Origin of the sequence: Rhizobium ruizarguesonis (genome assembly GCF_017357285.1) — a bacterium.
GTDB classification, from domain to species: Bacteria; Pseudomonadota; Alphaproteobacteria; order Rhizobiales; family Rhizobiaceae; genus Rhizobium; species Rhizobium ruizarguesonis.
Genome location: NZ_CP071678.1, coordinates 4,446,044 through 4,503,714, shown reverse-complemented (window position 1 = coordinate 4,503,714; position 57,671 = coordinate 4,446,044). Strand labels below are relative to the sequence as shown.

Annotated in this window: 50 protein-coding genes and 2 riboswitches (2 of these 52 running past the window's edge); of the genes, 35 read left to right on the top strand and 15 right to left on the bottom strand. The window is 61.4% G+C overall.

The window, feature by feature from the left end:
• The 7 genes from J3P73_RS22050 to J3P73_RS22020 all read left to right on the top strand — a co-directional run.
• Window positions 1-1,971, top strand: partial view of a heavy metal translocating P-type ATPase gene (locus tag J3P73_RS22050; RefSeq protein ID WP_130692809.1) — the 3' portion only. 330 nt of this gene lie to the left of the window's left edge; the window shows 1,971 of its 2,301 coding nt (coding positions 331-2,301); its start codon lies beyond the left edge, outside the window; its stop codon occupies window positions 1,969-1,971.
• Between the two features lie 39 nt (window positions 1,972-2,010).
• Window positions 2,011-2,216, top strand: a riboswitch (cobalamin riboswitch).
• Between the two features lie 104 nt (window positions 2,217-2,320).
• Window positions 2,321-4,645, top strand: coding sequence for a 5-methyltetrahydropteroyltriglutamate--homocysteine S-methyltransferase (metE, locus tag J3P73_RS22045; protein WP_130692807.1), 2,325 nt, complete (start codon window positions 2,321-2,323; stop codon window positions 4,643-4,645).
• A 183-nt stretch (window positions 4,646-4,828) separates the two neighbouring features.
• Window positions 4,829-5,054, top strand: a riboswitch (cobalamin riboswitch).
• Window positions 5,055-5,334: 280 nt separating this feature from the next.
• Entirely contained in the window at window positions 5,335-5,556 is a 222-nt protein-coding gene (gene nrdH / locus J3P73_RS22040) for a glutaredoxin-like protein NrdH (RefSeq protein ID WP_003582512.1), read from the top strand.
• 9 nt (window positions 5,557-5,565) lie between these two features.
• Complete coding sequence (gene nrdI, locus J3P73_RS22035; protein WP_018495572.1) at window positions 5,566-5,970, top strand: class Ib ribonucleoside-diphosphate reductase assembly flavoprotein NrdI; 405 nt, start codon at window positions 5,566-5,568, stop codon at window positions 5,968-5,970.
• Window positions 5,949-8,153, top strand: coding sequence for a class 1b ribonucleoside-diphosphate reductase subunit alpha (gene nrdE, locus J3P73_RS22030; RefSeq protein WP_130692803.1), 2,205 nt, complete (start codon window positions 5,949-5,951; stop codon window positions 8,151-8,153). The genes nrdI and nrdE overlap by 22 nt, the downstream gene beginning before the upstream one ends.
• Window positions 8,154-8,350: 197 nt before the next feature.
• Window positions 8,351-9,325 (top strand): class 1b ribonucleoside-diphosphate reductase subunit beta, encoded by a 975-nt coding sequence (gene nrdF / locus J3P73_RS22025; RefSeq protein ID WP_130692801.1) that lies wholly within the window; start codon window positions 8,351-8,353, stop codon window positions 9,323-9,325.
• A gap of 104 nt (window positions 9,326-9,429) precedes the next feature.
• Window positions 9,430-10,662 carry an adenylate/guanylate cyclase domain-containing protein gene (locus J3P73_RS22020; RefSeq protein WP_130675811.1) on the top strand — a complete coding sequence of 411 codons (1,233 nt, stop codon included), beginning with the start codon at window positions 9,430-9,432 and terminating at the stop codon, window positions 10,660-10,662.
• 18 nt (window positions 10,663-10,680) lie between these two features.
• On the opposite strand, the gene queE is transcribed toward J3P73_RS22020, so the two are convergent.
• From queE to J3P73_RS22000, 4 genes are all read right to left on the bottom strand, one after another.
• On the bottom strand, window positions 10,681-11,409 hold the full coding sequence (gene queE / locus J3P73_RS22015) for a 7-carboxy-7-deazaguanine synthase QueE (protein WP_130675810.1): 729 nt from the start codon (window positions 11,407-11,409) through the stop codon (window positions 10,681-10,683).
• A complete protein-coding gene (gene queD, locus J3P73_RS22010; protein WP_130692799.1) occupies window positions 11,406-11,762 on the bottom strand; it encodes a 6-carboxytetrahydropterin synthase QueD in 357 nt (118 codons plus the stop codon). Before queD ends, queE begins: the two co-directional genes overlap by 4 nt.
• Window positions 11,762-12,472: a 7-cyano-7-deazaguanine synthase QueC gene (gene queC, locus J3P73_RS22005; protein WP_130675808.1), complete on the bottom strand. Its 711-nt coding sequence runs from the start codon at window positions 12,470-12,472 to the stop codon at window positions 11,762-11,764. Before queC ends, queD begins: the two co-directional genes overlap by 1 nt.
• 179 nt (window positions 12,473-12,651) lie before the next feature.
• Window positions 12,652-13,704, bottom strand: coding sequence for a LacI family DNA-binding transcriptional regulator (locus J3P73_RS22000; protein ID WP_130675807.1), 1,053 nt, complete (start codon window positions 13,702-13,704; stop codon window positions 12,652-12,654).
• 307 nt (window positions 13,705-14,011) lie between these two features.
• Here J3P73_RS22000 and J3P73_RS21995 point away from each other — a divergent pair, with 307 nt between their 5' ends.
• The 4 genes from J3P73_RS21995 (at window position 14,012) to J3P73_RS21980 (ending at window position 18,375) form a co-directional block, all read left to right on the top strand.
• Window positions 14,012-15,271: an ABC transporter substrate-binding protein gene (locus tag J3P73_RS21995; protein WP_011653647.1), complete on the top strand. Its 1,260-nt coding sequence runs from the start codon at window positions 14,012-14,014 to the stop codon at window positions 15,269-15,271.
• A gap of 87 nt (window positions 15,272-15,358) precedes the next feature.
• Window positions 15,359-16,312 carry a carbohydrate ABC transporter permease gene (locus J3P73_RS21990; protein ID WP_130655225.1) on the top strand — a complete coding sequence of 318 codons (954 nt, stop codon included), beginning with the start codon at window positions 15,359-15,361 and terminating at the stop codon, window positions 16,310-16,312.
• Window positions 16,309-17,256 (top strand): carbohydrate ABC transporter permease, encoded by a 948-nt coding sequence (locus tag J3P73_RS21985; RefSeq protein ID WP_207579703.1) that lies wholly within the window; start codon window positions 16,309-16,311, stop codon window positions 17,254-17,256. The genes J3P73_RS21990 and J3P73_RS21985 overlap by 4 nt, the downstream gene beginning before the upstream one ends.
• Window positions 17,257-17,259: 3 nt before the next feature.
• Window positions 17,260-18,375: an ABC transporter ATP-binding protein gene (locus J3P73_RS21980; RefSeq protein WP_130706594.1), complete on the top strand. Its 1,116-nt coding sequence runs from the start codon at window positions 17,260-17,262 to the stop codon at window positions 18,373-18,375.
• 109 nt (window positions 18,376-18,484) lie between these two features.
• On the opposite strand, the gene J3P73_RS21975 is transcribed toward J3P73_RS21980, so the two are convergent.
• From J3P73_RS21975 to J3P73_RS21965, 3 genes are all read right to left on the bottom strand, one after another.
• Entirely contained in the window at window positions 18,485-20,728 is a 2,244-nt protein-coding gene (locus J3P73_RS21975) for a glycoside hydrolase family 2 protein (protein WP_207579702.1), read from the bottom strand.
• Between the two features lie 203 nt (window positions 20,729-20,931).
• On the bottom strand, window positions 20,932-21,930 hold the full coding sequence (locus tag J3P73_RS21970) for a LacI family DNA-binding transcriptional regulator (protein WP_024323976.1): 999 nt from the start codon (window positions 21,928-21,930) through the stop codon (window positions 20,932-20,934).
• Window positions 21,931-21,942: 12 nt separating this feature from the next.
• A complete protein-coding gene (locus J3P73_RS21965) occupies window positions 21,943-22,947 on the bottom strand; it encodes a Gfo/Idh/MocA family protein (protein WP_130692793.1) in 1,005 nt (334 codons plus the stop codon).
• Between the two features lie 203 nt (window positions 22,948-23,150).
• Here J3P73_RS21965 and J3P73_RS21960 point away from each other — a divergent pair, with 203 nt between their 5' ends.
• The 5 genes from J3P73_RS21960 to J3P73_RS21940 all read left to right on the top strand — a co-directional run bounded on the left by J3P73_RS21960 (window position 23,151) and on the right by J3P73_RS21940 (window position 28,220).
• Window positions 23,151-24,443: an ABC transporter substrate-binding protein gene (locus tag J3P73_RS21960; RefSeq protein WP_207579701.1), complete on the top strand. Its 1,293-nt coding sequence runs from the start codon at window positions 23,151-23,153 to the stop codon at window positions 24,441-24,443.
• 106 nt (window positions 24,444-24,549) lie between these two features.
• A complete protein-coding gene (locus J3P73_RS21955; RefSeq protein WP_018072655.1) occupies window positions 24,550-25,437 on the top strand; it encodes a carbohydrate ABC transporter permease in 888 nt (295 codons plus the stop codon).
• Window position 25,438: 1 nt separating this feature from the next.
• Window positions 25,439-26,350 (top strand): carbohydrate ABC transporter permease, encoded by a 912-nt coding sequence (locus J3P73_RS21950; protein ID WP_064650850.1) that lies wholly within the window; start codon window positions 25,439-25,441, stop codon window positions 26,348-26,350.
• Between the two features lie 19 nt (window positions 26,351-26,369).
• Window positions 26,370-27,452, top strand: coding sequence for an ABC transporter ATP-binding protein (locus J3P73_RS21945; RefSeq protein ID WP_130675100.1), 1,083 nt, complete (start codon window positions 26,370-26,372; stop codon window positions 27,450-27,452).
• An 18-nt stretch (window positions 27,453-27,470) separates the two neighbouring features.
• Window positions 27,471-28,220, top strand: coding sequence for a ThuA domain-containing protein (locus J3P73_RS21940; RefSeq protein ID WP_130675101.1), 750 nt, complete (start codon window positions 27,471-27,473; stop codon window positions 28,218-28,220).
• Between the two features lies 1 nt (window position 28,221).
• Here the strand turns inward: J3P73_RS21940 and J3P73_RS21935 are convergent, their stop codons facing one another.
• The 3 genes from J3P73_RS21935 to J3P73_RS21925 all read right to left on the bottom strand — a co-directional run bounded on the left by J3P73_RS21935 (window position 28,222) and on the right by J3P73_RS21925 (window position 31,601).
• Window positions 28,222-29,133, bottom strand: a complete 912-nt coding sequence (locus J3P73_RS21935) for an SMP-30/gluconolactonase/LRE family protein (RefSeq protein ID WP_130675102.1) — start codon at window positions 29,131-29,133, stop codon at window positions 28,222-28,224.
• A 366-nt stretch (window positions 29,134-29,499) separates the two neighbouring features.
• Window positions 29,500-30,321 carry an SDR family oxidoreductase gene (locus J3P73_RS21930; RefSeq protein WP_024323984.1) on the bottom strand — a complete coding sequence of 274 codons (822 nt, stop codon included), beginning with the start codon at window positions 30,319-30,321 and terminating at the stop codon, window positions 29,500-29,502.
• Window positions 30,322-30,413: 92 nt separating this feature from the next.
• Complete coding sequence (locus J3P73_RS21925; protein WP_130692789.1) at window positions 30,414-31,601, bottom strand: phytanoyl-CoA dioxygenase family protein; 1,188 nt, start codon at window positions 31,599-31,601, stop codon at window positions 30,414-30,416.
• A gap of 95 nt (window positions 31,602-31,696) precedes the next feature.
• Here J3P73_RS21925 and J3P73_RS21920 point away from each other — a divergent pair, with 95 nt between their 5' ends.
• A complete protein-coding gene (locus J3P73_RS21920) occupies window positions 31,697-32,722 on the top strand; it encodes a LacI family DNA-binding transcriptional regulator (RefSeq protein ID WP_130692787.1) in 1,026 nt (341 codons plus the stop codon).
• A 66-nt stretch (window positions 32,723-32,788) separates the two neighbouring features.
• Window positions 32,789-34,006, top strand: a complete 1,218-nt coding sequence (locus J3P73_RS21915; protein WP_130692785.1) for an adenylate/guanylate cyclase domain-containing protein — start codon at window positions 32,789-32,791, stop codon at window positions 34,004-34,006.
• A gap of 17 nt (window positions 34,007-34,023) precedes the next feature.
• Here J3P73_RS21915 and J3P73_RS21910 read toward each other — a convergent pair whose 3' ends face one another.
• The 4 genes from J3P73_RS21910 to J3P73_RS21895 form a co-directional block, all read right to left on the bottom strand.
• On the bottom strand, window positions 34,024-34,803 hold the full coding sequence (locus J3P73_RS21910; RefSeq protein WP_130692783.1) for an SDR family oxidoreductase: 780 nt from the start codon (window positions 34,801-34,803) through the stop codon (window positions 34,024-34,026).
• Window positions 34,804-34,884: 81 nt separating this feature from the next.
• Complete coding sequence (locus J3P73_RS21905; RefSeq protein ID WP_130692781.1) at window positions 34,885-35,280, bottom strand: DoxX family protein; 396 nt, start codon at window positions 35,278-35,280, stop codon at window positions 34,885-34,887.
• A gap of 153 nt (window positions 35,281-35,433) precedes the next feature.
• Window positions 35,434-36,582 (bottom strand): galactonate dehydratase, encoded by a 1,149-nt coding sequence (gene dgoD / locus J3P73_RS21900; RefSeq protein ID WP_130675800.1) that lies wholly within the window; start codon window positions 36,580-36,582, stop codon window positions 35,434-35,436.
• A gap of 66 nt (window positions 36,583-36,648) precedes the next feature.
• A complete protein-coding gene (locus J3P73_RS21895) occupies window positions 36,649-37,404 on the bottom strand; it encodes a FadR/GntR family transcriptional regulator (RefSeq protein WP_130673137.1) in 756 nt (251 codons plus the stop codon).
• 212 nt (window positions 37,405-37,616) lie between these two features.
• Here J3P73_RS21895 and J3P73_RS21890 point away from each other — a divergent pair, with 212 nt between their 5' ends.
• From J3P73_RS21890 to J3P73_RS21840, 11 genes are all read left to right on the top strand, one after another.
• Window positions 37,617-38,600, top strand: coding sequence for an arabinose ABC transporter substrate-binding protein (locus J3P73_RS21890; protein ID WP_130675799.1), 984 nt, complete (start codon window positions 37,617-37,619; stop codon window positions 38,598-38,600).
• Window positions 38,601-38,670: 70 nt separating this feature from the next.
• Complete coding sequence (gene araG / locus J3P73_RS21885; RefSeq protein WP_130692780.1) at window positions 38,671-40,176, top strand: L-arabinose ABC transporter ATP-binding protein AraG; 1,506 nt, start codon at window positions 38,671-38,673, stop codon at window positions 40,174-40,176.
• A gap of 19 nt (window positions 40,177-40,195) precedes the next feature.
• Window positions 40,196-41,146: an L-arabinose ABC transporter permease AraH gene (gene araH / locus J3P73_RS21880; protein WP_130692778.1), complete on the top strand. Its 951-nt coding sequence runs from the start codon at window positions 40,196-40,198 to the stop codon at window positions 41,144-41,146.
• Window positions 41,143-42,033, top strand: a complete 891-nt coding sequence (locus tag J3P73_RS21875; protein WP_130692776.1) for an aldose 1-epimerase — start codon at window positions 41,143-41,145, stop codon at window positions 42,031-42,033. The genes araH and J3P73_RS21875 overlap by 4 nt, the downstream gene beginning before the upstream one ends.
• Window positions 42,034-42,813 carry an SDR family oxidoreductase gene (locus tag J3P73_RS21870; protein WP_130692774.1) on the top strand — a complete coding sequence of 260 codons (780 nt, stop codon included), beginning with the start codon at window positions 42,034-42,036 and terminating at the stop codon, window positions 42,811-42,813.
• A gap of 208 nt (window positions 42,814-43,021) precedes the next feature.
• Window positions 43,022-43,453 (top strand): OsmC family protein, encoded by a 432-nt coding sequence (locus tag J3P73_RS21865; protein ID WP_130692772.1) that lies wholly within the window; start codon window positions 43,022-43,024, stop codon window positions 43,451-43,453.
• Between the two features lie 184 nt (window positions 43,454-43,637).
• Window positions 43,638-44,126: a hypothetical protein gene (locus J3P73_RS21860; RefSeq protein WP_018072673.1), complete on the top strand. Its 489-nt coding sequence runs from the start codon at window positions 43,638-43,640 to the stop codon at window positions 44,124-44,126.
• Window positions 44,127-44,225: 99 nt separating this feature from the next.
• Window positions 44,226-44,831, top strand: coding sequence for a TetR/AcrR family transcriptional regulator (locus J3P73_RS21855; RefSeq protein ID WP_018072674.1), 606 nt, complete (start codon window positions 44,226-44,228; stop codon window positions 44,829-44,831).
• Between the two features lie 53 nt (window positions 44,832-44,884).
• Window positions 44,885-46,024, top strand: a complete 1,140-nt coding sequence (locus J3P73_RS21850; RefSeq protein ID WP_018072675.1) for an efflux RND transporter periplasmic adaptor subunit — start codon at window positions 44,885-44,887, stop codon at window positions 46,022-46,024.
• 27 nt (window positions 46,025-46,051) lie between these two features.
• Window positions 46,052-49,198 (top strand): efflux RND transporter permease subunit, encoded by a 3,147-nt coding sequence (locus J3P73_RS21845; RefSeq protein WP_018072676.1) that lies wholly within the window; start codon window positions 46,052-46,054, stop codon window positions 49,196-49,198.
• Between the two features lie 213 nt (window positions 49,199-49,411).
• Window positions 49,412-51,322 carry a beta-N-acetylhexosaminidase gene (locus tag J3P73_RS21840; RefSeq protein ID WP_018072677.1) on the top strand — a complete coding sequence of 637 codons (1,911 nt, stop codon included), beginning with the start codon at window positions 49,412-49,414 and terminating at the stop codon, window positions 51,320-51,322.
• Here J3P73_RS21840 and J3P73_RS21835 read toward each other — a convergent pair.
• Window positions 51,319-52,233, bottom strand: coding sequence for an ROK family protein (locus J3P73_RS21835; RefSeq protein ID WP_130692770.1), 915 nt, complete (start codon window positions 52,231-52,233; stop codon window positions 51,319-51,321). The two genes, J3P73_RS21840 and J3P73_RS21835, sit on opposite strands and share 4 nt — an antisense overlap.
• Before the next feature lie 414 nt (window positions 52,234-52,647).
• On the opposite strand from J3P73_RS21835, the gene J3P73_RS21830 reads away from it, so the two are divergent.
• The 6 genes from J3P73_RS21830 to J3P73_RS21805 all read left to right on the top strand — a co-directional run.
• Window positions 52,648-53,217: an exopolysaccharide biosynthesis protein gene (locus tag J3P73_RS21830; RefSeq protein ID WP_231286783.1), complete on the top strand. Its 570-nt coding sequence runs from the start codon at window positions 52,648-52,650 to the stop codon at window positions 53,215-53,217.
• Window positions 53,218-53,366: 149 nt separating this feature from the next.
• Window positions 53,367-54,320: a sugar-binding transcriptional regulator gene (locus J3P73_RS21825; protein WP_018072680.1), complete on the top strand. Its 954-nt coding sequence runs from the start codon at window positions 53,367-53,369 to the stop codon at window positions 54,318-54,320.
• Window positions 54,321-54,466: 146 nt separating this feature from the next.
• A complete protein-coding gene (locus J3P73_RS21820) occupies window positions 54,467-55,777 on the top strand; it encodes an ABC transporter substrate-binding protein (protein ID WP_207579700.1) in 1,311 nt (436 codons plus the stop codon).
• Window positions 55,778-55,915: 138 nt separating this feature from the next.
• Entirely contained in the window at window positions 55,916-56,788 is an 873-nt protein-coding gene (locus J3P73_RS21815; RefSeq protein ID WP_018072682.1) for a carbohydrate ABC transporter permease, read from the top strand.
• A 1-nt stretch (window position 56,789) separates the two neighbouring features.
• Entirely contained in the window at window positions 56,790-57,620 is an 831-nt protein-coding gene (locus J3P73_RS21810) for a carbohydrate ABC transporter permease (protein ID WP_018072683.1), read from the top strand.
• 18 nt (window positions 57,621-57,638) lie between these two features.
• Window positions 57,639-57,671: the beginning of an ABC transporter ATP-binding protein gene (locus J3P73_RS21805; protein WP_018072684.1), read on the top strand. It continues 966 nt past the right edge of the window; the window shows 33 of its 999 coding nt (coding positions 1-33); it begins with the start codon at window positions 57,639-57,641; the stop codon falls past the right edge of the window.

Here is a 57,671-nt window from a genome sequence, read left to right as displayed (position 1 = left end):
CACGATCATGCAAACCACGATCATGCAAACCACGATCATGCGAGCCATGACCATGATCACGGCGAAAAGGAAATCGAAGGCCTGCATGGGCACGACCATGCGCCGATGGCCGGTCCGTGGTGGCAGCGCAAGAAAGGCCGGCTGACCATTCTTTCGGGCGTGGCGCTCGTTGTCGCCTACGCCGTCGGCCATCTGGTGCCTGCGATCGCGCCCTACGCCTTCATCGTCGCCATGTTGGTCGGGCTGGTGCCGATCGCGCGCCGCGCCGTCATGGCAGCTCTCTCAGGTACGCCCTTTTCGATCGAGATGCTGATGACGATTGCCGCCGTCGGCGCCGTCATCATCAATGCCGGGGAGGAAGCGGCAACCGTCGTGTTCCTGTTCCTCGTCGGCGAATTGCTGGAAGGGGTGGCTGCGGGCAAGGCGCGCGAAAGCATCCAGTCGCTGACGGGTCTGGTGCCGAAGAGTGCGCTGCTTGAAGACAATGGGCAGACACGGGAGGTGCCGGCCGAAAGCCTTGCGGTCGGCGCCATCATCATGGTGCGTCCCGGCGACCGGATCTCCGCGGACGGCATCATCATCTCAGGCGAGAGTGCGATCGACGAGGCGCCGGTGACGGGCGAGAGCACGCCGGTGCGCAAGGGCGTCGATGCCGTCGTTTTCGCCGGCACGGTGAATGGCGATGCGGTGCTCAGGGTTCGCGTCACGGCGGCCGCGGCCGACAATACCATCGCCCGCGTCGTCAAACTGGTGGAGGAAGCGCAGGAATCGAAGGCGCCGACCGAACGCTTCATCGATCGGTTTTCGCGCTATTACACGCCCGGCGTGGTCGTGGTCGCAGCGCTCGTCGCGGTCGTTCCGCCGCTGCTGTTCGCTGGGCCGTGGGGCGAATGGGTCTATAAGGGCCTTGCCATCCTCTTGATCGGCTGCCCTTGCGCGCTCGTCATCTCGACGCCGGCGGCGATCGCCGCTTCGCTTTCATCAGGTGCGCGGCGCGGACTCTTGATGAAGGGCGGCGCGGTGCTGGAAACGCTCGGCAAGGTGACGATGGTCGCCTTCGACAAGACAGGCACGCTGACGGAAGGCAAGCCTCAGGTGACTGACATCATTTCCTTTGGCCTGAGCGAGGCGCAGGTGCTGTCGCGCGCGGCGGTGCTGGAGCGGGGTTCCAGCCATCCGCTGGCGCTGGCGATCCTCAACCGCGCCAAGGCGGACGGCGTTCCCGTGCCGCCGGCCTTCGAGCTGGAAGCGCTGCCGGGCAAGGGTGTCAGCGGCAAAGTCGGCGGTGAGACGCTGGATCTGCTGTCGCCGCCTGCCGCCCGCGAGCGCGGGACGCTCAGCGCGGAACAGGATGCACGCATCACGGCGCTGAACGACGAGGGCAAGAGCGTGTCGGTGCTGCTCGTCAACGGTATTGCGGCCGGCCTGATCGCCATGCGCGACGAGCCGCGTGAGGATGCCGAGGCCGGGCTCGCTGCCCTCAAATCAGCAGGCGTCAAGGCGATGATGTTGACGGGCGACAACAAGCGGACGGCAGCAGCCGTTGCCGGCATGCTCGGCATCGACTGGCGCGGCGAGATGATGCCGGAGGACAAGCAGCGGGTCGTCGGCGAATTGAAGCGCCAGGGCTTCATCGTCGCCAAGGTCGGCGACGGCATCAACGATGCTCCGGCGCTGGCCGCTGCCGATATCGGCATCGCCATGGGCGGCGGCACCGATGTGGCGCTGGAGACGGCGGATGCCGCCGTGCTGCACGGACGCGTTGGCGACGTGGCGCGGATGATCGAACTTTCCAAACGCACGATGCGCAACATCCTGCAGAATATCACCATCGCACTCGGGCTGAAGGCGGTGTTTCTGGTGACGACGATCGCTGGCATCACCGGGCTCTGGCCAGCGATCCTTGCCGATACCGGCGCTACCGTACTGGTGACGATCAACGCGCTGCGGTTGCTTCGGATAAAGATATAAACATTCCTTTATGTCTATTGACGATATCCACTTGCGGGCGCATTCTAGCGGCATCGTGGTTCTCCGGATTCGGTCCGGAGCTAAGAGGGAATTCGGTGCGGTGCCCAGCGCCCAATCCGAAGCTGCCCCCGCAACTGTAGGCGGAGAGCCGCCGTCCAATTGACGTCACTGGGGAGACGCCCGGGAAGACTGGACGGTGGCAGCGACCCGCAAGCCAGGAGACCTGCCGCGATTGATAACGTCCACGGGCGAGGTGTCCCGGTGTGCCGCTTTCTGCGAAACGGTACCCTTGCGTCCGTTCGTCGATGCGTCTCGCCAATGCCTTGCCCATAACCCTCGGGGTAAGGAAATGAGCATCAAGACTGCAAATCTCGGGTTTCCAAGAATTGGAAGCCATCGCGAACTGAAATTTGCGCTGGAAAGCTATTGGGCCGGCAAGAGCAACGCGGCCGCACTTCTGGAAACGGCGAAAAAGCTGCGCGCCGAGAACTGGAAGCTTCAGCAGCAGAAGGGGATCGCCGTCATCCCCTCCAATGACTTCTCGCTTTACGATCACGTTCTCGATCTCGCGGCGATGGTAGGCGCGATCCCGGCCGTCTATGGATGGCAAGGCGGCCCGGTCGATCTCGACACATATTTCGCGATGGCGCGCGGCTCGACCGGCGAGAGCCATCACGGCGATTGCGGCCATCTCCACCACGGCCACGGGGTGCCGGCGCTGGAGATGACGAAATGGTTCGACACCAACTACCACTACATGGTTCCGGAACTCAGGCGTGACCAGCCCTTCACGCTGACGGCGAACAAGCCGCTGGAGGCGTTCCTGGAGGCGAAGGCGCTCGGCATTCACACGCGGCCGGTCATTCTCGGGCCGGTCACCTTCCTGAAGCTCGCCAAATCCACGGAGGAAGGGTTCGGCACGGTCGAACTGCTCGATCGGCTGCTGCCGGTCTATGCCAGGATATTTGCCGAGTTGAGAGCGGCGGGTGCCGACTGGGTACAGGTCGACGAGCCATGCCTCGTCCTCGATCTTTCTGACAGAGAGCGCGCCGCGCTCAGCCAGACCTATCGGGCACTCGGCGAAGTAGTGCCGGATCTCAAGATCATGCTTGTCGGCTTTTTCGGCGATATGGGCGACAATCTTCCGGCCGCACTTAAGTTGCCGGTCGCAGGCCTTCATGTCGATCTGGTGCGCGGGCCGCAGCAGATCGAGATCCTCCTGGAAAAGGCGCCGGACAGCCTCGTGCTGTCGCTCGGTGTCATCGACGGACGCAACATTTGGCGGGCCGATCTCAACGCCATCCTGAACAGGATCGTGCCGTTGGTTTCCAGGTTAGGTGAGCATCGACTTCAAATCGCGCCGTCCTGCTCCCTTCTTCACGTTCCGATCGACCTCGAGCTGGAAACAGGGCTCGATGGCGAGCTGAAAACATGGCTCGCCTTTGCGACGCAGAAGCTGGACGAGCTTGCCGTGCTCGGCAGCGGGGCCTTGGACCGGAGCGGCGTCATCGGTGCCCTTGAAGCGTCTTTGCGCGCCGTCGCTGCCCGCGCCTCTTCCTCGAGGGTTCATGATGCCGCAGTTACGGCGCGAGTGGCAGGCATCGACGGAAGGATGAAACGCCGGGGTCGCGCATTCCTCTCGCGCAAAGCGCTTCAGGGTGACCGATTGCGACTGCCGCTCTTCCCGACAACGACGATCGGCTCGTTCCCGCAAACATCGGAAGTGCGCAAGTCGCGCGCGGCCTATGCAAAGGGTGCAATCAGCGAAGCCGACTACGAAGTCTTCCTGAAAAAAGAGACGGAATCGGCGATCCGCTGGCAGGAGGAGATCGGCCTCGACGTGCTTGTTCACGGCGAGTTCGAGCGCAACGACATGGTGCAGTATTTCGGCGAACAGCTTTCAGGCTTCGCCTTCACCGCCCATGCCTGGGTGCAGAGCTACGGTTCGCGCTATGTCCGCCCGCCGATCATCTTCGGCGACGTCTCACGCCCGAAGCCGATGACGGTGGAATGGTGGCGCTACGCGCAGTCGCTGACGGAAAAGCCAGTGAAGGGCATGCTGACGGGACCGGTGACGATCCTCAACTGGTCCTTCGTCCGCGACGATCTTGCGCGTGCAGATGTCAGCCGGCAGATCGCGCTGGCGATCCGCGACGAGGTGATCGATCTCGAAAAGGCGGGCGCGGCGATGATCCAGATCGACGAGGCAGCCCTTCGCGAAGGCCTGCCGCTGCGAAAGGCCGATTGGAAGACCTATCTCGACTGGGCGGTGGAAAGCTTCCGCCTGTGCTCGACCGGCGTTGCCGACCAGACGCAGATCCATACGCATATGTGCTATTCGGAGTTCAACCAGATCATCGATGCCATTGCCGCGATGGATGCCGACGTCATCTCCATCGAGACTTCCCGTTCGAAGATGGAGCTGCTGGAAGCCTTCCGAAGCTACAAATATCCGAACGAAATCGGCCCCGGCGTCTACGATATCCATTCGCCGCGCGTTCCCGAGGTCGGCGAGATGACCGAGCTCATGCAGCTTGCCCGCGGTCGGCTTTCCGATGGGCAATTATGGGTCAATCCGGATTGCGGCCTGAAGACCCGCAAATGGGAAGAAGTGCGTCCGGCGCTCGTCAACATGGTCGCCGCCGCTCATGTGTTGCGGACCATGGGTCGGTGAGGGGCGCTTAAATCTCCGCAACATCTCGAGGAGCCGGCTTTTGCGGGCTCCTTTTATGAACGGGTTCTCCACAGCGCTTTTCCGTTAACGCTTCGTTATCCACATCATACACAGGCACGGCGATTCGTTGTCGCCATTGCTGTGCCGCCACAACAATCTGTTGACGCAATCAGCGATTCGCGTACCATATCTAGTGTTCGAGGTTCCGTCGATTCGTGAGGATCGGCGGCTAAGACGGGAATACGGTGCGCTTCGCCATCATGGCGCGGCAATGCCGGAGCTGCCCCCGCAACTGTAAGCGGCGAGCAACTGTCCGATTTCAGGTCACTGGAGCATGATGCTCCGGGAAGGCTGGGGCAGGGTGCTTTGACCCGTGAGCCAGGAGACCTGCCTCGAACGAAACGTCCACGGGCGGGGTGTCCGGAAGGTCGCGTTGCATGGCTGCGGGGAATGTCCGCATCGCGTTTCGCGGGCCCGAGCCTCCGCCCCCGAAACCTTCGCATTGAGCCACTTCGGGGTGAAGTCATGTCAGTATCTCAGTTCAGGCCGCCACCCGCTAGAGGTAGAGGGCGGAGTACGCCCAGCGGCTAAACAGCCGCATAGCTCAAATCACCAGAGATTTTTCGACGGATATCGACAGATTTCCGATCAATGTCCTGCGTCCCAATCGCGTCGTCACGAGGAATATCATGACCATTACCGTCTACAGCAAGCCTGCCTGCGTCCAGTGCACTGCCACCTACCGCGCCCTCGACCGGTTGGGCGTCGATTATGACATCGTCGATATCTCTGAGGATGCCGAAGCGCTCGATCGGGTCCGCAGCCTCGGCTACATGCAGGCGCCTGTCGTCATCGCCGGCGAGCGGCATTGGGCCGGCTTCCGTCCCGACATGATCAGCGCGCTTTCCTGAGGAAAGGCGATGGGCCTGATCGTCTATTATTCCAGCCGGTCCGAGAACACCCATCGGTTCGTCGCCAAGCTCGGACTGCGCGCGGCGCGCATTCCGTCAAGTGGCGCGGACGCGTTCCATATCCGCGAACCCTTCGTGCTGATCGTGCCGACCTATAGCGGCGACGGCGGCAAGGATGCCGTTCCCAAGCAGGTGATCCGTTTCCTCAACGATACGGAAAATCGAGGACACATCCGCGGCGTGATTGCCGCGGGCAACAGCAATTTCGGCGAAACATACGGGCTCGCCGGCGACGTGATCTCAAGGAAGTGCCAGGTGCCTTACCTCTACAGGTTCGAACTGCTGGGCACAGAAGCGGATGTCGCCAACGTCAAACACGGAATGGAACGGTTTTGGACACGGGAACAACTCTGACGCGGGATGCGGGCGCAAAACCGCATAACACTTTTGCTCATCCCGCCGGCGAACGCCCTTTGAAAGCGGCGGAAACGCTCGACTACCACGCGCTGAATGCGATGCTGAACCTCTATGACGATCAGGGGCGGATCCAGCTCGACAAGGATCGAATGGCGGCCAAGCAGTATTTCCTGCAGCATGTGAACCAGAACACGGTGTTCTTTCACAATCTCCGGGAAAAGCTCGATTACCTCGTGACCGAGGGCTATTACGAGCAGGAGGTTCTCGACCAGTATTCCTTCAATTTCGTGCGGGATCTGTTCGACCAGGCCTATGCCAAGAAGTTCCGTTTCCCGACCTTCCTCGGCGCCTTCAAATATTACACCAGCTATACGCTGAAGACCTTCGACGGAAAGCGCTATCTCGAGCGCTATGAGGACCGCATCTGCATGGTGGCGCTGGCCTTGGCGCGCGGCGACGAGACCCTTGCCCGCGACATGGTCGACGAGATCATTTCCGGCCGCTTCCAGCCGGCGACGCCGACCTTCCTCAATGCCGGCAAGAAGCAGCGCGGCGAACTGGTTTCCTGCTTTCTGCTGCGCGTCGAAGACAATATGGAATCGATCGGCCGGTCGATCAATTCGGCGCTGCAATTGTCGAAGCGCGGCGGCGGCGTGGCGCTGTCGCTGACGAATATCCGCGAGGCGGGCGCGCCGATCAAGCATATCGAGAACCAATCGTCGGGCATCATCCCTGTCATGAAGCTGCTCGAAGACAGTTTCTCCTATGCCAACCAGCTCGGCGCACGGCAGGGCGCGGGGGCCGTCTATCTCAATGCCCACCACCCCGATATCATGCGCTTCCTCGATACCAAGCGCGAAAATGCCGACGAGAAGATCCGCATCAAGACGCTTTCGCTCGGCGTCGTCGTGCCCGACATCACCTTCGAACTCGCGAGGAACAACGAGGACATGTACCTGTTCTCGCCCTATGACGTGGAGCGCGTCTATGGCGTGCCCTTCACCGAGATTTCGGTGACGGAAAAGTACCGCGAGATGGCGGACGAAGCCCGCATCTCCAAGAAGAAGATCAAGGCGCGCGAATTCTTCCAGGTGCTTGCCGAAATCCAGTTCGAGAGCGGCTATCCCTACATCATGTTCGAGGACACAGTGAACCGGACGAACCCGATCGCCGGGCGCATCTCGATGAGCAATCTCTGCTCGGAGATCCTGCAGGTGAGCGAGGCGAGCGAATATAATGACGACCTCTCCTACAAGCATCTCGGCAAGGACATTTCCTGCAATCTCGGCTCGCTGAATATCGCGGCGGCAATGGATTCGGCCGATTTCGGCAAGACGATCGAAACCTCGATCCGGGCGCTGACGGCTGTTTCCGACATGAGCCACATCTCTTCGGTTCCCTCGATCGAGAAGGGCAATGACGAGAGCCATGCGATCGGCCTCGGCCAGATGAACCTGCACGGTTATCTCGCCCGCGAACGCATCTTCTACGGCTCCGAGGAAGGCGTCGATTTCACCAATATCTATTTCTATACGGTGACCTATCACGCAATCCGCGCCTCGAACCTGCTGGCGGTCGAGCGGGGCCAGAGCTTCAAGGGCTTCGAGGACTCGAAATATGCCTCCGGCGAATATTTCGACAAATATGCGGAGCAGCGCTGGGAGCCGGCGACGGAGACGGTGAGGGCGCTGTTCGAGACGTCAGGCATTCACATTCCGACGCAGGAAGACTGGGCCGCGTTGAAGAAGGCGGTGATGGCCTCCGGCCTCTATAACCAGAACCTGCAGGCGGTGCCGCCGACAGGCTCGATCTCCTATATCAACCACTCGACCTCCTCGATCCATCCGATCGTCTCGAAGATCGAGATCCGCAAGGAAGGCAAGATCGGCCGCGTCTATTATCCGGCGCCATTCATGACCAACGACAATCTCGATTATTATCAGGATGCCTATGAAATCGGGCCGGAGAAGATCATCGACACCTATGCGGCGGCGACCCAGCATGTCGACCAAGGCCTGTCGCTGACCTTGTTCTTCCGCGACACGGCAACGACGCGCGACATCAACAAGGCGCAGATCCATGCCTGGAAGAAGGGCATCAAGACGATCTACTACATCCGCCTTCGCCAGATGGCGCTGTCCGGCACCGAGGTGCAGGGCTGCGTATCCTGCACGCTGTGATTTGATATTTCGCTCCGGAGCATTTGCCCCTCACCCTAACCCTCTTCCCGTTCTGACGGGGAGAGGGGACTTGCCACACGAACCGGCAATAAAAGACGGAAAAGGGTGCGGCATATCCCCTTCGCCCCGCTGGCGGGGAGAGGTGCCGGCAGGCGGATGAGGGGCGCCCAGACATATTCCTCAAGAGGGACCACCTAATGAACATGCAAATCAAACCCGCTTCCCGCGTGCGCGCCGTCAACTGGAACCGCATCGAGGACGATAAGGATCTCGAAGTCTGGAACCGGCTCACCGGCAACTTCTGGCTGCCGGAAAAGGTGCCGCTTTCCAACGACATTCCCTCCTGGGCAACGCTGACGGCGGCCGAACAGCAGCTGACCGTCCGCGTCTTCACCGGATTGACGCTGCTCGACACGATCCAGAACGGCGTCGGTTCCATCCGGCTGATGGAGGATGCGGCTACGCCGCATGAGGAGGCGGTGCTTTCCAACGTCTCCTTCATGGAGGCGGTGCATGCGCGCTCCTATTCGTCGATCTTCTCGACGCTGTGCTCGACGCCCGATGTCGACGACGCCTATCGCTGGTCGGAGGAGAACGAATTCCTGCAGCGGAAATCGACGCTGATCATGGAGCAGTATCGCTCCGGTGATCCGTTGAAGAAAAAGGTTGCGAGCGTTTTCCTCGAAAGCTTCCTGTTCTATTCCGGCTTCTACCTGCCGATGTACTGGTCGAGCCGCGCCAAGCTGACCAACACGGCCGACATGATCCGGCTGATCATCCGCGACGAAGCGGTGCACGGCTATTATATCGGTTACAAGTTCCAGCGCGGGCTGGAACGCCTCGGCGACGAGCGGAAGCAGGAGATCAAGGATTTCGCCTTCGAGCTGCTGCTCGAACTCTATGACAACGAGGCGAAATATACCGAAGCGCTCTATGACGGCGTCGGACTGACCGAGGACGTCAAGAAATTCCTGCATTACAATGCCAACAAGGCGCTGATGAACCTCGGCTATGAGGCGCTGTTCCCGGCTGAGGCCTGCAAGGTCAATCCGGCGATCCTGTCGGCGCTTTCGCCGAATGCCGACGAGAACCACGACTTCTTCTCCGGCTCCGGTTCCTCCTATGTCATCGGCAAGGCGGTGGCGACCGAGGATGAGGACTGGGATTTCTGAGGCTTGATCGCCGTCTGCCTCTTATCATTTGCTCTCTCATCGCCCACATTCAGCGGAAACTAAATTCTATCCTCGCCGATGATGTGGCGTAGCGGGAGTTTTTGATGTCGTCTTTTTTGAACAAGGCCGGGGCTGCCGTTGAAGCGGGCGAAGGCGTCTGGCCGATCCGCAGAAGACGGATTCTCGACTGGCTGGTGAACGAGACGCGCGGCGAGCGGTTCATCGACAATATCCTGGTGGAAATGTGCGAGAAGCTGCTGGCGGCAGGGGTGCCGGTGGCGCGGGTGACATTGCATTTCAGGACGAACCATCCGCAATGGATCGGCGCCCGCATCCTCTGGAAGGAAGGCCTGGCAGAGGCGAAGATCAACACTTTCGCCTATGGTGTCGAAAATACGCCGGAGTTCCTGAAGAGCCCCGTCAACGCGATCCATCAGGGATCGGAGGAGGTGCGTAGACAGCTGGAAGGCACAGCCGAAGGCGACGAGGATTCATTCTATCAGGAACTGCGCGATGACGGCCTCACAGAGTATATCGCGTGGCCCCTCGAGCATACTTTCGGCAAACGGCATGTCGCGACATTTTCGACCAGCCGGCCGGGCGGTTTTACGAGCGAGCATGTCGATTTCCTGCGTGATCTGCTGCCGGCCCTGACGCTCGTCAGCGAAATCCGGCTGAAGAACATCATGGCGCGCACGCTGCTGCAGACCTATGTCGGACCGCATGCGAGCGAACAGATCCTGTCGGGCGTCACGACGCGCGGCAGCGGCGCGACCGTTGGGGCGGCAATCATGATCTGCGACCTGCGCGACTTTACGGCGATCTCCGATCTCTGGCCGCGTGACGATGTCATCCATCTGCTCAACGATTACTTCGACGCCATGTCCGACCCGATCGAACGGTATGGCGGAGAGATCCTGAAGTTCATGGGCGACGGATTGCTGGCGATCTTCCCTCTGAGCAAGGACACGGCCTGTCACGATCTGCTGCAGGCGATCCGCGAAGGGCAGGCGTTGATGGCGCAATTGAACCAGCAATATGCGGGCAACGGACGCGAACCGCTGCGCTACGGCGTCGGGGTGCATGTCGGTGACGTCATGTACGGCAATATCGGCTCGCGCCGGCGGTTGGATTTCACCGTCATCGGCCCGGCGGTCAATGTCGCCTCGCGACTGGAAACCCTGACCAAGGAGGTCAAGCGTCCGGTGCTCTTGTCGCGGGCCTTTGTCGAAATGGCGGGCTGCGCGAAGGACATGGATAGTCTCGGCACCTTCCCGCTGCGCGGGCTTGGAGAGCCCGTCGATGTTTTCGCCTTTCCGGAGCACGTCGCTGCATAATTTTCAGCGCAGGCGGGCTCATACGCCTCGTTTGTTTCCCCAGAGCAGCACGTGCAATTGCGGTAGTACGCGGACTTCAAACCATTGGTCGGCCGTCACTCTTTCGACAAGCCAGTGCATCCGATCCATCACGCCGTCGATATCAATGCGTGCGTTATCGTCATCGAGCGGCGGCGGCGTATGATTGCCGGGCTGAAGGAACAACGGAATTTGGGGATAGCGCTGACCCGCGCGCTGGGCGAATTGGTAGTCGGTATCGTCGAAGACAACAATCTTCAATGCGACCTCCGGTCCGCCGGCGGCCAGTTGAAGACAGTGATCCACCTGATCCCAATCCGTCAGCATTCCGCTTGATGGCGGTTTGGGGCTGATGACCAGGGTGTCGAGATCGCGAAACCAGGCCTGGGCTACGCTTCCCTGTGTTTCCAGGGCAAAGCGGTATCCTTGCGAATGGCCAAGCTCGATAAGCGGCCTTAAGGGCTGTATCGCCGGATTGCCTCCGGAAAGGGAAACCGTCAGTGGCTTTCCCCCAGAGAGTTCCGTGACCTTATGCCAGACCGCCTCAGTGGACATGGGAATCCATTGATCCCGGAACGCGCTGTCGACCGCGTGAAGACTGTCGCACCAGGAACATCGATAGTCACAGCCGCCTGTCCTCACGAACACCGTCGGCAGCCCGATCAAGGCACCTTCACCCTGTATGGTCGGGCCAAAGATCTCGCTGACGCGAATGGTTCCGACGCTCACGGCCTGTACTCCGCCCATGTTTTAGGCGTCTCGCTGACGCGAACAGATGAGGTCTCCGGAAAGCGCGGCTTGCACCAGTCGTAAAAGTGCCTTGCCAGGAACTCCGACGTGACTTTCGAGTGGCCGAAGACGTCGTTCAGGTGACGATGATCGAGAGCTTCATCGATATAGCGCTTGAGCGGCGAGAGGTCGTGATAGTCACGGACGAAGCCATCATCATTCAGGTTTTCCGCAGCCAGTTCGACGACGACGACGTAGTTGTGACCGTGGAGCCGAGCACATTGATGGTCGGCAGGCAGGTGATCCAATTGATGGGAGGCGGAGAGATGAAACTCCTTGGTGATGCGGTACATCAACGCACCTCCGTGGCCGAGTATCGCGAGATCGCCGATCTCCAGAAATCCCGGTCTTCGTACTCCGTGGGATCGGGGACGCCGGCAAGATGGAAAGCTTCACGGCGTTCCACACAGGTTCCGCAGCGCCCACAGTGGAGCTCGCCGCCTTTGTAGCAGGACCAGGTCTCCGAGAACGGCGTGCCGTGTTTTTCGCCGTCAACCACGATCGCCGCTTTGGAAACGTCGACATAGGGTGCAAGCAGTTTCACGCTGGCATAACCTTCCAGCGCTTCGTTCTGCATGCGCTGGAAAGCATCGATGAAGCCCGGACGGCAGTCCGGATAAATGAAGTGGTCGCCGCCATGCACGGCGACGGCGACGGCATCTGCTTTTTGCGCCGCAGCCAAACCGAACGCGATTGCCAGCATGATGGCGTTGCGGTTGGGCACGACGGTGGCTTTCATGGTCTCCTCGGCGTAGTGGCCATCCGGAACCTCGACATTGTCAGTCAGGGCCGATCCGCTGAGATGGCCGCCGATGCTGGCGATGTCGATGATATGATGGGGAACGGAGAGCCGTGAGGCACATCTGGCGGCGAAGTCGAGTTCCTTGCGATGCCGTTGGCCGTAATCGAAGGAGACGAGACCGATAAGCTGTTTTTCCGTTGCTACCTTATGGGCAAGCGAAACGGAGTCCAGTCCGCCGGAGCAGACGACGATGGTTTTCATATGTTGGATCCCTTGTTTTGACCGGGTGGGCTGCGACCGGATTGCGCGGTGCTTCTAGGACAAATCACGCGGCATGGAAACAGTTTTGAAGCGTGAGCGTCATTAAGGGATGAGATGACGTTGATTTCACGGCGGTTTTCATGGCTTCGGGGTGCTAACGCCTCCCATAGCCGAGTGGCCTAACCGACCGGAAAGTTGATCTGCGGCGGCAGCAGAAGCTGCAGCTCCTCGGCATCCGGATTGTTGATACGCTGCAGCAGCATGCGTCCCAGATCCTCGCCGGCCGCCGTCAGGTCCTCGTGGATCGTGTCGACCTTCGGCTGCAGCTGGGTGAGAAGGCGGGACGTCTCCTTGGCGACGATATCGTAATCGACCGCCAGTATGCGGCCGGCATCGCTCATGCCGCTGATGACGGCGAGCGCCGAAACTTCGCCGGGGCAGATAAAGCCATCAGGAGCATCCGGGGCATCAGCGCGGCTGCGGATGAAGTCGCGCAGCACGTCTGCCGGTGTATCGAGATCGACTGCCTCGGGGATTTCATAGGCGATGCCGGCCTCCCGCACCGCCGTCATGAAGCCGTGCAGGATATGCTGGCAGAAGGTCAGCCGTTTTGGCGGCAGGATCACCATTACCTTTTTGCGGCCCTTAGCGATCAGCCGGCGCGTCGCCTCATAGGCAAAGGTGAAATTGTCGTAGTCGACATAGGGGTGCGGCGTCGAAAATTCGGTGCGGCCATGACAGATGAAGGGAAAGCCGGTTTCGAGCAGCAGGCGGACGCGGGCATCGAGCGGTTCGGTGCGCGTGAAGATCAGCCCGTCGGCGAGGTGGTTGCGGATGATGTATTCGGCGGCCTCGATATCGGTCGTCGACAGGAAGTTCGGGGCGACGACAAGATGGTAGGAGGTCTCTTTCAGCGCCTTGGCGATGCCGTACATGATCGAGGTGCTGAAACCGACCACTTCCTCATGCGAATCGAGCAGGATGGCGATGACGTTGGTGCGGCCGGTCTTCAGGCGCTGCGCGGCCCGGTCAGGGAGATAGCCGATTTCGCGGGCGATGCGATGCACCCGTTGGCGGGTCTCGAGCGAAATCTGCGGCGCATCGGAAAGCGCCCGTGACACCGTCGTCACCGCAAGGCCGGCGATCGTGGCGATCGTTCGCAAGGTAGGCTTGCCGCGCTTATGCGTGATATCGAGATTTTCGCCGCGTTGCGGCCGGGACGGTTCGGTCACCCTTGGCTTTCCATGCTGGAATTGCCGATACCATAACACGATGAATCGGGCGCGCAATCGATGAATGGAAACGTTTTAAATTTTAGCGTTTTGTTAGTCATGGATTAAATATGAGTTATATTCAGTAGCTTAGTGAAATAGCCATATTTTTCTCGGGTGTCGAGAAAGGGCTTGACGACCAAAGATTTATAACGTTTTAAATTAGCAACCGTGCGGAGGAGCGCGGCGGTATGCTGACTGCTGCAATGGCGGGAAGCATCGGGCGGCAGGGAGGTCCCGCCGCCGATTTGCAAATGGGAGGAAATTCATGAACAAGTTTTTGAGCTCGGCAGCTGTTGCTGTCGTGATGATGGCTGGCCTCAGTGCTGCCCACGCCGCCGACGTCAAGGAAGTACAAATGCTGCACTGGTGGACGTCAGGCGGTGAGGCGGCTGCGCTGAACGTCTTGAAGCAGGATCTTTCGAAGGAAGGTTTTGCCTGGAAGGACGTTCCGGTTGCCGGCGGTGGCGGCGATGCGGCGATGACGGCGCTGAAGGCGATGGTTGCGGCCGGCACCTATCCGACAGCCTCGCAGATGCTCGGTTATACCGTGCTCGATTATGCCCAGGCCGGCGTCATGGGCGATCTGACCGAGACGGCGAAGAAGGAAGGTTGGGACAAGTCGGTTCCGGCAGCCCTGCAGAAGTTCTCGGTCTATGACGGCAAGTGGGTTGCAGCTCCCGTCAACGTCCACTCGGTCAACTGGCTGTGGATCAACAAGGCTGTGATGGACAAGATCGGCGGCACCCAGCCGAAGACCTTCGACGAGCTGATCGCACTGCTCGACAAGGCCAAGGCCGCCGGCGTCATCCCGCTGGCGCTTGGCGGCCAGAATTGGCAGGAGGCGACGATGTTTGATTCCATCGTGCTGTCGACCGGAGGGCCTGAGTTCTACAAGAAGGCCTTCAACGACCTCGACGAGGAATCGCTGAAGTCCGACACGATGAAGAAGTCGTTCGATAACCTCGCCACGATCATCAAATATGTCGACCCGAACTTCTCGGGCCGCGACTGGAACCTGGCAACCGCCATGGTCATCAAGGGTGACGCGCTGGTGCAGGTGATGGGCGACTGGGCCAAGGGCGAATTCGTCGCCGCCAAGAAGACGCCGGACACAGACTTCCTGTGCTACCGCTTCCCGGGCACCGACGGCAGCGTCGTCTACAACTCCGACATGTTCGGCATGTTCAACGTTCCAGACGACCGCAAGGCGGCCCAGGTGGCGCTGGCGACGGCAACGCTGTCGAAGAGCTTCCAGTCGGCCTTCAACGTCGTCAAGGGTTCGGTGCCGGCTCGTACCGACGTTCCCGATACCGACTTCGACGCCTGCGGCAAGAAGGGCATCGCCGACCTGAAGGCAGCCAATGAAGGCGGCACGCTGTTCGGCTCGCTGGCGCAAGGCTACGGCGCTCCTCCGGCGATCGCCAACGCCTACAAGGATGTCGTCTCGAAGTTCGTCCACGGCCAGATCAAGACCTCCGACGAAGCCGTCAAGCAGCTCGTCCAGGCGATCGACGACGCCCGCTGATATCCACTGTCGACCTAATAAGCTTCCCCGCATCATCGCGGGGAAGTTTCAGACTCCGCGATGTCATGCGGAGAGGAGATCAATTCCATGAGCACAGCTGCGACCACCGATAGCGTTGCGACATCCAAGCCGACGGCGAGAGTTTCGCCCCGGGCCTGGCTGCAGGATGCCCTGCCGAAGATCGTGCTGGCGCCGAGCTTCGTCATCACCATCATCTTCGTCTACGGCTTCATCGTCTGGACGGCCTATCTGTCGTTTACCAATTCCAAGACCTTTCCCTCCTATGCGCTGACCGGAGCACGCGCCTATCAGCGGCTGTGGCGCTGGACCTTCGAGAGCGATCCGCCGTCTTCCTGGTACACCTCGATCACCAATATGGCGATCTTCGGCTTCCTCTATATCGGCATCTGCCTGGCACTCGGTCTCTTCCTCGCCATCCTGCTCGACCAGAAGATCCGCGGCGAGGGGCTGCTGAGGCCGATCTTCCTCTATCCGATGGCGCTGTCCTTCATCGTGACAGGTGTCGCCTGGAAATGGTTCCTCGATCCCGGCCTCGGGCTGGAACAGACGCTGCACCACTTCGGCTGGACGAGCTTCCACTTCGACTGGATCAAGAACAAGGACTTCGTCATCTACACCGTCGTCATCGCCGGCGTCTGGCAGGCGTCAGGCTTCGTCATGGCAATGTTCCTGGCGGGACTGCGCGGCATCGACGGCGAGATCATGAAGGCGGCCCAGATCGACGGCGCCTCGCCATTCCAGCTCTATCGGCGCATCGTCATCCCGCTGCTGCGGCCGATCTTTCTGTCCGCCTTCATCGTGCTCGCCCATATGGCGATCAAGTCCTATGACCTGGTGGTGGCGCTGACCTCGGGCGGCCCCGGCGGCTCGGCCTGGCTGCCGTCCAACTTCATGTATGAATACACCTTCAAGCGCAACGAAATGGCCGTCGGCTCGGCCAGCGCCATCATCATGCTGATGACGATCTCGGCAATCATCGTTCCCTATCTCTATTCCGAACTGAAGGAGAAGGCGCGATGAGCACGATCATCTCACCGACAGCCGGCAGGGCGCAGAACAGCACCAACACCCGCTGGATCGGCCGTGTCATCATCTACGGCCTGCTGCTGATCTTTGCCGTCCTCTATCTGATGCCGCTCTTCGTCATGCTCACGACCTCGTTCAAGACGATGGACGAGATCCAGAACGGCAACATGCTGGCGCTGCCGCAAGCGCCGACCTTCGATCCCTGGATCAAGGCCTGGGGCGAGACCTGCGTCGGGCTGACCTGCGCCGGCATCAAGGGTTACTTCTGGAACTCGATCAAGATGGTCGTGCCGGCTGTGGCGATCTCCACCATCATGGGGGCGCTGAATGGCTATGTGCTGACCAAATGGCGCTTTCCCGGCCACACGCTGGTGTTCGGGCTGATGCTGTTTGCCTGCTTCATCCCGTTCCAGTCGGTGCTGTTGCCGATGGCAACGATCCTCGGCTCGCTCGGCCGCTTCGGCATGACGCTGCAGAATGCCACGGGCTGGAACTTCGGCTTCGGCAATCCGACGGTCAATCTGGTCTTCGTGCATGTCGTCTATGGCCTCGGCTTTACGACGCTGTTCTTCCGCAATTTCTACGAGGCCTTTCCGACCGAACTGGTCCGGGCCGCCCAGGTCGATGGCGCCAGCTTCTTCCAGATCTTCCGCCGCATCATGCTGCCGAACTCGCTGCCGATCATCGTCGTCACCGTCATCTACCAGTTCACCAATATCTGGAACGACTTCCTGTTTGCCTCGGCTTACGCCGGCACCGGTGAATCCATGCCGATGACGGTGGCGCTGAACAACGTCGTCAACACCTCGACCGGGGTGGTCGAATACAATGTCAACATGGCGGCTGCGATGATCGCCGCCGTGCCGACGCTCATCGTCTATATCCTCGCCGGCCGCTACTTCGTGCGCGGTCTGATGGCGGGCGCTGTCAAAGGGTAATCCATGGCCTTCCTCGAAATCTCCGGTCTCAAAAAGCGCTTCGGCGCCGTCGACATTCTCAAGGGGATCGACCTCGAACTCGAAAAGGGCGGCTTTCTCGTGCTGGTCGGCCCGTCCGGCTGCGGCAAGTCCACCCTGCTCAACACCATTGCCGGGCTGGAGACGATCACGTCAGGCGATATCAAGATCGACGGGCGCGACATCAGTGGTCTGCATCCCTCCAAGCGCGACATCGCCATGGTGTTCCAGTCCTACGCGCTCTATCCGAACATGACGGTGGCGGGCAACATCGCCTTCGGGATGGAGATCCGCGGCGTGCCGAAGGAGGAGCGTGCCAAGGCGATCGCCCAAGTCTCCGACATGCTGCAGATCGGCCATCTGCTCGACCGCAAGCCGAGCCAGCTCTCCGGCGGCCAGCGCCAGCGTGTCGCCATGGGAAGGGCGCTGGTGCGCAATCCGCAGGTCTTCCTGTTCGACGAGCCGCTCTCCAATCTCGATGCCAAGCTGCGCGTCGACATGCGCACCGAGATCAAGCGGCTGCATCAGCGCATGGGCACCACCTTCGTCTATGTCACCCATGACCAGATCGAGGCGATGACGCTGGCGACCAAGATCGCCGTGCTGAAGGACGGCGTGCTGCAGCAGTTCGGCACGCCGGCCGAGATCTATAACAGCCCCTCCAACATCTTCGTCGCCGACTTCATGGGATCGCCGGCGATGAACCTGCTCAACGCCACCGTCGAAAACGGCGCTGGCGGCCTCGAAGTCTCGCTGGAGCGGCCGAATGCCGCCCCGCTGAAGCTCCCCGTCATCTCAGGCAATGACGGCCTGACCGCCTATACCGGCAGACAGGTGATCTTCGGCATCCGCCCGGAGGCGCTGACCGATCCCGATGGCGCCGACCGCAAGGCACGCTCGCTGACCGAGGGCGACTGCCTGATCGAGGTGGTGGAACCGGCCGGCTCCGACACCTTCGCCGTCACCAAGCTCGGCGGCAAATCCGTCGTCGCCCGCCTGCGCGCCGATACCGGCATCGCTCCAGGACAAAACACCCGCCTCGCCTTCAATCTCGACAAGGCCGTGTTCTTCGATCCCAATAGCCAGCTCAGGATTGGGTGAGGGCCATTAGAGCGCCGCGCGCCTAACAAGACGCGCTAAGGACGCTCTAACACTTTGAGTTGGCGCATAATCCTTTCCGAAAATCGATTTCGATTTTCTGGGTTATGCGCTAGCCGGCCGTCACGCCCACCTTCACCGGGGGAAAACGCGAGGAGACCGCTTCGACGGTGATCTCGCCGGTGAACCCTGTCGCCTCCAGCCAGAAGCCGGCGGTGCCGCCCTGCAGCGGCACATTGGTCGGGCCGACGATCCTTGCCGGGCCGTGCACCTTCAGCGAAATGCTGTCGTTCATGAAGGGCAGGCGCTGGCCGCGCTGGTCGAGGGCGCGGATGATGACGCGTGTGCTGTCGCGTTCACGGGCTTTCAACGTCGAGCTATCGGCAACCACTTCCAGGGTCGTCGGCAATGGATCGGCCACCAGCGTCAGACTGGCCACCGGCTCGCCGCCGATATAGCCGGTGAAAGTGCCGTCGATCCATTCGAGACCCCAGGTGCCGAGCTCATCGGCGGTGAAGTGCCGATGGTCGAGCACGACGGGCGGATGCGGCAGATGCGGGTAATTTTCGCGATCCGGACCGATGCGCTTGCTGAGCGAGCCATATTGCAGCTCCACCTCGTCGCAGTTGGTCAGGATGATCAGCGGCAGCACGCCGCCGATATTGCGTTCGCCGCGCGCCCAGAAGGTCACCGGCTTCATGACGATCTCCTCGGAAGGGTCGCACTGGCTGATATAGGCATAGGCCGCGAATTTCGGCTCGCGGAACATGTCCATCACACCGTGATAGCAGATGCGGTCGCCGGAGCCGAAATCCTTGTGGGTGTTGTAATCGAACATGCACCAGCCGATGGCGCCGGAGATATCAGGATCGCCATAGGCGGCATTCAGCACTTCCAGGTGACGGCGCACATGCTCGGCCTGACGCTGCTCCTGGTCATAGATCTTCGTCGGGTGCATGTGGCCGTTGAACTCGGTGATGAGGTACGGCACCTTGTGGGACAGTCCGGTATTTTCCTGCTGGGCGCGCAGCGCGGTGCGCGGGCGATTGGCGCCCGGCAATTCCTCGTTGCCGAGGATGAAGTCGTTCATCGTATAGACGTCTTCGAGCAGCTCGCTCTCGGTGAGATAACGCACGCCGCCGGTCTGGCGGGTGCTGTCGAGTTCGCGGGCGAGCCGGTTGGTCTCGGCGTAGAAATCGTGATTATCCTGCGAGCCGTTGATGCGCACGCCCCAGATGATGATCGAGGGGTGGTTCCAGTCGCGCTCGATCATGCGGCGGACGTTTTCGATCGATTCCCGCTGCCAGTCGGCATCGCCGATATGCTGCCAGCCCGGGATCTCTTCGAAGACCAGCAGGCCGATCGTGTCGCATCGGTCGAGGAACCATTTCGACTGCGGATAATGCGAGGTGCGGACGATATTGCACTTCAGCACCGTCTTCATGATGTCGGCGTCGCGCTCCTGGGCGGAACGGCTGGCGGCATAACCGACATAGGGGAAGGCCTGGTGGCGGTTGAGGCCGCGCAGCTTCACTGGCTTGCCGTTGAGAAGGAAACCTTCCGGCGTGAATTCGGCGGTGCGGAAGCCGAACCGGGTGGAAATACGGTCGGAGCCGTGTTCGGTCCTGAGCTCGACGGTGACGTCATAGAGCGTGGGATCGGTGATGTCCCAGAGGGCAATGCCGGTGAGGCCGCCAAAGGAGAGCGTGGTTCGGCTGCCGATCGTTTCGGTCGCGGCAGTGGCGACCACCGTGCCGTCAGCCTGTTTCAGCGTGGCGGTGACGGTCGCCGAGAAGCTGCGGCCCTCGGGATTGGCGATGTCGACGCGGATGGTTGCCGATTTCTCCGGGCGAAGAACGTCTGTGGTTTCGATCTTGAGATTGCGGATCGAGACCGGGTCGGTGACCTTCAGCCAGACGTCGCGGTAGATGCCGGCATAGGTCAGATAATCGATGCGGCCGCCGAAAGGCGGAATGTCAGGGTTCTCGCTGCCGTCGATCTTGACGGTGACGAGGTTCTCGCCCTTGACGAGCTTGCCGGTGAGGCGGGCCTCGAAGGGCGTGTAGCCGTCCTTATGGGCAATGATTTCTTCGCCGTTCAGATAGACGACGCTGTCGGCCATGGCGGCGTCGAAGACGAGCGAAACCTCGCGGCCCTCGAATTCCGGCAGCCAGCGCAGCACCTTCTGATAGGTGAAGGCGCGCTGATAGCTGGTCTCGTCGAAATAGCTGAAGGGCAGTTCGACGGCGGTATGCGGCAGGCTGACCGACTTGGCGGCATCGAAAGCTTCGAGCAAACGCTGGCCGAAGCCCTCATGGAAACTCCAGCCTTCGTTGAAGGAAACGACGGAACGCATTTCAGGCTCTCCAGGTTACGACATCAGGGACATTGCGGCGCCTCTCGGCGCGTGAAAATCTGGTCATCGGTATTCCTCCTGGACGCAATGGATGAGCGAGCCGCTAAAATACGTCACAGCGAATTCGATTCATGCGACGCGCTTTAGCTTTTTTCATGCATGTCGTCACCCCGCAACCGCTGTGCACTTCCAGGCAACATGCTTCAGGCGGTCGAGCCCCAGCGGGCGGTGCAGGTGAGCGTGATGCTGTGCGGGCCTTCGATCTCGGCGTCATGCCGTTCGATCAATTCGACGACGGCATCGATGAAGGCGACGTGGTCGAGGCTCAGCGTGGTCAGGTCGTTGCAATCCCAGGCAGCCATGGCGATGCCGTCCTGGCCGACGATGGCGATATCATCCGGCGTGTTCTTGCCGAGCACCCGGCGGGCTGCATCGCGCGCACCGATCGCCATGACATCGTTGCCGCAGATGATGGCGTCGACCTTGTCCCGGTGCAGCAAGAGCACTGCCTCCTTGAAGCCGGACTCATAGGAGTAGTCACCGAAGGCCTGCGCCTCGAAGGCGAGGCCGCGCTTGGCCAGCGCATCGGCGAACCATTTGCGCCTGAGCTTGTCGATCCAGCTGGAATTGGTGCCGGAGAGGTAGGCGAAACGCTTTTTGCCGTCGCGAACGATCTTGTCGATGATCTCGTCGGCGGCCTCAGAGCCGTCGATGCGGATACTGGAGACGTTTTCGTTGTCGAGCGGCTCGAAGGAGACGATGATCGGCTTCGTCGTGTGGAAGATATCGACGGCATCCTGCATCGACACCATGTCGGAGAAGACGACGACGTGATCGACCTGATAGGTGGAGGCAAGGCGCATCAGTTGCAGCCGGTCGGAATGATCTGCGCAGCAGAGGATGATCGGCAGCAATTGTCTTGCCTGCAGGCGGTGGACGAGAAGCTGTTGTTCCTCAGCCTCGCAAGGGTTGCCGATTGCATTGACGACCAGGGCGACGAGGCGCGAGCGCTGATTGTTCAGCGAGCGGGCGATCGCGTTCGGCTGGTAGCCATGTTCACGGGCGACGGCGAGGATGCGGTCGCGGGTCGCACTGCCGATGCGTGAATCCGGCGAGAAGGCGCGGGAAATGGTGGCGGAGGAGACGCCGGCGAGTTTCGCCAGTTCCTTCGAGGTGATCCGCCGTCTACTCATACCGCTCATCTTCAGCGCCTGTTAGGCGACGATCCTGACGGAAGCGCCGCCGGCCGCTGCCGATTCCTTGATTGCATCCCATAGCCTAGCGAATCTGAGGCCCATTTCAACGGAGCCGGAGTTTTCCATCTTTCCCTCGCGAATGGCGAGGAAATTCTTCATCGGATTACCGAGAATCTCGGCTTCCTCGCGCGGCTCGGCGGTGCGCCCGACACTGATCTCGCGCCAGCCGCCCCAGGCGTCGATGCGCACGATCGCCTTCGAATAGAAGAAGGTGATGTAGGAGGCGCAGCCCGGAGGGCCTTCACCGGCGGCCGTCAATGTCGCCAGCGCGCCGTTTTTCAGCCGGGCGGAGACGGCGGTGGCGATATCGACCTGTCTGCCGTGGTTGTTCATATAGGCCGACACACTGTCGAAATCCGAATTGGCGAGCAGGCAGACGGTGTTCATCATGTGGGCGCCGGTATCGAACATGAAGCCGCCGCCGGAGATATCAGGCTGCTGCTTCCAGTGGCCGTCATAATTGGACGACCAGCTTTCCCAGATCATGCCCGATATGGCGATCAGCTCGCCGAATTCGCCGGCGAGGGCCCGCAGGCGCGTGTCGAGCACCAGCGGCGACAGGCCGCCCTGGAAGGCGGTGACGATGGTGACGCCGCTCTTTTTCTGCGCGGCGATCAGCCCCTCGGCTTCAGTGACCGTCGTCACCATCGGCTTCTCCAGGAAGAGATCGAGGCCGGCATCGGCGACGGCGGTTGCCTGCTCGGCATGGAAGGCATGCGGGGTGGAGACGTAGACGATGTCGAGTTCGCCCCGGCACTCGGCGAGCATCTGGCGATAATCCTCGAAGCTCTTCGGTTCTGGTGCGCCGGCGGCGAGGCAGACGTCGATCAGGCGCTGGCGCGAAGCCGCCGTGGTGTCGGTGAGTGCAGCAAATTCGATCTCCGGCATCTTGACCCAGCTCTCGGCATATTCCGCCGCCTTCAAGCCGGCGCCGATGACGCCGAGGCGTAATTTCCTAGTCATGAAAATTCCTCCCTGAATGCATTGTGCACACGATTACACAAACGGTATAGTGATGGCAATATCTAAATATATAAGTAATATCAATATATTAAAACTCGCATTCGAATCTTTTCAAAAACCATCTTGTCAGTGTTTGGAATGCGTGTACATTTTCGCAACCGGGGCTGGAGGGCGCCGTGTCTCTAAAAAAGGGAGGATTTCCGTTGAAGAAGATGGTTCTTGGCGGCCTGTGCGCCGTTCTGCTGAGCGCGGTTTCGGCGCTGGCGCAGGCTGAAACAATCCGCATTGCAAATCACGGTCAGGCCGGCATCGACGCGATGAAGTCGACGGTCGAGCGGATCGAAAAGAAATATGGTGTCACTGTCGAGGTCATCGAATATCCGGCGCCCGACAAGGACTACCTGACCAAACTCCTGACGGAGCTCGGCGCCGGCAACGCGCCCGACCTGTTCTCCATCCCGACCACGGCTGCCGTCGCCGACATGGTGGAAGCCGGCTACCTCGCGCCTGTTACCAAGGAGTTCAAGGCTTGGGATGGCTACGCCAACCTCTATGACGTCGCCAAGGAGCTTGCCGTCAGCCCGGATGGTGAAACCTATGTGATGCCGTTCATGCTCGGCATCCAGGAAATCTATTACCGCAAGGACGTTCTCGAAAAGGCCGGCATCTCGACCGAGCAGCCGAAGACCTGGCAGGAGCTTCTCGACCGTGCGGCCGAAGTCAAGCAGAAGACCGGCGCCTACGGCCTGCTCTTTCCGGCCGGCGTCTCCTGGGGAAGCGGCGCCTTCGACGAAGGCTTCCAACATCTGCTCGTCGGTTCCAAGACGCCGCAGCTGGTCGATGCCGACGGCAAGCTCGATCTGAATGGCGAAGGCATCAAGGATGTCTTCAACGTCTACAAGGAACTGATCGACAAGGATCTGATGCCGACGCAGCCGCTGCTCGGACCCGAGCCCTGGGTCGTGCCGAAGTACCAGATGTTCCCGGCCGGCAAGCTCGCCGCGACCACCTGCGGCTCCTGGTGCTATATTTTCGACTGGGGTCGCGAAAGCAAGAACCCCATCCCTGACGTGACGAAGGTGGTCGGCACCTGGACTGTTCCCGGCCAAAGCAGCGGCCAGTACGTGCTTGCCAACCTCGCTGCGCCGTGGGCCGTCAATTCCAAGTCGGCCAATACGGAACTGGCGATCAAGGCGCTGATGGAGATCGGCTCGATCGAGACGCAGGTTTCCTACGCCACCCGTATCGGCAATATCCCGGCCAGCAAGGGTGCGGCTGACAATGCCGAGTTCCAGAAGCTGACGGAACTGGTTCCGATCCATGCGGCGGCCGGGAACGGCGTGTTCCTGAAGCAGGCTTCCGGTTTCGGTACGGTCTCGGAAGGTGTCGCGCGGGCCACCGAAGCGCTGCTCCGCAAAGAAACCGATGCCGCCGGCGCCCAGAAGATCCTTGTCGACTACGTCAAGGAAACGCTCGGCGACGACATGGTCAAGTAAGCTCCGGCACCCTCTCTTTCACCAAGACGGGGACGCGGCGCCAACACCCGCGTCTTCCCGCTTTCATTCGATAAGCCGGTTCCATCGATAAGGTTTGTGAGCTTCCATGGCCCGAAACTCTCATGAAAAGCGCGCCGAGCGGCAATGGCTGCTGATCCTGTTGCCCTCGCTGGTGCTGCTTCTGGCCTTCGTCATTTATCCGGCCCTCTATTCGATCTATCTGAGCTTCACCAACGAGGCGCTGACCGGGGCTGCGGCCCTTCGGCCCCGTTTCGTCGGTTTCAGGAACTATGTAAGGCTCTTCAACGACGCGAAGTTCTGGAATTCGCTGTTCGTCACCTTCGTCTTCGTCATCGGTTCGGCGGTGATCGGCCAGTTCGTGCTCGGCCTGATCTCGGCAATTGCACTGCGCCGGCCGATCCGCTTTCGGCGGGTGTTCTCGTCGATCATCCTGTTGCCGAACGCAGCCCCTGAGGTCGTCGCCGGTTTCATGTGGATCTCGATGCTGGCGGGCGGCGACAATGCCACGCTCAGCCGCATCGTCAGTTTTTTCGGCATCACGCCGGCCGACTGGCTGCAGGTCTTCCCGCTGTCGATGATCATTGTCGTCAACACCTGGCGTGGCATCGCCACGGCGATGATCCTCTTGACGGCCGGCCTCAGTACCATTCCGGCGGAGATCTATGAGGCGGCGCGCATGGACGGCGCCACCCCGTCGCAGATGTTCCGCCGCATCACCCTGCCACTGATGATGCCGACGATCCTGCTCTATATGCTGATCTCGGCCGTCTCCACCATCGCCGTCTTCGGCCTCGTTTATGCGCTGACGCGCGGCGGGCCGGGCGGGGCGACCGAGGTGGTCAGCATCTATATCTACAACCAGTCCTTCACGGCGTTCCAGCTGGGCTATGGTGCCGCGGTCGCTGTCGTCGCGCTCGTCATCTCGCTGATATTAGGCATCGCCTATGTCCGGGCCATGAAGGTGGAGGTCTGACATGGCCGTCGTTTCCCCAAGTGAAACTGCAAACAAGGGTCGCTCCGACCTCATCGCCTATGCGACGTTGTCGCTGATCTCGATCTTCTGCGCGGTGCCTTTCTTCTGGGTGCTGCTTGCCTCGCTCGACGGCAATGCGCAGCTCTTCCTGCATTGGCCGGAGCAGTGGACCTTCGCCAATTATGTCAGAGTTTTCACCAAGGAGGACGGGGCGAAGTGGCTGTTCAATTCGCTCTTCGTGGTCGCTAGCGCGACGCTGCTCGTCATGGTGCTTTCGGGGCTCGGCGGTTATGCGCTGTCGCGCACCCGGGCCTGGTGGAAGCTGCCCTTCCTCTACGCGATCCTGCTCATCCGCGTGCTGCCGCCGACGGCGCTCGTCGTGCCGCTCTACAAATTCCTGCTGACGCTGAACAATGCGGAAGCGGCGGTGCTGCGGCCGATCTTCGGCAGCTATACGCGTGACATCATGCGCTGGACCGGCTTCATCGACGGGTATCTCGGGCTGATCCTGGTGCTGGCGACAATGCAATTGCCGCTGGCGCTCTGGATCATGAAGACCTTCTTCGATGGGCTGCCGAGGGACTACGAGGAGGCGGCGCTGATGGATGGGGCAACACTCATCCAGCGCATCCGCCGGGTGTTGATCCCGCTGGCGCTGCCGGGGCTGGCTGCGGCCGGGCTTTTCGCTTTCATGTCGGCCTGGGGCGATTTCCTGCTGCCGCTGATCCTCCTGTCGTCGCCGGAGCTGCAGACGCTGCCGCTCGGTCTCTTCCGCGCCTTCCTGCGCATCAACGAGATCGATTACGGCCTGCTGACCGCATTGGCATTCATCTATCTGCTGCCTGCCGTCGTCGCCTTCGGTTTTGCGCGGCGCTTCCTCGTCCAGACATTCTCGGGCGGCGTGAAGGGCTGAGATCAAGAAAGAGAAACAGATGATCAATCTCAGAAACGTTCGCAAGTTCTACGGCGCTCTCGAGGTCATCAAGGGCGTCGACATCACCGTGGAAGACGGCGAATTCGCGGTCTTCGTCGGCCCGTCCGGCTGCGGCAAGTCCACGCTGCTGCGCATGATCGCCGGGCTCGAAGGCATCGACGAGGGCGACCTCATCCTTAATGGCAAGCGCATCAACGACGTGCCGCCCGACAAGCGTGGCATCGCCATGGTGTTCCAGTCCTATGCGCTCTATCCGCATATGAGCGTTGCCGAAAATATCGGCTTTTCGCTCAGCCTGAAGAAGGTGCCGGAGGCGGAGATCCGCCGGCAGGTGGAAGCTGTGGCCGAAATCCTGCAGCTCACCGATTACCTCGACCGCCGCCCGGCCGCTCTTTCCGGCGGCCAGCGCCAGCGCGTCGCGATCGGCCGCGCCATCATCAAGAAACCGGCGCTGATCCTGTTCGACGAGCCGTTGTCGAACCTCGATTCGGCGCTGCGGGTGCAGATGCGCGCCGAGTTGCAGCGCCTGCACCGCGAGCTGAAAGCGACCGTCGTCTACGTCACTCACGACCAGGTGGAGGCGATGACGATGGCCGACCGCATCGTCGTGCTGAACAAGGGCGTCGTCGCTCAACAGGGCGCGCCGATGGATCTCTACCATCAGCCGGACAATGAATTTGTCGCAACCTTCATCGGCTCGCCAAAGATGAACGTGCTGCCGATGACGGCGACGCGCCGGGATGCCGGCAAGGTGCATCTGGAAAGCCCGCTCGGCCTTTCCATCGACCTTTCAGACGGCAATGGCGCCGTGCAGCAGGGCGAGGCGAAGCTCGGCATTCGGCCGGAACATCTGAAGCTCGCACCCCAAGGGCAGGGCGATTTTTCGGCCGAGGTCGTCATCGTCGAGCGTTTGGGCGTGGAGACCTATTTGACAGTCGGTTCGCAGCAGCAGCCGATCGTCGTACGCGTCGAAGGCGATATCGCGGTGCGGCCGGGCGATCGTGTGTCGCTGACTGCCGAGCGCGCCGGTTGCCATCTGTTTGATTCCGCCGGCCGGGTAATCCGTTCTGCAACCGCTTGAAACACATCGAGGAATGACATGACAATCAAGGTCACGATCTGGAACGAAGGGCGCCACGAGCAGGTCCACAAGGAAGTTCAGGATATCTATCCTGATCGTATCGACGGAGCGATCGCTGCCGGAATCGCCCACCCCGATTTCGAGGTCCGCCGCGGTACGCTAGACGATCCGGATGAAGGGCTGCCGGATTCCGTGCTCAATGATACCGACGTGCTGCTCTGGTGGGGGCATATGGCGCATGAGGAGGTCAGCGACGGGCTGATCGACAGCGTGCAGCAGCGCGTGCTGAAGGGCATGGGCCTGCTGGTCCTGCATTCCGGCCATCATTCCAAGCTCTTCCGCCGGCTGATGGGGACCAATGCCAACCTTTCCTGGCGCGAGACGCCTGATGGCGACCTGGAGCGCGTCTGGGTGGTCAATCCCTCGCATCCTATCGCCGAGGGGCTGCCGCCCTATTTCGAGGTCAATGCCTCGGAAATGTACGGCGAACCCTTCGACATTCCGCAGCCGGACGAGCTGGTGTTCATCTCCTGGTATTCCGGCGGCGAGGTGTTCCGCAGCGGCTGCACCTTCCAGCGCGGGCGTGGGCGCATCTTCTTCTTCAGCCCCGGCCACGAGACCTACCCGATCTATCACGACAAGACCGTGCATAAGGTGATCTCGAACGGCATCCGCTGGGCGCGGCAGAAACACACCGATGGCCGCATTCTGGAAAACTGGCACCGCGCCGAGCCGCTGCACGGGCGTCCCGACAAAGCGAAGGCCTGATCTATGGATATTGTGCGCCGGTCGTCTTGATATAGATCGAATAGACTGAACGTGTCGCGGTGATGAAGAGCCGGTTTTTCTTGGGGCCGCCGAAGGTGAGGTTGGACACCGTCTGCGGCACCCTGATCTTGCCGAGCAGGGTTCCGTCGGGCGAAAAGCAGTGCACGCCGTCGGAGGCGCTCGTCCAGAGATTGCCGGCGACATCGAAACGGAAGCCGTCGGGATGGCCGACATCGAGGCTGCAGAAATAGCGGCTGTTGGTAAGCGCCTTGCCATCGATGATGTCGAAAACGCGGATATGGCGCGGCACTTCATGTTTTGCGGAGCCGGAATCGGCAATGTAGAGCTTCGTCTCATCGGGCGAGAAGGCAAGGCCGTTCGGCTGGATGAAATCCTCGACGACGGCGTCGATCGCGCCGCTTGCCGGATCGATCCGGTAGACGTTGCGCGTGGGCTGCTCGGGCTCGGCCTTGTGGCCCTCGTAATCCGACAGGATGCCGTAGGTCGGATCGGTGAACCAGACCCCGCCGTCGGAGTGCACGACGACGTCGTTCGGCGAGTTCAGACGCTTGCCCTGATAGCTGTCGGCGAGAATGGTGATGGTGCCGTCCGTCTCGGTGCGGGTGACGCGGCGGCCGCCATGCTCGCAGGAGATCAGCCGGCCCTGCCGGTCGCGGGTGTTGCCGTTGACGTAGTTGGAGGGTGAGCGGAAGACGGAGACGGTCCCATCCGGTGTCCAGCGCATCATGCGTTCATTCGGGATATCGCTCCAGAGAAGGCAGTTCAGATCGGAAAACCAGACCGGGCCTTCCGTCCAGCGGCAGCCGGAATAAAGCTCCTCGAGGCCGGCGCTGCCGATGACCATGGCACCGAAGCGTTCGTCGCGGATCTCATAAATCGGATTGTCGCCCATGCCAGTTTCCTCCCTGAATGCTGCCGTTCTTTTCCTAGCGGCAAAAAGCTGGAGGTGCCAGAGCCCGGCGATGGAAATGCCGGGCTGCGGTTTTCTTAGAGCCTTTCCTGGTCAGATTGCAGCATTCTGTTGGCTCAAACGGAGTCGAATGGTCGACCGGCCGGCGCGCGTCGTAGCCAGGCTCTACGGCCAAGCCGGCCGGTCGAGCAGGCGGCCCGTTTCAACCAACCCGAAGAGCCGGGCATCTTTGCGCCAGGATCAGAGGCGATCGGCTCGGACGTACCAAGAGGTATGCCCTTCGCCAATCGCCTCTGCCCTGACGAAAACCTGCTCCGGCAGAATGCTTCAAGCTGACCAGGAAAGGCTCTACAGGGCCGCGACCGGATGCGGCGAGCCGTCGTAAGCGCCCCAGATCGACTGGTCGAAGCAGATGACCGAGCCGGTCATCAGGCCGGATTCGGAAGACGACAGGTAAGCGCAGGCGCGCGCCACCTCGTGCGGATCGACGAGACGGCCGAAGGGCTGGCTTGCCGCCGCCTTCTCCAGCCAGTCGGCCGGGGCATCGTGATATTCGCGCTGAATGCGGTCCTCGCCTTCAGAGGCCATCCAACCGATGTTCAGACCATTGACGCGGATGCGGTTGCGCAGGAGCGCATAGGCGGTGTTCTTCGTCAGCGTTTCCAGCGCGCCCTTGGAGGCGCAATAGGCGGCGATGAAGGGCTGGCCGGCTTTGGCCGACATCGAGCCGATATTGACGATCGTACCCTCGATCTTTTCGCGGCGCATGACCTTCACCGCCTCCTGCATCAGGAAAAACGGCGCGCGAACATTGACGGCGAACATGGCGTCGAAGAGTTCCGGGCTGGTGTCGAGGATGGTGCCGCGATCGGTGATGGCGGCGGCATTGACCAGCGCATCGACACGACCGAAGGTCTCGTCACAGGCGCGCACGACATTCTGTGCATCCTCGACCTTGCCGAGGTCGGCTTTGACGTAGACGATCCTGGCACCGGTCGCAGCCGAAATCTCCGCCGCCTTCGCCTTGCCCTTGGCTTCGTTGCGGCCGCAGATGACGATGCCTTCCGCGCCGCGTTCGGCGAAGAGACGGGCAATGGTTGCACCCAATCCTTGTGTGCCGCCGGTGACGATGGCGATCTTGCCGTCGAGGCGGCCGTGGTCTGTGCTCATGAGGTTCCTCCTTTGTGATGACGTACGAATGGCCTCCCGCCGGTGCGGAAGGCCTTCGTCGGTGTGGATAGGCAGCTTGCTCCCGCTGCCCGTCAGCTCAACTTCTTCTGCGCCTGCTCTTCAAGTGCTGCCGTAAAGACTTCATCGTTCCAGCCTTCCTTCAGCGCCTCATGCATCAGCTGCGCCTGTGTCTTCGGCGCCAGTCCGCCGAGCGGGGGGTCGCGGTCGAGGTTGGTCGGGAAGGAGTAGCCCTCGGCGCAGGCGGCGACGGCGTTGGCGATCTCATCAGGCGAGAGCCTGCCCTGCAAGGTCTTCAAGGCGGGAAACAGCCTGGCGCTCATCCGCTCGCGATTAACTGTTTCCATTGCCCGGCCGAAGGCGGAGGAGACCTGCAGGAGGTTGGCGACGCGCTTGATGTCGGCCGAGCGGTTGGTGCCGGCGGCATGGAAGAGGGCGGGATTGAAGAAGACGAGGTCGCCTTTTTCGAGCGGCAGCTGGACATGGTTGGCCTCGAAATAATCCCGGAACTCCTGCCGTTTCAGCGCGAGATAACCCGGCACATAGGTCTGGCTGTGCGGCAGGAAGAGCGTCGGGCCGCTTTCGAGCGGCATATCGCAATGGGCAACCGCACCCTGCAATGTCAGCACCGGCGAAAGCCGATGCACATGTGCCGGGAACTGTTCGATCACTTTTGAGGACTGAAAGCCGAGATGATAGTCGCGATGCGCCGACTGTGCCGTGCCGCCCGGATTGACGCGATTGACCTGCGCCGTCATCTGGTAGCTCGGGCCGAGCCAGGCTTCGCTTGCCAGCGCGATGATGGCGTTGCCGTAATATTCGGCGAAATTTGCCGGATCGGCGAGGCAATGTTTTTCCAGCGAATTCCAGATACGGTCGTTGGCGCCGGGTTTGGCGAAGTGGTCGCCACCGCCGGTCGAGGTGCGGTGCTGTTCCTCGATGATCGCATCGAAGATCGTGCTGGCGCGGTCGACGATGCCGGTGTCTTCGTAAGCGCGCTTGAACACGACGACGCCAGGACCCTCGCCGAAGGCCTCGCAGATTTCCGCCAACACGGCGCGTCGGCCTTCTGGCGTTGCGGCCGCCGTCATCACCTTGCGGCTGTCATAGATCAGCACGTTTTTTTCGACCGCGGACGCCGAGGGGTAGTCGGTAAGTGCTGTCGTCTTTTCCGCAAGGGCGCGTAACTCATCGAGATCGCAGGCGTCTTCGCTCAGCCAGACGCGGTCAGCGCGCAGTTTCTGCTGGTTGTCGGTTTTCATGGCGGGCTCCTCCCTCTTTCCAATGGAGGCACTATACGCCGCGATGCCGGGTGATATAGATCAGAAATCCATCAAAAAACCATCAGGCCGGTCATATGGCACATCTCTTTCTCGTCAAGGATATCGCCTTCCAGGCAGGGCTCAGCACCGCGACCGTCGACCGGGTGCTGAACGGCAGACCGGGTGTGCGCCGGCAGACCGAGATGCGGGTGAAGGCGGCGATCGCGGAGCTGGAGAAGCAGCAGGCCGGGGCGATGGGCAGCGGCCGCATGCTGGCGATTGATATCGTCATGGAGACGCCGCAGCGTTTCAGCGATGCGGTGCGCGCCGCCTTCGAGGCGGAGATGGCGACCTTCCTGCCGGGCGTTTTCCGCTGCCGGTTCCATTTTGCCGAGGTGATGAAGCCCGCCGAACTGGTGCAGCTTCTCGATCGCATCCGATTGCGCGGCACGCATGGCATCGTGCTCAAGGCGCCTGACGTCGCCGAGCTGGCGGCCGCCGTAGCGCGGGCGGATGCGGCCGGTATTCCCGTCGTGACGCTGGTGACCGACCTGCCGAATTCGGCACGCATCGCCTATGCCGGCGCCGACAACCGGGCAGCGGGAGAGACCGCTGCCTATCTGATCGGCGAATTTCTCGGGAGTGATGGTGGCAAGGTGCTGGTGACGCTGTCGAGCGGCCGGTTCCGCGGCGAGGAGGAGCGCGAAATCGGCTTTCGCCGCGTTATCCGCGCCCGCTATCCCGACATCGGCGTTACCGAAATCAGCGAGGGGCACGGCACCGATGCTGCGACGGGAACGCTTGCCGCGGCAGCGCTTGCGGCCGACCCCGCCATCAACGCCGTCTATTCGATCGGCGGCGGCAACCGGGCGGTGCTTGCGGCCTTCGACATGGCCAAACGCCCCGTCCGCGTTTTCGTCGCCCATGATCTCGACGCGGATAATCGCGCCCTGCTTGCGGCGCGTCGGATCGGCTTCGTGCTGCATCATGATCTCAGAACCGATGCGCGTTCGGCCTTCCGGGCGATCATGAGCCGGGCGACTGCCTTGCCGCGCGCGGTTACGCCCTCGCTTTCATCAGTCGAAATCGTCACGCCCTACAATATGCCCGCGGCCGATTGAGCCAATTGACTTTCCTTCGATGCCGAATTCGGGCTACAGCTTTGACACGAGTGAAGGTGAGTGGGCATGGATTACAGCGACGTCAGCACGATTGCAGCCTGGATCACGGAGCAGGGACTGAAAGGCGTTTCGGAAGCCGAACTGATGACCGGTTTCTGCTCGGCTTGCCGGGACGCCGGCCTACCGCTCGACCGCGGTCTGGCGCTGATGGATACGCTGCATCCGGTGCATGAGGGCCGCGCCTTCCGCTGGGACAGCATCGAGGAAATCCAGACCGAGTTCGAATATGGTCCGACAATCTCGGGGGAGGCGGCGTCGAACTGGCAGCGTTCGGCCTTCTATCATCTTTGGTCTCGTAACGAGCGGGAGATACGCCGGCGTCTCGGCTTCGGCGATCCGATCGATTTCTCCATGCTCGATACGATCGCTGAAGCCGGTCACACGGATTTCGTGGCGATGATGCATCGTTTTTCCGAGGCCGGCACGATCGGCGAGATGGATTGCTTCTTCTCGCATTTCGCGACGAAACATCCTGAGGGCTTTTCCGATCACGACCTCGCCATCCTGCGCAAGCTGGTGCCGGTGTTGGGGCTGGCGATCAAATGTATCGCGCTCGGGCGTATCGCCCGCACCATCGCCGAGGTCTATCTCGGCGAGGACGCCGCGCGCCAGGTGATGGAAGGCAAGATCAGCCGCGGCAAATCGGAGCGGATTTCCGCGGCACTCTGGTTTTCCGATCTGCTGAACTACACCAAGATCTCCGACAGCGTGCCGCCGGAGGAGATCATCCCGCTGCTCAACGACTATAGCGAGGCGGTGATCACGGCGGTCCACGAGTCCGGCGGCAACGTGCTGAAGCTGATCGGCGACGGTGTGCTCGCCATCTTTAAGGGCGAGGTGCCGGCGGAGACATGTCGTGCGGCGCTGAGCGCCGAATCGTTGCTGCGGGAAAAGCTGACCACGCTGAATGCCGCGCGTGCGGCCGACGGCCGGGCGACGACCGACGTCTATATCGGCCTGCATATCGGCGATGTCTTCTATGGCAATATCGGGAGCCAGGACCGCTTGGACTTCACCGTCATCGGACCTGCCGTCAACGAGGTCAGCCGGATCGCCTCGATGTGTCGTTCCGTCGATCTCAACCTGTTGATCTCCTCCGATTTCGCCGCGGCGATACCGGAGCAGCAGCGTACCGCACTCGCCTGCGTTGGACGCTATGCGTTGCGCGGCGTGCAGCGCGCGCAGGAACTTTATACTCTCGACAGCGCCCGGCTGAACGGCTGAGTTCCTGACTGCAAGGGCTATCGCAACAGGCCCTGACCTCCGTCGATCCAGATCGGCGTACCGGTGATGTGTCGGGCGCGCTCGGATGCGAGGAAAAGGATGGTTTCGGCGACATCCTCGCTCTTGCCTGCCTTGCCGCCGGCAATCGGAATATCGCCCTGCGGCCAGATGACGGGAACCTCCGTCTCCTCGCGGCGGCGGCTGTCGGTATTGGCGCTGATATTGGTCTCGATCTCGCCGGGGCAGACGGCATTGACGCGGATGCCGTGCCGGCCGAGTTCGAGGGCGAGCTGCTGGACCATGGCGACCTGGCCGGCCTTGGTTGCGGTGTAGGCGGTGGCGCCGGGCGTGGTGAAGGTACGGGTGCCATTGATCGAGGAGACGACGATGATCGAGCCGCCGCGGCGCTTCAGATACGGAACCGTCAGATGCAGGGTCAGGTAGGTGCCGCGCAGATTGACGGCGATGGTCTTGTCCCATTCTTCCGGCTTCAGATCGTCGATCGGCGCCCAGACGCCGTTGATCCCAGCATTGGCGACAACGATGTCGAGGCCGCCGAAGGTGTCGGTCAGCTGCGCGACGGCGCCTCGCATCTGAGCTTCGTCGCTGGTATCTGCCGTCAGCGCGATCGACTGGCCGCCGGCGGCCTTGATCTCGGTGCAGGTCTTTTCGACTTCGTCGGCGGTGCGGCTCAATGCTGCGACCCTTGCACCCTCGGCAGCGAGCCGCAGCGCCGCGGCTTTGCCGATGCCGGAACCGGCGCCTGTTACCAATGCGATCTTTCCCTTCAGCTCCATGGGCGGGCTCTCCTTTCCGTTTTGCCGACATGCCAACTGTTCGGCGCGGCAGTTGGTTCCGGAAGAGGCGGGTCGTCGCGGTTATCTTAGAAGCGTTTGCTTCAACGCCCATCTCTCCGGCCCGTGGACGGCGGCAAAGAGCAGGCCGGCGAGGAAGGTAAAGTGATCGATGAAGAAGCCGAACTCGGCCTGGTTCTGCTGCCAATGGGACGGGCCGTGGAAGGCGAAAGCGAGGAAGATCACATAGATGCCCGCGAGCAGGCTGGCCTCGGTGAAGAAGGCCCCTGATATGAAAGCGAGCGCCAGCGCGATCTCGAAGAAGGCGGCAACCCAGGCAAGGAATGTCGCCATCGGAAAGCCGGCAGCGGTGATATAGCCGGCCGTCGCACCGATATCGGCGAACTTGAAGCCGGCGGCCATGAAGAAGACGAAGCTGAAGATGATGCGGGCGACGATGATTGCGATTGCTCTGGCCATTTTGAAATCTCCTCTTTGAGCTTCGACTATGACGGACGAGACACGCGATATCCTACACGGGGAATGAAAAAGGGCCGCTTGCGCGACCCTATCACTTTGAGTTGCGCATAATCCTTTCCGAAAATCGGTTCCGATTTTCGGGGTTATGCGCTCTCACCACTCGGCGAAGCTGCCGTCGGCGTGCCGCCAGATCGGGTTGCGCCAGCGGTGACCTTCCTTCGCGCGCTCGATGACATAGGCTTCGTCGACCTCGATGCCGAGACCCGGACCCTGCGGGATCGAGACGAAACCATCGGCATAGTGGAACACCTCCTTGTTGGAGATGTAGTCGAGGATGTCGTTGCCCTTATTGTAGTGGATGCCGAGGCTCTGTTCCTGGATGAAGGCATTGTAGCTGACGGCATCGACCTGCAGGCAGGCGGCGAGCGCGATCGGGCCCAGTGGGCAATGCGGCGCTAGCGCCACGTCGTAGGCTTCGGCCATCGCCGCGATCTTGCGGCATTCGGTGATGCCGCCGGCATGGGAGAGATCCGGCTGGATGATGTCGACATAGCCGTCGGACAGAACCTGCTTGAAGTCCCAGCGCGAAAAGAGCCGCTCGCCGAGCGCGATCGGCGTCGAGGTATGATTGACGATATCGCGCAGCGCTTCCTTGTTTTCGGAAAGTACCGGCTCTTCGATGAACATCAGCTTGTAGGGATCCAGCTCCTTGGCGAGAACCTTCGCCATCGGCTTGTGCACGCGGCCGTGGAAATCGACGCCGATGCCGATATACGGGCCGATTGCCTCACGGATGGCGGCGATGGTCTCGACTGCTTTCTCCACCTTCTCGTTGGTGTCGACGATCTGCATTTCCTCGCAGCCATTGAGCTTGATCGCCTTGAAGCCGCGGGCAACCACTTCCTTGGCATTGTTGGCGACATCCGAGGGACGGTCGCCGCCGATCCAGGAATAGACCTTGATGCGATCACGGAGCTGGCCGCCGAGCAGGGAATGGATCGGCTGGCCGAGCGCCTTGCCCTTGATGTCCCACAGCGCCTGGTCAATGCCCGAGATCGCGCTCATGTGGACGGCGCCGCCGCGATAGAAGCCGCCGCGATACATCACGGTCCAGTGGTCCTCGATCAGGAAAGGATCCTTGCCGATCAGGTAGTCTTCCAGCTCATGGACGGCAGCCTGAACGGTGAGTGCGCGGCCTTCGACGACCGGTTCGCCCCAGCCGACGATGCCTTCATCGGTCTCGACCTTCAAAAACAGCCAGCGCGGTGGAACGATATAGGTGGTGAGTTTGGTGATCTTCATCGCTGTTCTTTCAGTCTCTTCCCGGGTTTGCGATCGGCGGCGCGTCCGCAGATTTGTCGTGATCGGTCATTTCGTTCTGCCGATCGCTTTTTCGGCGGCGGCAAGATCGCGCACCGCAAGATCGAGCATGCGGTTGGCGCATTCGCGGGCGCCAGCCTTGTCGCGCATGCGCAGGGCTTCGACCAGCTGACCGTGAACGAGCACCGCATCCTCGCGGTTCTCGACGCCGATATTGGAGGCATGCAGCGCATATTTCAGCGCCGCATGAATGGCGCTCGACAGACGGCGGAAGACCTGATTGTGGCTGGCGGTGAGCAGCACCGTGTGGAACATGACGTCGGCATCGGTGAAGCTTTCCGGGTCGCGGGCGCTGTCGCGCATCTGCCGCCAGGCATTGTCGAGATCGGCGATCTCCTGGGCGCTGGCGCGCTCGGCGGCATATTCGGCGGCTGCCGGCTCGATGGTGCGGCGGGCTTCGAGGATACAGCCGAGCAGGTCGAAATCCTTGATATAGGGACCCATCCATTCAAGCACGTCAGCGTCGAGGATATTCCAGTCGTCCTTGTCGCAAACGGTGGTTCCGATGCGCGGTTTACCGCGGACGAGACCCTTGGATTCCAGCACTTTCAGCGATTCGCGAATGACGGTGCGGCTGACGCCGTAGAGTTCGCAGAGATCGTTCTCGCGAGGCAGCGGCGAGCCCGCGGGATAGCGGTCCGCACAGATATCCTGAGCGATCGCCGCCGTGACGTTGCGGCGTACGCGCGGGCGGCGCTCGATGCGGCGGCTTTCGGGCCCGCTCTGTCGCTCGATTGTTTCCAACTCACCTCTCCGCTCTGTCTCGCGTGCTAGGCAACCGAACCTGATTATCCGAATTCGATCCGCATTGCGACGTTTCCTCCCGGCACTCCGTCAATAATCCTATTATTCCAATCATCATACATTGGCAATTGACTGGTATGATGATTTATCATAATTCAGTGGACGTTGCCTGGGAGGCAGCGGCTCGGTTTTTGAGAGTTAGGGAGAGAGACATGCGCTTGTTCAAAGCAGCCATTCTGGCTGGCACTTTCGCCATTCTGGCAGCCGGCTCGGCATTTTCCGCGGACGTCAAGATAGGGTTCATCGTCAAGCAGCCTGAGGAGCCGTGGTTCCAGGACGAATGGAAATTCGCCGACCAGGCCGCCAAGGAAAAGGGCTTCACCGTCGTCAAGATCGGCGCCGAAGACGGCGAGAAAGTCCAGTCGGCGATCGACAATCTCGGCGCTCAGGGTGCGCAGGGCTTCATCATCTGCACGCCCGACGTCAAACTCGGCCCCGGCATCGTCGCCAAGGCCGAAGCCAACCAGCTGAAGCTGATGACGGTCGACGACCGTCTCGTCAGCGCCGAAGGGAAGCCGCTGGAAGACGTGCCGCATATGGGCATTTCGGCCACCAAGATCGGCGAGACCGTCGGCCAAGCGATCGTCGACGAAATCAAGAAGCGCGGTTGGGACATGAAGAATGTCGGCGCGGTCCGCGTCTCCTACGACCAACTGCCGACCGCCGTCGACCGCGTCGAAGGCGCCATGTCGGTGCTGAAGTCCGCCGGCTTCCCGGCCGAAAACATCTATGATGCGCCGCAGGCGAAGACGGATACGGAAGCCGCGCTCAACGCGGCGACCACCGTTCTCAACAAGCATGCCGACGTGAAATATTGGGTCGCCTTCGGCCTCAACGACGAAGCCGTTCTCGGCGCCGTCCGTGCTTCCGAATCGGTCGGCATTCCGGCGGCCAACGTCATCGGTGTCGGCATCGGCGGCGCGGAATCGGCGATCAACGAGTTCAAGAAGCCGGCAGCGACGGGCTTCTTCGGCACCGTCATCATCTCGCCGAAGCGTCACGGCTATGAAACGGCGCTCAACATGTACGACTGGATCGCCAACGACAAGGAGCCGGCAAAGCTGACGCTGACCTCCGGTTCCCTAGCACTGCGCGGCGATTACGAAAAGGTCCGCAAGGATCTTGGCATCGAGTGATCGTCCTTCCAAGATGATATCGTCCGGCGGCCGCTCAGCGTGCCGCCGGGTCTTTCTCGACGGAGCGATGATGGCTTTCCTCGAATTCAGCAATATCTCCAAGGGTTATCCCGGCGTGCAGGCGCTGGCGAATGTTTCCTTCACGGTCGAGAAGGGCGCCGTCCACGGCCTGATGGGCGAAAACGGCGCCGGTAAATCGACGTTGATCCGGGTACTGTCCGGCGATCAGGCCGCCGATGGCGGCAATATCCTCATCGACGGCGAGGAGCAGAGATACGGGTCCGTTCGCGACGCCTTCCATGCCGGCGTCATCGTCATCCATCAGGAACTGCAGCTTGTTCCCGAGTTGACGGTCGCCGAAAATCTTTGGCTTGGGCGCTTTCCGGCCAAGGGCGGCGTCATCCATTCGAAGACGCTGATCGAGACGGTGCGGTCGAAGCTCGAGGAGATCGGCATCGATATCGATCCGTCGGCCAAGGTCGCTTCGCTTTCCATCGGTGCGCGGCAGATGGTCGAGATCGCCAAGGCCGTCATGCTCGATGCACGGGTGATTGCGCTCGACGAGCCGACCTCCTCGCTCTCCTCGCGCGAAAGCGAAATCCTGTTTTCGCTCATCGATACACTGAAGGCGAAGGGAACGGTCATTCTCTACGTCTCGCATCGGCTCGACGAGATCTTCCGTCTTTGCGACAGCCTGACCGTGTTGCGCGACGGCAAGCTTGCCGCCCACCATCCTCAGATCGCCGAAACCACGCGCGAGCAGATCATCTCGGAAATGGTCGGACGCGAGATCAGCAATGTCTGGGGCTGGCGCGAACGTCCGCTCGGCGACGTACGGCTGGAGGTCAAGGGCCTCTCGGGGCCGAGGCTGCGCCATCCGATCAGCTTTTCCGTCCGCCAGGGCGAAATCCTTGGCTTCTTCGGCCTGATCGGCGCCGGCCGCAGCGAGATGGCGCGGCTGCTTTACGGCGCCGACACTAGGCATCAGGGCCAGGTCACGATCGACGGCGTTGCCGTTTCTCCGAACAATCCGAAAGCGGCGATCAATGCCGGCATGGTGCTTTGCCCTGAGGACCGCAAGTTCGACGGCATCGTCCAGGGACGATCGATCGAAGAGAATATCGCGATCTCGTCACGCCGGCATTTTTCGCCCTTCGGCATTCTGAGCCCGAGACAAGAGGCGGCGCTGGCGGACCGGTTCATCGCCAAGCTTCGGGTGCGGACGCCGTCGCGCAAGCAGGACATCATCAATCTCTCGGGCGGCAACCAGCAGAAGGTCATTCTCGGCCGCTGGCTTTCCGAGCAGGGGATCAAGGTCCTGGTCATCGACGAGCCGACGCGCGGCATCGATGTCGGGGCGAAATCGGAAATCTATGAAATCCTCTACGAGCTTGCGGCAGGCGGTATGGCGATCGTGGTGATTTCAAGCGAGTTGCCCGAAGTCATGGGCATCTCTGATCGCATCATGGTGATGTGCCATGGCAGGGTGGCGGCCAATGTCGCCCGTCCGGATTTCGACGAGCTCAGCATCCTGACGGCAGCGCTTCCCGACAAGAATGCCGCAGGCACCTTTTAGGATTAGGAAAATACGGACGATGACTTCGTTGAAAAAAATCCTTCTCGGCGAACAGGGGCTGGTGGTGATCTTTGCTGCCGCCTTCGTGATCGTCTCGCTCTTCGTTCCGAACTTCCTGACCGAGCGAAATATGCTGGGGCTGCTGCAGTCGGTCGTCACGATCGGCATCGTTGCCTGCACGATGATGTTCTGCCTGGCGTCGCGCGATTTCGACCTTTCGGTCGGATCGATCGTCGCCTTCTCCGGCATGATCGCGGTGATGGTCTCGAATGCGACGGGCTCCATTCCCGTCGGGCTACTCGCCGCCCTGCTGTGCGGCGCCGTCGTTGGTTTCGTCAATGGTATCGTCATTGCCCGCTTTCGTATCAATGCGCTGATCACCACGCTTGCGACCATGCAGATCGTCCGCGGGCTGGCGCTGATCGCCTCCGATGGCCGCGCCGTCGGCATCAATGATCCCGCCTTCTACCAGCTTGCCCTGTCGCGGTTTCTCACCGTGCCGACGCCGATCTGGATCATGCTGATCCTTTTCATCGTCTTCGGTTTCGTGCTCAACCGCACCGTCTTCGGCAAGAACACCCTGGCGATCGGCGGCAATCCCGAGGCCTCCCGGCTTGCCGGCGTCAACGTCGTCAATATGCGCATCTGGATTTTTGCGCTGCAGGGGCTTGTCTGCGGCATTGCCGGCATCCTGCTTGCCTCCCGCATCACCTCCGGCCAGCCGAATGCGGCGACCGGGCTTGAGCTTTCGGTGATTTCGGCCTGCGTTCTCGGCGGCGTTTCGCTGGCCGGCGGCCGGGCGGCGATGAGCGGCGTCATCGTCGGCGTGCTGATCATGGGTATTGCCGAAAACGTCATGAACCTCTTGAATATCCAGGCGTTCTATCAGTATGTGGTCCGCGGGCTGATCCTGCTGATCGCAGTGTTGCTCGACAATTTGAGGTCTTCGGCTGCGGGACGGCGCGGATGAACCAGGGACAAGCCGGCGATGACATCGAACTGAGGCACGGCGATCTCTGCGTCCGGGTCAGCAGTCGGGGTGCCGCGGTCACTGCTGCGACCTATCGAGGCATGCCCTTTCTCGTGGCGGCCGGCGGGCCGGAGGGAGCGATGGCGAATTTCGCAATGGTGCCGTTCGGCAATCGCGTGGAGGGCAATGCCATGTCCTTTGGCGGACGCGACTATGCCTTCCAGCCGAACGCTCCCGATCCGCTCTATCTCCACGGCGACGGCTGGCTCAGCCTCTGGCAGCTTGAAGACTCCAGCGCGGAGCATGCGCAGTTCTGCTTTTCCCGGAGCGCCGACGGGGTTTCGCCTTATGCCTACCTGACCCGGCAGGAGATCCGTCTCGCCGGTGATGCGCTGGTGCTGAGGCTTTCCGTGGAAAACCGCGGCGAAACGGCTCTTCCCTTCGGGCTCGGTCAACATCCCTTCATCGTGCGCACGCCAAAGACACGACTGACGATTGCGGCCGATGGCTATTGGAGCGAGCGGCCCGACCATCTTCCGGAGATGCCTGGCCCGGTGCCCGACTATTTCGATTTCAGATCCGAAACGCTTTTACCGCAGAGATGGATGAACAACTCCTTCGAGGGTTGGAATGGGCGGGCGGCAATTGCCTGGCCGGAACTCGGAATTCAGGCGGCGTTGGAAGCCGACGGTGCGCTCGACCGCTTCATGCTGTATATGCCGGTCAACCGGAGCGACTTCTTCTGCCTAGAGCCGATGAGCCACCTGCCGAACGGCCACCACCTTCCTGATTCCGGTGGGCTCACGCCGCTTGCGCCGGGGGAGGCGCTTGCCGGCACGGTGACGATCCTGATGTCGGCGCTGCCGGTTCAACCGGAGGAGGGATAGATGGGCGGCCGTCTGCGGGGCAAGAACATCCTGATAACAGGCGCTGCGCAGGGTATCGGCCTTGCGATCGCAAAGGCTTTCATGCGGGAGGATGCCGCGGTCTTCCTCGTCGATCGCGATGCGGCGCTGCTGGCGCAGGCGGCAAAGGAGCTTCAGAGCAGCGGCGGCCGGCTTGGTTATCTGCCGGCCGATATTACCGATGCCGGAACGATCACGACGTTGGTCGCTCAGGCGAATGAAGAGATCGGACAGCTGAACGCGCTCGTCAACAATGCCGGGGTCAATGTCTTTGCCGAACCGCTCGAGACGACGGACGAGGAATGGAACCGCTGCTTCGACATCAATCTCAAGGGCGCATGGAATTGCTGCAAGGCGGTGCTGCCCGGCCTGATCGAACAGGGCAGCGGCGTCATCCTCAACATCGCCTCGACGCACGCCTTCACCATCATCCCGCACACATTTCCCTATCCGCTGGCAAAACACGCCCTGCTTGGAATGACGAAATCCTTGGGGCTCGAATATGCCGCCCGCAATATCCGCGTCAACGCGCTGGCGCCGGGCTATGTCTCGACCCAGAAGGTGATCGATTACTGGAACGGCTTTCCCGATCCGGAGGCGGCAAAGGCCGAGACGATGAAACTGCATCCCGGCGGGCGTATCGCGACGCCGGAGGAGATCGCCATGGCGGCCGTGTTCATGATCTCAGACGAGTGCCCGTTCATCAATGCCACCTGCCTGACGATCGACGGCGGCCTCAGCGTGCTGCAGCATCCGGCCTAAGGGGCTTCGATCCCGCTGATTTTTACAAGCCTGTCGTCTTCTCGGGATAGAGCATTATATTGCCCATCGGGAAGGCTATCTGATCTCCCGCAGGCATGGAGCGGCGCCCTGCCGCTTCTGGAAACAGTTAGAGCATGATGTTGTCCGAAAACCGCGCACACTTTTCGGCATCATGCTCTGAAAACACAATTGAAAACAGGAGGACGGCATGCAGATCAATCGTACGGCTTCGGCTCATTGGACCGGTGGCCTCAAGGACGGAAAAGGCCTGATCTCGACACAGAGCGGCGCCCTGAAGGATTATCCCTACGGCTTTGCGAGCCGCTTCGAAGGCGTTGCCGGCACCAACCCGGAAGAACTGATCGGTGCCGCCCATGCCGGCTGCTTCACCATGGCGCTGTCGTTGATCCTCGGGGAAGCCGGCTTTACCGCCGAGCATATGGAAACCTCTGCCAAGGTAACGCTCGAAAGCGTCGAGGGCGGTTTTGCCATCACCGCCATCCATCTCTCGCTCGCCGGCCGTATTCCCGGTGCCGATGAGGCGACCTTCACCGAACTCGCCAACAAGGCAAAGGCCGGCTGCCCGGTTTCCAAGGCGCTCGCCTCCGTTCCGATCACACTCGACGTCAAGATCGTCTGATCTCTAGCCGCTGCCGACAAAGTGCCGCGCGCTATATGCCGCGGCACTTTCAATTGCGCGCAATATTTTTCACTTTATTCCGCGGCGATTAAGCGCCAGCATGGTGCTGCTCCGGGCATGCAGCCCCCGGCGCGCACGCGCATCAATATTCATTTCCGTCAAAAAACCACCGAGGGATCACATCATGTCCGCTGTAACAGGCCTTACCCTATTTCATGTCATTGTCAGTCTCATCGCCATCGTGGCAGGCATCGCCCTTGCCCATGGCTTGCTGACCGGCAAACGCCACGATCGCTGGACGTTTCTTTTCATGCTGACGACGGCGGTCACGGTGCTGACCGGTTTTCTCTTTCCGTACAATGGCTTCACGCCGGGAATCGGCGTCGGTATCCTCTGCGTGCTGATCTTCGTCCCAACGGCGCTTGCGCGCTACCGGTTTGGCATGAGCGGGGTCTGGCGCCCGTTCTTTATCGCCGGGGCGCTTGCACTGTTCTATTTCAACTGTCTCGTATTCGTCGTTCAGTCGTTCCAGAAGATCCCCACGCTCAATGCACTGGCGCCGACCGGTGGCGAGCCCATAGTTGCCGTGGTTCAGTCGATCGTCCTGATCGCCTTCATCGTCATCGGCTTCTTCAGCATTCGTCGCTTCCGCCCGACCGCGCTCGGCCTGTGACATCTTGTGCTGCGCTGCGGCATATTGACAAGTGATGCCTGATATTTTACGATTGACGAAATTCGAAAATCGTCAGTCGTAATTCAGGCTTCGAAACTTATGAACGATATCGCGGAAAATACGCTCGAGATCACGCGGCAGGAGAATATCACGCGTATTCTCGATGCGGCTGAGCGGCTGTTCCGTCACTACGGCTACAGCAAGACGACGGTGGCCGACATTGCCCGCGATCTCGGCATGTCGCCGGCCAATATTTATCGTTTCTTCGCCTCCAAGGTGGAGATCCACCAGGCGCTCTGCGGGCGCATGCTCGCCATGTGCTATCAGATCGCCTACGACGTTCGCCATCAGCCGGCCAGCGCCAGCGAAAGGCTGCGCCGTTATGTCGAGACCCAGTATCAGTGGACGCTGGATGTGATGCTCGACGAGACGAAGGTGCACGAGATGATCATCGTCGCGATCGAGCGCGACTGGCATGTCATCGAAAAACATATCGACCGCGTTCATGATCTCATTGCCGAAATCATCGCCGAAGGCATTGCAGCCGGAGAATTCGCCGAGCAGGACCCGGTCATTGCCTCGCGTTGCTTCGGTGCCGCGACGACCACTCTCTGCCATCCGCAGATGGTGGCGCAATGTCTTGCCAAAACCAACCGCGCGAGCGTCGACGAACTGATCAGCTATGCGATCAGGGCGCTGAAGTAATAATGGACGGCGGCCGCCGTCGGAACCCCCGAAACGATCCAGGAGTGCGGAAGATGTTTTCGCTCAAGACCCTCAGCCATCGCATGCCGTCCGTCGCCAGTCTCGTACTCGTGGGCGCCATCGGCATCGGCATTTCTGCCTGCTCGGAAGAGAAGGCTGAGGTCAAGGAAGTCATCCGGCCGGTGAAGGTCGTCGAGATCGCCAAGGCCAGCGACACGCGCAAGCTCGACTATTCGGGCTCGGTCAAGGCGCGCACAGAGATGAACCTCGGGTTTCGCGTCGCGGGCAAGATCACCGAACGCCTCGTCGATATCGGCGACCGGGTGACGCCGGGCGATGTTCTCGCCCGCGTCGACGCCACCGATTACCAGCTGGCGGTCAGAACGGCGGAAGCCAATCTCGCCTCGGCGGAAAGGGGCGTCGAAACCACCGATCTGGTCAACAAACGCGCCGAGCAGCTTTTCGACAAGAGCGTCGCCCCGAAGTCGCAGGTCGAACAGGCCTCGCTCAGCCATGACCAGGCGATCTCGCAGCGCGATGCCGCACTTTCCGCGCTCGACCAGGCGAAGAACCAGGTGAGCTACACCGAGCTCAAGGCCGGCCAGAACGGTATCGTGACTGCTATCAATGCCGATACTGGCCAGGTCGTCGGTTCCGGCACCGCCGTGGTCACCGTTGCCGTCGACGGCGAGAAGGAAGTGCAGATCGCGGTTCCGGAAAACGACATTGCCGAATTCAAGCCGGGCAAGACAGTCAAGGCAAGCTTCTGGGCTGACGACAGGCTGGTACTCGACGGCAAGGTGCGGGAGGTTTCCGGAAGCGCCGACCAGCAGTCGCGCACCTTTGCAGTCCGGGTGAGCCTGCCGAACGATCCGCGCGTATTGCTCGGCATGACGGCGACGATCGAGGCCGACGTCAGCAATGGCAGCAGCTATGTCTCGATCCCGCTCAGCGCACTGGCTGAGAAGGATCGCAAGCAGATGGTCTGGACCGTCGACCGCGACACGGCGACCGTGCATGGCCGCGACATCAAGGTTGCCGATTTCACCGGCGACGGCGTGCATGTGACCGAGGGTCTCGATGGCGGCGATCTCGTCGTTTCGGCCGGCACGCAGTTCATGAGCGAGAACCTGAAGGTGAAGGTGCCGGACCAGCAGTCGGCCCTGGCCGCCACGGACCAGACCGTCCGCTGATCGCGCCATAGGATAGGGAACAAGACCATGGACGCCACCAACACCGAAAAGCGGCCCTTCAATCTATCGCGCTGGGCGATCGGGCATCCGAGCATCGCCCGCTTCCTCTTCGGGCTGATCATCATCACCGGCGTACTCGGCCTGATGCGCATGGGCCAGCGCGAGGATCCCGAGTTCACCTTCCGCGTCATGGTCGTTCAGGCGATCTGGCCAGGTGCTTCCATTCAGGAAATGGAAGATCAGGTCGTCAACAAGATCGAGCGCAAGCTGCAGGAAACGCCCCATATCGACTGGGTCAAGTCTTATACGCGGGCGGGTAGTGCGATCATCACCCTGCAGGTCAAGGGCGACACGAATTCGCAAGAGGTGGCGGATGCCTTCTACCAGGTGCGCAAGAAGGTCGGCGACATCTCCAACGAGCTGCCGCAGGGCCTGCTCGGCCCTTATTTCAACGACGAGTTCGGCGATACCTTCATCACGCTGCATTCGATCAGCGGCGACGGCTATTCCTATCCGGAACTGAAGAAATTCGCGATCCAGGCGCGCGACATGCTGCTGACGACGCCGGGCGTCGAGAAAGCCGTCATTATCGGCGACCAGCCTGAGAAGATCTATATCGACGTCTCATCCAAGGCGCTCGCCGAGCGCGGCTTGACGATCCTCGATCTGCAGAACGCCATCAAGGGCCAGAACAATGTCGATCCGGCCGGCTCGGTCGATACCGGCCTGCGGTCGGTGCGCATATCTGTCGAAGGCGACGTGAAGAAAGCAGCCGATATCCGTGAACTGCGCCTTCGCGCCGGCGGTCAGGTGACGCGCCTCGGTGATATCGCCACCGTCAGTTCCGGGCTCGAAGATCCCTACCAGCGCAAGTACCGTTTCAACGGCCACGACAGCGTTCAGGTCGGCGTCGTGATGGCCAAGGGCTTCAACGTGACCGATGTCGGCAAGGGCGTGGAGGCGACCTATCAGCGCTTCGAGGAGGCGCTGCCCTACGGCGTCGCCGTCGATCAGATCGCCAACCAGCCCGACGTGGTGACGGATGCGGTCAGCGAATTCATGCATGCACTCGGCGAAGCTCTCATCATCGTGCTGGTCGTCTCGTTCGTGTCGATCGGTTGGCGATCGGGCCTCGTCATCGCCATCGCCATTCCGCTGGTGCTCGCCGCCACTTTTGCGCTGATGTACGAACTCGGCATCGACCTGCAGCGCATCTCGCTTGGCGCGCTGATCATCGCGCTCGGCCTGCTCGTCGACGATGCGATGATCGTCGTCGAGATGATGGAGCGAAAGCTGGAGGAGGGGCTCGTCAAGATCGAGGCGGCAAGCTTCGCCTATTCCTCGACCGCCTTCCCGATGCTGACGGGTACGCTGATCACCACTGCCGGCTTCATTCCCGTCGGCTTCGCAGCATCGACGGCCGGCGAATATGTGCGGTCGCTGTTCTACGTCGTCGGCATCGCGCTTGTCACTTCGTGGTTCGTCGCGGTCTATTTCACGCCGTGGCTCGGCTATATGATCCTCAAGCAGCGCCATCACGCAGGCGAGCATCACGACGCCTTCGACACCGGCTTCTATCGCCGGCTGCGCGGCACGGTCGGCTGGGCTGTGCGCCACCGTGTCATCGTGCTGCTGCTCACGCTCGGCACCTTCGCCACCAGCCTCTGGGCCTTCCAGTTCATTCCGCAGAATTTCTTCCCGCAATCGTCGCGGCCGGAAATCCTCGTCGATCTCTGGCTGCCCGAGGGCACCAGCATCAAGGAAGTCGAGGTGCAGGCAAAGGCGCTCGAAGCCAAGATGATGGATGATCCCGACAAGCGGTTCATCGCCACCTATATCGGCGAAGGCGCGCCGCGCTTCTTCCTGCCGCTCGACCAGCAGTTGCGCAATCCGAACTTCGCCCAGCTGCTCGTCATGGCCAATGACGAACCGGCGCGCGAGCGGCTGATCGTCAAGCTGCGGACGATCCTTGCGGAAGACTTCCCCGATATTCGCGGCAAGGTCGACCGCCTCTTCCTCGGTCCGCCGACCGGCTGGCCGGTGCAGATGCGCGTCATGGGCCCCGACCGCCAGGAAGTCAGGGAGATCGCCGATCAGGTAAAGGCGCGCTTCCAGGCCAATCCGGAGCTCGGCGCCATCCATGACGATTGGCTGGAAGAGGTGCCGGCGATGAAGCTGGTGATCGACCAGGACCGCGCCCGGGCACTCGGCGTCACCTCGCAGCGTGTGCGCCAGATGCTGCAGACCGCCATGTCAGGGGCTGCGCTCGACGATTTCCGCGACGGCGAGGAGACGGTTTCGATCGTCGCCCGCGAGCCGGATGCCAGCCGTTCGCTGCTGTCGGCGGTCAACTCGGTCTATGTGCCGACGGATTTCGGCGGCTTTGTGCCGGTCTCGCAGGTTGCCAAGGTCGTGCCCGTCATGGAGCAGGGCATCGAGTGGCGGCGCGACCGCCTGCCGACGATCACCGTGCGCGCGACGCTGCCTGACGATGTGCAGCCGAACGACGTGGTGATGAAGATGTATGCCGACATGAAGGACCTGCGCGACAGCCTGCCAGCCGGCTACAATGTCGAGATCCAGGGCGGTGCCGAAGATGCGGCGGAAAGCCAGATGTCGATCGCCGCCAAGGCGCCGATCATGCTCGCCGTCATCGTCGTGCTGTTGATGGTGCAGTTGCAGCATTTCGGCAAGGCGATGCTGGTGCTTGCCACCGGCCCACTCGGCATCATCGGTGCCGCGGCCGCATTGCTGATCAGCGGCGCGCCCTTCGGCTTTGTCGCCATCCTCGGCGTCATCGCGCTGCTCGGCATCATCATGCGCAACTCGATCATCCTGGTCGACCAGATCGACCAGGATATCAAAGCCGGCATGCACCGGCAGGAGGCGATCGTCGGCGCGGCCGTGCGGCGTTTCCGGCCGATCATGCTGACGGCACTGACCGCCGTGCTGGCGCTGATCCCGATCTCGCGCGGTGTCTTCTGGGGTCCGCTCGCCTACGCGATGATGGGCGGCATCCTGGTTGCGACCGTGCTCACCATTCTGGTTCTGCCCGCCGGTTACGCTCTTTTCTTCGGCCGGGAACCGAAGGCAAAGGACGAGCCGGGCGAGCATGCCGACGCCATCCAGGAAGAGGCGGATGACAGACATCCGCCGGCGTTGGCAGCAGAGTGAGGACGGCGCGGCGAAAGCCGCGCCGTTTTCCTTGCAGGTCACAGCTTACTCGTCAAAGCGCGTCGCTGCCTACAGCGCCGCGCAGTCTTTACTGCCTGTTCCGTCTTGGAGCTGCGCGCCGATTCCATTGCCGCCTCGAAAAAGCTAAGCTGCGAAGCATGCCGGGAGACCAACCGCGATCCCGGCCACTCATTGACGAGGCAGGACCCGACCATGGCCGATTACCATCTGGAAGCAAGCTGGAGCCCGATCGAGGGCAGATTCGGGCGCCTCACCTTCACGCTTTTCAATCTTTCGACCGAGCCGCTGTCCGGCTTCTCGCTCGCCTACACGTCAGAGACGCGGATTGCCGACAAACATGTCTGCGACGGCGGCAGCCTCAAGCGGCAGGTCGCGCATTTCCATGAATTCCTGCCGCCCGAGGGGCTGAGCGTGCCGCCCGGCGGGCGCTGGCGGTTCACCGTCGAGGGGCTGACCAGGGAGCCGAAACATATGACATCAGGCGTCAAATCGGCCTATCTGACACTTGGCGACGGACGCCACGTTCCTGTTGGTTTCGGCGATCTCATGCTCGAAGGCCGGAATGGCGGCGTGGTGTCGCCGCTTCTGCCGCCAGGCCGGGCCGAGGAACCTTATTCGCTGCTGCCCTGGCCGCTGGCGCTCGGGCTGAAGGCGGGAGAGCTGCCAGTCGTCCTTTATCCGGCCGAGCGGACACGGCCCGATGCGGTCAAGGCGCTTTCGCTGGTTCTTGCGCTTTACCAGCGGCTCTATCCGGCCGACAATATGCCGTTTTCCCTCAGTGTCGTCGAAGGCGGGCGGGCCATTCGTTTCGTCACCGAATCGTCGATCGCCGCCTTCGCCTACGAGTTGCGTTTTACGGCGCATGAGATCGTGCTTTCGAGTGCGGATGCCGCCGGGCGGCATTACGGGCTGATCAGCCTGGCGCAACTGCTGCACGGCGCCCGCGCCGATCCCGAGGTCTTCAAATTCCCCAGTTTCGGCACGATCGCCGACCAGCCGCGTTATGACTGGCGCGGCTGCCATCTCGATGTGTCCAGGCAGTTCTATCCGGTGGCAGACGTCGTCCGGCTGATTGATATTCTCGCCTGGAACAAGCTCAACATCTTCCACTGGCATCTGACGGATGACGAAGCGTGGCGGCTGGAGATCAAGGCCTATCCCGCGCTGACGGAGATCGGCGCGCGGCGCGGGCCGGATGAAGTGCTCGTGCCGCAGCTCGGTGACGGGGCGCAAACGCGCTCCGGTCATTACACACAAGGGGACGCCAGGCGGATCGTTGCGCATGCAGCCTCGCTGCATATCGAGGTGCTGCCGGAAATCGATATTCCGGGCCACAGCATGGCAACGCTGTTCTCGCTGCCCGAGCTCGTCGACGGGCAGGAGGCGCCGGACAGTTACCGCTCGGTGCAGGGTTATCCGAACAATGCCCTCAATCCGGCGGTGGAATTCACCTATGAATTTCTCGGCAAGGTGTTCGACGAGATGGTGACGCTGTTTCCCGGCGAATATCTCCATATCGGCGGCGACGAAGTGGCGCATGGCTCCTGGCTTTCCTCGCCGCTCTGCAAGGCCCTGATGGAGCGGGAGAAACTTGCCGGCACTGCCGAGCTGCAATCCTATTTCCTGAAACGTATCAAAGCCATGCTGTCGGAGCGCGGCAAGAAGCTCGTCGGCTGGAACGAGGTTTCGCATGGCGGCGGCGTCGACCGCGACGGCACGCTGCTGATGGCCTGGGAAAAGCCCGCCGTCGGCATCGAGCTGGCACAGGAAGGCTACGACGTGGTGATGACGCCGGGGCAGGCCTATTATCTCGACATGGCGCAGGCTGAAGCCTGGGCCGAGCCCGGCGCCGGCTGGGCGGGCTACGCGCCGCCGGAACACACTTACGCTTACGAGGCCGAGGGCGAGCTGCCGGAGGCGCTGCAGGAGAAGATGCGCGGCATCCAGGCCTGCATCTGGACCGAGAACTTCGTCTCGCGCGCCTATTTCAACCGGCTGGTTTTTCCGCGTCTCCCGGCGGTCGCCGAGGCTGCCTGGACGCCTTCTGCGCGCAAGGACTGGGATCGCTTCGCAGCGATCGTGCGGATGTGGCCGGTGCTCTAAGCCGCCGCCTCGGCCTTCAGCCCCAGCAGTGCCGCGCCGATCAGGCCGGGTTCGATGCGGCATTCGCTGCGCACCACCAGCGGGCGATCGAACTTGCGCAGGATGCGGGCGCGCACGGTGTGGTCGAGCTCGGCAAGCAGCGGCTCGACATTGGAAAGCCCGCCGCCGACCGGCACGATGGTCGCGCCGGTGATGTTGATCGTCAGCCCTAACGGCGAGGCGACGAGATCGACATAGACGTCGATCGTCCGTGTCGCCTTCTGCTCTCCATGGCGCCACTGAGCGATGATCTCCTCGCTGGCAAGGTCGAGATCGTGCAGCGTCTTGTGCAGGCGCTCCAGGCCGCGGGCGCCGCCGACGGTGTCAACGCAACCCTTCTGGCCGCAGCCGCAGGCATAGGCGGGAATGGCGACGGGCGGATCGCCGGCCGCAGATGCGATGATCGGCCCGTGACCCCATTCGCCGGCAAAGCCGCCGGCCTCGTTGACGAGGCGTCCGTCGGCAACCAGTCCGCCGCCGACGCCGGTGCCGAGGATAGCGCCGAAGACGATGCGGTGGCCGCGGCCGGCGCCGAGACCGGCTTCGGCCATCGCGAAACAGTCGGCGTCGTTGGCGATCAGCACCGGCAGGCCGAGTTCGGCTTCGAGGTCGGCGCCAAGCGTGCGTTCGTGGATGCAGGGAATGTTGGCGCAGATCAGGCGCTGCGTATCGGGATCGACGACGCCGGCGATGGAAAGGGCGATGCCGTTCGGCTGTTCGCCGGTTTCGGCGATGATGCCGCGCAGGGTCTCGACGAAAGCGGCAAAATCATCTCTGGGCGTCGGGCGGCGGCCGAGGGGAACGATGTCTGTCTCGGAACGAGCGATGCCACCCTTGATGGCGGTGCCACCGATGTCGAATGAAATGATCATTGCCACTCTGCCGTTTCTCTGGTCTCCCAGCGTCTGCTTGCATTGTTGGCGGGGAATTTCAAGCGCTCATTCGGCGGTGGTGCAGCCGGCTTTATGGTCGGGCCGTGTACCACCCCCTCTGTTTTGCCGGACACCCTCTCCCGCAGGTGGGGAGATCAGATAGGCGGGACGGGTTTCCGTCTTCCATTCCGTCATGGCAAGACGTTGGAGAGATCTGGTGAGCCCGAGCCCATCGGCTCCGATCGCAGCCGCAATTTCTAACCCCGCAAGTCATTCAATTGGCATATTGCATCGCCAGAATCCGGCCCTACACTTTCATCAACTGCCGGACCCACGACGATCGATACGAGAGAAAACAGTACCATCCGAAGACCACGTCCCAAAGGCCGCCGCCTCTCATCCATTTTGCGGCAGATGGCCGTCGATCAGAGCCGCGAACGGATCTCGATCGGCGATCTATTCGACACGATGGGTGACAGGGCGATCAGCGCGTTGATGCTGATCTTCGCGCTTCCGAACGCCTTTCCCACTCCGCCCGGAACCTCGGCCGTGCTCGGGGCGCCATTGGTCTTCCTGGCAGCGCAACTGACCTTCGGGCTGAAACCCTGGCTACCGAAGGTGATTGCCAACCGTTCGATGCGCCGGGAGGATTTCGAGTCCATCGTCGGCCGCATCCACGGCTGGCTCGCCTGGGCCGAACGCATGCTGAAACCGCGGCTTGCGATCTTCGCCGAACCGCCGGCGGAATATCTCGCCGGGGCGGCATGCCTGCTGCTGTCGATCGTTCTCCTGCTGCCGGTCCCGCTCGGCAACATTCTGCCGGCGATCACGATCTCGGTCTTCGCTTTCGGCATATTGGGCCGTGACGGTCTCTTCGCGCTCATCGGCTTCGTGATGACGGCCGTGTCGCTCGTCATCGCCGGCGGGGTGATTTACGGTCTCGTGAAGGCGGCGATCTATCTCGTCGTGCAATGGTTTGCCTGAGCGGGTTTGCCCGAGTGACGGCGGTTATTTGGCGGGGCTCCTTGCAACAGGCTCGACATTTGCCGGAATTTTGTTTTGATCTGGCGCGATACAGACTCAAATCATGTTCGGCGGCGGCACGCCGGCTCACTTTGCGCGGTAGGCATTAGATGGTAAAAAGATCCGAGACCCCTGCACGGCTCGATGATGCGGCGCGTGCCGGCTGGCTCTACTACGTCGCCGGGCGCACGCAGGACGAAATCGCCGCTGCGATGGGCATCTCGCGGCAATCGGCGCAGCGGCTGGTGTCGCTGGCGGTCGCCGAGCGCCTGATCAAGGTGCGGCTCGATCATCCGATCGCCGCCTGCCTGGAGCTCGGCAGTCAGCTGCGCCGGAAATTCGGGCTGAAACATGTGGAGGTGGTGCCGAGCGATCCCGCGTCGTCGTCGACGACGGTCGGTATCGCCGAGGCGGCCGCTGCCGAGATCGAGCGGTGGCTGAAACGGCCGGAGCCGATCGTACTCGCCATCGGTACCGGCCGCACCCTGAAGGCGGCCGTCGACCAGCTTCCGGCGATCGAATGTCCCAATCACCGCATCGTTTCGCTGACCGGCAATATCGCCCCGGACGGATCGGCGGCCTATTACAACGTCATCTTCAGCATGGCCGATGCGGTGAAGGCGCGACACTATCCGATGCCGCTGCCGGTGCTTGTCACCTCGGCGGAGGAGCGGGAGTTGCTGCATGGCCAACAGCTGGTGCGCTCGACGCTTAATATGAGCGCGCAGGCCGATGTCACCTTCGTCGGCATCGGCGAGCTCGGCATCGATGGGCCGCTTTGCGTCGACGGTTTTCTCGAGAAGGACGAGATGATGGAGCTGATGCGCGGGGGTGCTGTCGGTGAGATCTGCGGCTGGATTTTCGATGTCGATGGCAGGCTGATCGACAACCCGATCAACGAGCGCGTCGCGTCCGCGCCGATCCCGTCCCGTGACGCGTCGATGGTCATTGGGTTGGCCAAGGGCAAGCGCAAATTCAAGGCCATCAGAGCTGCCGTTGTCGGCCATCAAATCAACGCTCTGATCACCGACGAAGAGACGGCTGAGTTTTTGCTCAAGAACTGAGCAAAAAATATTATATTTAAATCAATAGGATAACTATCGCCTTCGGCACTGCAGCAACGATTGCCGATTGACATTCTGCGTCGTTTATTGAGTAATTGCCCATGAGCGAAGCGAATGCTCACACCCCATCTTCTGGGAGGAAGATTATGACATTGAGAACTTTTCTGCTGGGCGCCTGCTCAGCACTGGCGTTTGCCGGTATGGCTTCGGCCGAAACGCTTACGATTGCGACCGTGAACAACGGCGACATGATCCGGATGCAGAAGCTGACGGATGATTTCAAGGCGAAGAGCCCCGGCATCGACCTTGAATGGGTAACCCTCGAAGAAAATGTGCTGCGCCAGAAGGTCACGACCGACATCGCGACCAAGGGCGGCCAGTACGACGTTTTGACGATCGGCACTTATGAAGTTCCGATCTGGGCAAAGCAGGGCTGGCTGGTGCCGCTCGACAATCTCGGCGCCAATTACGACGTCGACGACCTGCTGCCGGCGATCCGCAGCGGCCTGACCATGGACGGCAAGCTCTATGCGGCGCCGTTCTACGGCGAAAGCTCGATGGTGATGTACCGCAAGGACCTGTTCGACGCCGCCGGCCTGAAGATGCCCGACGCCCCGACCTGGGACTTCATTGCCGACGCTGCCCGCAAGATCACCAACAAGGACAAGGAAGTCTACGGCATCTGCCTGCGCGGCAAGGCCGGCTGGGGCGAGAACATGGCCTTCCTGACGGCCATGTCCAACTCCTTCGGCGCCCGCTGGTTCGATGAAAGCTGGAAGCCGCAGTTCGATCAGCCCGAATGGAAGGACACGCTCGACTTCTACGTCAAGCTGATGAAGGATGCCGGTCCTCCGGGCGCTTCCTCCAACGGCTTCAACGAGAACCTGGCGCTCTTCCAGACCGGCAAGTGCGGCATGTGGATCGATGCGACCGTTGCTGCATCCTTCGTCAGCAACCCGAAGGAATCGACCGTCGCCGACAAGGTCGGCTTTGCGCTGGCTCCCGACAAGGGCCTCGGCAAGCGCGGCAACTGGCTGTGGGCCTGGAGCCTTGCCATCCCGGCAGGTTCTCAGAAGGCCGAAGCCGCCGAGAAGTTCGTCGCCTGGGCCACGAGCAAGGATTACACCAACCTCGTTGCCGAGAAGGAAGGCTGGCTGAATGCACCTCCAGGCACCCGCAGCTCGCTCTATGCGAATGCGGATTACCAGAAGGCGGCTCCCTTCGCCAAGACGACGATCGACTCGATCAACTCGGCCGATCCGAGCAAGCCGACCGTCAAGCCGGTACCGTATGTCGGCGTCCAGTTCGTGGCGATCCCGGAATTCCAGGGCATCGGCACGGCAGTGGGCCAGCAGTTCTCCGCAGCTCTTGCCGGCCAGCTTTCGGTCGACCAGGCCCTGCAGGCCGCACAGCAGCTGGCAACCCGCGAAATGACCAAGGCCGGCTACATTAAATAAAACCTCCTGAGCAAGAGGCGGATCCTTGACAATCCGCCCCTCTGGGCCGCCGATTGCCCGAACTGCATCGGCGGCCTCTTTTTTCAGACAAAGCTGCCTTGCGGCCGCTCCCCGCTTCAGTCCAGATCGGTGATTGCCATGGCAACCTTACATACCCGCTCCGCCGCGCGCCTGATGATCGCGCCCTCCGTGCTGCTGCTCTTTGCATGGATGATCGTCCCGCTTGTGATGACGATCTATTTCTCGCTGCTGAACTACAATCTGCTCAGCCCCGGCATGGAAAACTTCGTCGGTTTCTTGAACTACGAATATTTCCTGTCCGATCCGGCCTTCATCGCCGCGCTGATCAATACGCTGCTGCTCGTCGCCGGCGTTCTATTGATCACCGTCATCGGCGGCATCGCCTTTGCGCTGCTGCTCGACCAGCCGATGTACGGCCAGGGCATCGTGCGCATCCTGGTGATTGCGCCGTTCTTCGTCATGCCGACGGTGGCAGCACTCGTCTGGAAGAACATGTTCATGAACCCGGTCAACGGCCTGTTTGCGCATCTTGCCAAGGCGCTCGGCTTGCAGCCGATCGACTGGCTGGCGAATGCGCCGCTGTTTTCCGTCATTCTGATCGTCGCCTGGCAGTGGCTGCCCTTTGCCACCCTCATTATGCTGACCGCGCTGCAGTCGCTCGACGAGGAGCAGAAGGAAGCCTCCGAAATGGACGGCGCCGGTCCGATCTCGAAGTTCATCTACATCATCCTGCCACACATGGCGCGTGCCATCACCGTGGTGATCCTGATCCAGACGATCTTCCTGCTTTCGGTCTTTGCCGAAATCCTCGTCACCACCAATGGCGGGCCGGGCACCGACAGCACCAACCTTACCTATCTCGTCTATGCCCAGGCGCTGCTGCAGTTCGATATCGGCGGGGCATCGGCCGGCGGTATTGTGGCTGTTATCCTCGCCAATATCGTCGCGATCTTCCTCGTGCGCCTCGTCGGCAAGAATCTGGAGGCTTGAGATGGCCAGAAAAGTCACAACGCAGCGCAAGCTCATCGTCACCGCGATCGCTTGGACGCTCGGCATCCTGATCTTCTTCCCGATTCTCTGGACGTTCCTGACCAGCTTCAAGTCGGAAGCCGACGCCATCGCCTCGCCGCCGCAATTCCTGTTCTTCCACTGGACGACGGAAAACTATGCGGAGGTGCAGAGCCGGTCGAACTATCTCAGCCACTTCATGAACTCGGTGATCATCTCCTTCGGCTCGACGCTGATCGGCCTGATCATCGCCATTCCGGCCGCCTGGGCGATGGCGTTTTCGCCGACCAAGCGGACCAAGGACGTGCTGATGTGGATGCTGTCGACCAAGATGATGCCACCGGTCGGTGCATTGATCCCGATCTACCTGCTGTTTCGTAATTCTGGCCTGCTCGACACGCGCACCGGCTTGGTGATCGTGCTGACGCTGATCAACCTGCCGATCATCGTCTGGATGCTCTATACCTACTTCAAGGAGATCCCCGGCGAGATCCTCGAAGCGGCGCGCATGGATGGGGCGTCGCTGATGAAGGAGATCGTCTACGTGCTGACGCCGATGGCGGTGCCCGGCATTGCCTCAACGCTGCTTTTGAACATCATCCTTGCCTGGAACGAGGCGTTCTGGACGCTCAACCTCACCGCCTCGAAGGCGGCGCCGCTGACGGCCTTCATCGCTTCCTATTCCAGCCCCGAGGGCCTGTTTTACGCCAAGCTCTCGGCGGCATCGACGATGGCGATCGCGCCGATCCTGATCCTTGGCTGGTTCAGCCAGAAACAACTCGTCCGCGGCCTGACCTTCGGCGCTGTGAAATAACATAAAAGGGAGAGAAACATGGGCAGCATTACCCTTCAGAAGGTTTCCAAG

Excerpts from the sequence above, each read along its gene's own strand:
- metE (WP_130692807.1), top strand. The coding sequence starts at position 2,321 with ATGAGCATCAAGACTGCAAATCTCGGGTTTCCAAGAATTGGAAGCCAT.
- nrdH (WP_003582512.1), top strand. The coding sequence starts at position 5,335 with ATGACCATTACCGTCTACAGCAAGCCTGCCTGCGTCCAGTGCACTGCC.
- nrdI (WP_018495572.1), top strand. The coding sequence starts at position 5,566 with ATGGGCCTGATCGTCTATTATTCCAGCCGGTCCGAGAACACCCATCGG.
- nrdF (WP_130692801.1), top strand. The coding sequence starts at position 8,351 with ATGAACATGCAAATCAAACCCGCTTCCCGCGTGCGCGCCGTCAACTGG.
- J3P73_RS22020 (WP_130675811.1), top strand. The coding sequence starts at position 9,430 with ATGTCGTCTTTTTTGAACAAGGCCGGGGCTGCCGTTGAAGCGGGCGAA.
- queD (WP_130692799.1), bottom strand. The coding sequence starts at position 11,762 with ATGTACCGCATCACCAAGGAGTTTCATCTCTCCGCCTCCCATCAATTG.
- queC (WP_130675808.1), bottom strand. The coding sequence starts at position 12,472 with ATGAAAACCATCGTCGTCTGCTCCGGCGGACTGGACTCCGTTTCGCTT.
- J3P73_RS21995 (WP_011653647.1), top strand. The coding sequence starts at position 14,012 with ATGAACAAGTTTTTGAGCTCGGCAGCTGTTGCTGTCGTGATGATGGCT.
- J3P73_RS21990 (WP_130655225.1), top strand. The coding sequence starts at position 15,359 with ATGAGCACAGCTGCGACCACCGATAGCGTTGCGACATCCAAGCCGACG.
- J3P73_RS21985 (WP_207579703.1), top strand. The coding sequence starts at position 16,309 with ATGAGCACGATCATCTCACCGACAGCCGGCAGGGCGCAGAACAGCACC.
- J3P73_RS21980 (WP_130706594.1), top strand. The coding sequence starts at position 17,260 with ATGGCCTTCCTCGAAATCTCCGGTCTCAAAAAGCGCTTCGGCGCCGTC.
- J3P73_RS21975 (WP_207579702.1), bottom strand. The coding sequence starts at position 20,728 with ATGCGTTCCGTCGTTTCCTTCAACGAAGGCTGGAGTTTCCATGAGGGC.
- J3P73_RS21970 (WP_024323976.1), bottom strand. The coding sequence starts at position 21,930 with ATGAGCGGTATGAGTAGACGGCGGATCACCTCGAAGGAACTGGCGAAA.
- J3P73_RS21965 (WP_130692793.1), bottom strand. The coding sequence starts at position 22,947 with ATGACTAGGAAATTACGCCTCGGCGTCATCGGCGCCGGCTTGAAGGCG.
- J3P73_RS21955 (WP_018072655.1), top strand. The coding sequence starts at position 24,550 with ATGGCCCGAAACTCTCATGAAAAGCGCGCCGAGCGGCAATGGCTGCTG.
- J3P73_RS21950 (WP_064650850.1), top strand. The coding sequence starts at position 25,439 with ATGGCCGTCGTTTCCCCAAGTGAAACTGCAAACAAGGGTCGCTCCGAC.
- J3P73_RS21945 (WP_130675100.1), top strand. The coding sequence starts at position 26,370 with ATGATCAATCTCAGAAACGTTCGCAAGTTCTACGGCGCTCTCGAGGTC.
- J3P73_RS21940 (WP_130675101.1), top strand. The coding sequence starts at position 27,471 with ATGACAATCAAGGTCACGATCTGGAACGAAGGGCGCCACGAGCAGGTC.
- J3P73_RS21935 (WP_130675102.1), bottom strand. The coding sequence starts at position 29,133 with ATGGGCGACAATCCGATTTATGAGATCCGCGACGAACGCTTCGGTGCC.
- J3P73_RS21930 (WP_024323984.1), bottom strand. The coding sequence starts at position 30,321 with ATGAGCACAGACCACGGCCGCCTCGACGGCAAGATCGCCATCGTCACC.
- J3P73_RS21925 (WP_130692789.1), bottom strand. The coding sequence starts at position 31,601 with ATGAAAACCGACAACCAGCAGAAACTGCGCGCTGACCGCGTCTGGCTG.
- J3P73_RS21920 (WP_130692787.1), top strand. The coding sequence starts at position 31,697 with ATGGCACATCTCTTTCTCGTCAAGGATATCGCCTTCCAGGCAGGGCTC.
- J3P73_RS21915 (WP_130692785.1), top strand. The coding sequence starts at position 32,789 with ATGGATTACAGCGACGTCAGCACGATTGCAGCCTGGATCACGGAGCAG.
- J3P73_RS21910 (WP_130692783.1), bottom strand. The coding sequence starts at position 34,803 with ATGGAGCTGAAGGGAAAGATCGCATTGGTAACAGGCGCCGGTTCCGGC.
- J3P73_RS21905 (WP_130692781.1), bottom strand. The coding sequence starts at position 35,280 with ATGGCCAGAGCAATCGCAATCATCGTCGCCCGCATCATCTTCAGCTTC.
- dgoD (WP_130675800.1), bottom strand. The coding sequence starts at position 36,582 with ATGAAGATCACCAAACTCACCACCTATATCGTTCCACCGCGCTGGCTG.
- J3P73_RS21890 (WP_130675799.1), top strand. The coding sequence starts at position 37,617 with ATGCGCTTGTTCAAAGCAGCCATTCTGGCTGGCACTTTCGCCATTCTG.
- araG (WP_130692780.1), top strand. The coding sequence starts at position 38,671 with ATGGCTTTCCTCGAATTCAGCAATATCTCCAAGGGTTATCCCGGCGTG.
- araH (WP_130692778.1), top strand. The coding sequence starts at position 40,196 with ATGACTTCGTTGAAAAAAATCCTTCTCGGCGAACAGGGGCTGGTGGTG.
- J3P73_RS21875 (WP_130692776.1), top strand. The coding sequence starts at position 41,143 with ATGAACCAGGGACAAGCCGGCGATGACATCGAACTGAGGCACGGCGAT.
- J3P73_RS21870 (WP_130692774.1), top strand. The coding sequence starts at position 42,034 with ATGGGCGGCCGTCTGCGGGGCAAGAACATCCTGATAACAGGCGCTGCG.
- J3P73_RS21865 (WP_130692772.1), top strand. The coding sequence starts at position 43,022 with ATGCAGATCAATCGTACGGCTTCGGCTCATTGGACCGGTGGCCTCAAG.
- J3P73_RS21860 (WP_018072673.1), top strand. The coding sequence starts at position 43,638 with ATGTCCGCTGTAACAGGCCTTACCCTATTTCATGTCATTGTCAGTCTC.
- J3P73_RS21855 (WP_018072674.1), top strand. The coding sequence starts at position 44,226 with ATGAACGATATCGCGGAAAATACGCTCGAGATCACGCGGCAGGAGAAT.
- J3P73_RS21850 (WP_018072675.1), top strand. The coding sequence starts at position 44,885 with ATGTTTTCGCTCAAGACCCTCAGCCATCGCATGCCGTCCGTCGCCAGT.
- J3P73_RS21845 (WP_018072676.1), top strand. The coding sequence starts at position 46,052 with ATGGACGCCACCAACACCGAAAAGCGGCCCTTCAATCTATCGCGCTGG.
- J3P73_RS21840 (WP_018072677.1), top strand. The coding sequence starts at position 49,412 with ATGGCCGATTACCATCTGGAAGCAAGCTGGAGCCCGATCGAGGGCAGA.
- J3P73_RS21835 (WP_130692770.1), bottom strand. The coding sequence starts at position 52,233 with ATGATCATTTCATTCGACATCGGTGGCACCGCCATCAAGGGTGGCATC.
- J3P73_RS21830 (WP_231286783.1), top strand. The coding sequence starts at position 52,648 with ATGGCCGTCGATCAGAGCCGCGAACGGATCTCGATCGGCGATCTATTC.
- J3P73_RS21825 (WP_018072680.1), top strand. The coding sequence starts at position 53,367 with ATGGTAAAAAGATCCGAGACCCCTGCACGGCTCGATGATGCGGCGCGT.
- J3P73_RS21820 (WP_207579700.1), top strand. The coding sequence starts at position 54,467 with ATGACATTGAGAACTTTTCTGCTGGGCGCCTGCTCAGCACTGGCGTTT.
- J3P73_RS21815 (WP_018072682.1), top strand. The coding sequence starts at position 55,916 with ATGGCAACCTTACATACCCGCTCCGCCGCGCGCCTGATGATCGCGCCC.
- J3P73_RS21810 (WP_018072683.1), top strand. The coding sequence starts at position 56,790 with ATGGCCAGAAAAGTCACAACGCAGCGCAAGCTCATCGTCACCGCGATC.